General features: G+C 58.7%; 44 protein-coding genes and 1 pseudogene (2 of these 45 cut by a window edge). 30 read left to right on the forward strand and 15 right to left on the reverse strand.

The annotated features are described in order from the left end of the window. The 3 genes in view from AC0GUR_RS14325 to AC0GUR_RS14335 are tightly spaced (each overlapping or abutting the next) and all read right to left on the reverse strand, a layout consistent with a single transcriptional unit that may run on beyond the window. Positions 1–588, reverse strand: partial view of a rhomboid family intramembrane serine protease gene (locus AC0GUR_RS14325; protein WP_472878171.1) — the start only. Its footprint begins 1,182 nt before the window's first position; the window shows 588 of its 1,770 coding nt (coding positions 1–588); it begins with the start codon at positions 586–588; its stop codon lies beyond the left edge, outside the window. Continuing rightward, the gene (locus AC0GUR_RS14330) at positions 503–1,135 is read right to left on the reverse strand and encodes an HAD hydrolase-like protein (protein WP_472878172.1); all 633 of its coding nucleotides are present in this window, start codon (positions 1,133–1,135) and stop codon (positions 503–505) included. The genes AC0GUR_RS14325 and AC0GUR_RS14330 overlap by 86 nt, the downstream gene beginning before the upstream one ends. Next, on the reverse strand, positions 1,135–2,313 hold the full coding sequence (locus tag AC0GUR_RS14335; protein ID WP_472878173.1) for a phosphoglycerate kinase: 1,179 nt from the start codon (positions 2,311–2,313) through the stop codon (positions 1,135–1,137). The genes AC0GUR_RS14330 and AC0GUR_RS14335 overlap by 1 nt, the downstream gene beginning before the upstream one ends. 149 nt (positions 2,314–2,462) lie before the next feature. Between AC0GUR_RS14335 and maiA the strand changes: the two genes are divergently transcribed. Both maiA and AC0GUR_RS14345 read left to right on the forward strand, forming a co-directional pair. Next, positions 2,463–3,128 (forward strand): maleylacetoacetate isomerase, encoded by a 666-nt coding sequence (gene maiA / locus AC0GUR_RS14340; protein ID WP_472878174.1) that lies wholly within the window; start codon positions 2,463–2,465, stop codon positions 3,126–3,128. Positions 3,129–3,133: 5 nt separating this feature from the next. Further along, the gene (locus AC0GUR_RS14345) at positions 3,134–3,514 is read left to right on the forward strand and encodes a hypothetical protein (RefSeq protein ID WP_472878175.1); all 381 of its coding nucleotides are present in this window, start codon (positions 3,134–3,136) and stop codon (positions 3,512–3,514) included. Positions 3,515–3,518: 4 nt separating this feature from the next. Here AC0GUR_RS14345 and AC0GUR_RS14350 read toward each other — a convergent pair whose 3' ends face one another. Further along, the gene (locus AC0GUR_RS14350; RefSeq protein WP_472878176.1) at positions 3,519–4,634 is read right to left on the reverse strand and encodes a PilT/PilU family type 4a pilus ATPase; all 1,116 of its coding nucleotides are present in this window, start codon (positions 4,632–4,634) and stop codon (positions 3,519–3,521) included. Between the two features lie 83 nt (positions 4,635–4,717). Between AC0GUR_RS14350 and AC0GUR_RS14355 the strand changes: the two genes are divergently transcribed. The 7 genes from AC0GUR_RS14355 to AC0GUR_RS14385 all read left to right on the forward strand — a co-directional run bounded on the left by AC0GUR_RS14355 (position 4,718) and on the right by AC0GUR_RS14385 (position 16,915). Then, positions 4,718–5,314 carry a DUF4398 domain-containing protein gene (locus AC0GUR_RS14355; RefSeq protein WP_472878177.1) on the forward strand — a complete coding sequence of 199 codons (597 nt, stop codon included), beginning with the start codon at positions 4,718–4,720 and terminating at the stop codon, positions 5,312–5,314. Continuing rightward, positions 5,311–5,937: a DUF4398 domain-containing protein gene (locus AC0GUR_RS14360; protein ID WP_472878178.1), complete on the forward strand. Its 627-nt coding sequence runs from the start codon at positions 5,311–5,313 to the stop codon at positions 5,935–5,937. The genes AC0GUR_RS14355 and AC0GUR_RS14360 overlap by 4 nt, the downstream gene beginning before the upstream one ends. A gap of 405 nt (positions 5,938–6,342) precedes the next feature. Continuing rightward, complete coding sequence (locus AC0GUR_RS14365) at positions 6,343–6,570, forward strand: YdcH family protein (RefSeq protein WP_074548679.1); 228 nt, start codon at positions 6,343–6,345, stop codon at positions 6,568–6,570. A 193-nt stretch (positions 6,571–6,763) separates the two neighbouring features. Then, positions 6,764–8,134 carry a pyridoxal-phosphate dependent enzyme gene (locus AC0GUR_RS14370; RefSeq protein WP_472878179.1) on the forward strand — a complete coding sequence of 457 codons (1,371 nt, stop codon included), beginning with the start codon at positions 6,764–6,766 and terminating at the stop codon, positions 8,132–8,134. A gap of 119 nt (positions 8,135–8,253) precedes the next feature. Continuing rightward, positions 8,254–10,083: a glutamine--fructose-6-phosphate transaminase (isomerizing) gene (gene glmS / locus AC0GUR_RS14375; protein WP_472878180.1), complete on the forward strand. Its 1,830-nt coding sequence runs from the start codon at positions 8,254–8,256 to the stop codon at positions 10,081–10,083. A 3,164-nt stretch (positions 10,084–13,247) separates the two neighbouring features. Next, on the forward strand, positions 13,248–15,479 hold the full coding sequence (locus tag AC0GUR_RS14380) for a hypothetical protein (RefSeq protein WP_472878181.1): 2,232 nt from the start codon (positions 13,248–13,250) through the stop codon (positions 15,477–15,479). Beyond that, positions 15,476–16,915 carry a TniB family NTP-binding protein gene (locus tag AC0GUR_RS14385; protein WP_472878182.1) on the forward strand — a complete coding sequence of 480 codons (1,440 nt, stop codon included), beginning with the start codon at positions 15,476–15,478 and terminating at the stop codon, positions 16,913–16,915. The genes AC0GUR_RS14380 and AC0GUR_RS14385 overlap by 4 nt, the downstream gene beginning before the upstream one ends. Before the next feature lie 6 nt (positions 16,916–16,921). Here AC0GUR_RS14385 and AC0GUR_RS14390 read toward each other — a convergent pair whose 3' ends face one another. From AC0GUR_RS14390 to AC0GUR_RS14410, 5 genes are all read right to left on the reverse strand, one after another. Then, entirely contained in the window at positions 16,922–18,160 is a 1,239-nt protein-coding gene (locus AC0GUR_RS14390; RefSeq protein WP_472878310.1) for a TniQ family protein, read from the reverse strand. 18 nt (positions 18,161–18,178) lie between these two features. Continuing rightward, positions 18,179–19,657, reverse strand: coding sequence for a TnsD family Tn7-like transposition protein (locus tag AC0GUR_RS14395; protein ID WP_472878183.1), 1,479 nt, complete (start codon positions 19,655–19,657; stop codon positions 18,179–18,181). Positions 19,658–19,920: 263 nt separating this feature from the next. Then, on the reverse strand, positions 19,921–20,280 hold the full coding sequence (locus AC0GUR_RS14400; RefSeq protein WP_472878184.1) for an HAD domain-containing protein: 360 nt from the start codon (positions 20,278–20,280) through the stop codon (positions 19,921–19,923). 1,040 nt (positions 20,281–21,320) lie between these two features. Continuing rightward, a complete protein-coding gene (locus tag AC0GUR_RS14405; RefSeq protein ID WP_472878185.1) occupies positions 21,321–21,806 on the reverse strand; it encodes a hypothetical protein in 486 nt (161 codons plus the stop codon). Between the two features lie 41 nt (positions 21,807–21,847). Further along, the gene (locus AC0GUR_RS14410; protein ID WP_472878186.1) at positions 21,848–22,060 is read right to left on the reverse strand and encodes a hypothetical protein; all 213 of its coding nucleotides are present in this window, start codon (positions 22,058–22,060) and stop codon (positions 21,848–21,850) included. A gap of 186 nt (positions 22,061–22,246) precedes the next feature. On the opposite strand from AC0GUR_RS14410, the gene AC0GUR_RS14415 reads away from it, so the two are divergent. Beyond that, positions 22,247–22,720: a hypothetical protein gene (locus tag AC0GUR_RS14415; protein WP_472878187.1), complete on the forward strand. Its 474-nt coding sequence runs from the start codon at positions 22,247–22,249 to the stop codon at positions 22,718–22,720. Positions 22,721–24,063: 1,343 nt separating this feature from the next. On the opposite strand, the gene AC0GUR_RS14420 is transcribed toward AC0GUR_RS14415, so the two are convergent. Further along, positions 24,064–27,243 carry an autotransporter family protein gene (locus AC0GUR_RS14420; protein ID WP_472878188.1) on the reverse strand — a complete coding sequence of 1,060 codons (3,180 nt, stop codon included), beginning with the start codon at positions 27,241–27,243 and terminating at the stop codon, positions 24,064–24,066. A 723-nt stretch (positions 27,244–27,966) separates the two neighbouring features. Between AC0GUR_RS14420 and AC0GUR_RS14425 the strand changes: the two genes are divergently transcribed. From AC0GUR_RS14425 to AC0GUR_RS14435, 3 genes are all read left to right on the forward strand, one after another. Further along, positions 27,967–28,155 (forward strand): hypothetical protein, encoded by a 189-nt coding sequence (locus tag AC0GUR_RS14425; protein ID WP_472878189.1) that lies wholly within the window; start codon positions 27,967–27,969, stop codon positions 28,153–28,155. A gap of 93 nt (positions 28,156–28,248) precedes the next feature. After that, positions 28,249–28,884 (forward strand): hypothetical protein, encoded by a 636-nt coding sequence (locus AC0GUR_RS14430; RefSeq protein WP_472878190.1) that lies wholly within the window; start codon positions 28,249–28,251, stop codon positions 28,882–28,884. A gap of 113 nt (positions 28,885–28,997) precedes the next feature. Then, the gene (locus AC0GUR_RS14435; RefSeq protein ID WP_472878191.1) at positions 28,998–29,558 is read left to right on the forward strand and encodes a hypothetical protein; all 561 of its coding nucleotides are present in this window, start codon (positions 28,998–29,000) and stop codon (positions 29,556–29,558) included. A 761-nt stretch (positions 29,559–30,319) separates the two neighbouring features. Here the strand turns inward: AC0GUR_RS14435 and AC0GUR_RS14440 are convergent. Next, a complete protein-coding gene (locus tag AC0GUR_RS14440; protein WP_472878192.1) occupies positions 30,320–31,081 on the reverse strand; it encodes a glucose 1-dehydrogenase in 762 nt (253 codons plus the stop codon). Between the two features lie 236 nt (positions 31,082–31,317). Here AC0GUR_RS14440 and AC0GUR_RS14445 point away from each other — a divergent pair, with 236 nt between their 5' ends. The 10 genes and pseudogenes from AC0GUR_RS14445 to AC0GUR_RS14490 all read left to right on the forward strand — a co-directional run bounded on the left by AC0GUR_RS14445 (position 31,318) and on the right by AC0GUR_RS14490 (position 43,802). Continuing rightward, a complete protein-coding gene (locus tag AC0GUR_RS14445) occupies positions 31,318–32,115 on the forward strand; it encodes a helix-turn-helix domain-containing protein (RefSeq protein ID WP_472878193.1) in 798 nt (265 codons plus the stop codon). A 120-nt stretch (positions 32,116–32,235) separates the two neighbouring features. Beyond that, positions 32,236–32,817: a GNAT family N-acetyltransferase gene (locus tag AC0GUR_RS14450; protein WP_472878194.1), complete on the forward strand. Its 582-nt coding sequence runs from the start codon at positions 32,236–32,238 to the stop codon at positions 32,815–32,817. 14 nt (positions 32,818–32,831) lie between these two features. After that, positions 32,832–33,713 carry a universal stress protein gene (locus AC0GUR_RS14455; RefSeq protein WP_472878195.1) on the forward strand — a complete coding sequence of 294 codons (882 nt, stop codon included), beginning with the start codon at positions 32,832–32,834 and terminating at the stop codon, positions 33,711–33,713. Between the two features lie 116 nt (positions 33,714–33,829). Beyond that, complete coding sequence (locus tag AC0GUR_RS14460; RefSeq protein WP_472878196.1) at positions 33,830–35,182, forward strand: hypothetical protein; 1,353 nt, start codon at positions 33,830–33,832, stop codon at positions 35,180–35,182. 94 nt (positions 35,183–35,276) lie between these two features. Beyond that, positions 35,277–35,849 (forward strand): c-type cytochrome, encoded by a 573-nt coding sequence (locus AC0GUR_RS14465; protein WP_472878197.1) that lies wholly within the window; start codon positions 35,277–35,279, stop codon positions 35,847–35,849. Between the two features lie 134 nt (positions 35,850–35,983). Then, positions 35,984–36,694, forward strand: a complete 711-nt coding sequence (locus tag AC0GUR_RS14470) for a CBS domain-containing protein (protein ID WP_472878198.1) — start codon at positions 35,984–35,986, stop codon at positions 36,692–36,694. 149 nt (positions 36,695–36,843) lie between these two features. Beyond that, entirely contained in the window at positions 36,844–37,086 is a 243-nt protein-coding gene (locus AC0GUR_RS14475; RefSeq protein WP_472878199.1) for a hypothetical protein, read from the forward strand. 77 nt (positions 37,087–37,163) lie between these two features. Then, complete coding sequence (locus tag AC0GUR_RS14480) at positions 37,164–37,574, forward strand: hypothetical protein (protein WP_472878200.1); 411 nt, start codon at positions 37,164–37,166, stop codon at positions 37,572–37,574. 992 nt (positions 37,575–38,566) lie between these two features. Next, the gene (locus AC0GUR_RS14485) at positions 38,567–42,055 is read left to right on the forward strand and encodes an autotransporter family protein (protein WP_472878201.1); all 3,489 of its coding nucleotides are present in this window, start codon (positions 38,567–38,569) and stop codon (positions 42,053–42,055) included. A gap of 585 nt (positions 42,056–42,640) precedes the next feature. After that, positions 42,641–43,802, forward strand: a pseudogene (locus AC0GUR_RS14490) (IS30 family transposase). 49 nt (positions 43,803–43,851) lie between these two features. On the opposite strand, the gene AC0GUR_RS14495 reads toward AC0GUR_RS14490, so the two are convergent. Continuing rightward, complete coding sequence (locus AC0GUR_RS14495) at positions 43,852–44,307, reverse strand: Dps family protein (RefSeq protein WP_472878202.1); 456 nt, start codon at positions 44,305–44,307, stop codon at positions 43,852–43,854. Positions 44,308–44,555: 248 nt separating this feature from the next. Between AC0GUR_RS14495 and AC0GUR_RS14500 the strand changes: the two genes are divergently transcribed. Further along, the gene (locus tag AC0GUR_RS14500; protein ID WP_472878203.1) at positions 44,556–45,437 is read left to right on the forward strand and encodes an AraC family transcriptional regulator; all 882 of its coding nucleotides are present in this window, start codon (positions 44,556–44,558) and stop codon (positions 45,435–45,437) included. Between the two features lie 70 nt (positions 45,438–45,507). On the opposite strand, the gene AC0GUR_RS14505 is transcribed toward AC0GUR_RS14500, so the two are convergent. Then, entirely contained in the window at positions 45,508–46,296 is a 789-nt protein-coding gene (locus AC0GUR_RS14505; RefSeq protein WP_472878204.1) for an alpha/beta hydrolase, read from the reverse strand. A 683-nt stretch (positions 46,297–46,979) separates the two neighbouring features. Next, complete coding sequence (locus tag AC0GUR_RS14510; RefSeq protein ID WP_472878205.1) at positions 46,980–47,630, reverse strand: hypothetical protein; 651 nt, start codon at positions 47,628–47,630, stop codon at positions 46,980–46,982. 242 nt (positions 47,631–47,872) lie between these two features. On the opposite strand from AC0GUR_RS14510, the gene AC0GUR_RS14515 reads away from it, so the two are divergent. From AC0GUR_RS14515 to AC0GUR_RS14540, 6 genes are all read left to right on the forward strand, one after another. Continuing rightward, positions 47,873–49,924 (forward strand): SEL1-like repeat protein, encoded by a 2,052-nt coding sequence (locus tag AC0GUR_RS14515; protein WP_472878206.1) that lies wholly within the window; start codon positions 47,873–47,875, stop codon positions 49,922–49,924. A gap of 1,539 nt (positions 49,925–51,463) precedes the next feature. Beyond that, positions 51,464–52,528, forward strand: coding sequence for a peptidoglycan-binding domain-containing protein (locus tag AC0GUR_RS14520; protein WP_472878207.1), 1,065 nt, complete (start codon positions 51,464–51,466; stop codon positions 52,526–52,528). Positions 52,529–52,582: 54 nt separating this feature from the next. Continuing rightward, positions 52,583–52,726, forward strand: a complete 144-nt coding sequence (locus tag AC0GUR_RS14525) for a hypothetical protein (protein ID WP_472878208.1) — start codon at positions 52,583–52,585, stop codon at positions 52,724–52,726. A 137-nt stretch (positions 52,727–52,863) separates the two neighbouring features. After that, the gene (locus tag AC0GUR_RS14530) at positions 52,864–53,265 is read left to right on the forward strand and encodes a hypothetical protein (protein WP_472878209.1); all 402 of its coding nucleotides are present in this window, start codon (positions 52,864–52,866) and stop codon (positions 53,263–53,265) included. A 77-nt stretch (positions 53,266–53,342) separates the two neighbouring features. Beyond that, positions 53,343–54,056, forward strand: coding sequence for an HAD domain-containing protein (locus AC0GUR_RS14535; RefSeq protein WP_472878210.1), 714 nt, complete (start codon positions 53,343–53,345; stop codon positions 54,054–54,056). Between the two features lie 716 nt (positions 54,057–54,772). Further along, entirely contained in the window at positions 54,773–56,461 is a 1,689-nt protein-coding gene (locus tag AC0GUR_RS14540; protein ID WP_472878211.1) for a DUF6311 domain-containing protein, read from the forward strand. 58 nt (positions 56,462–56,519) lie between these two features. Here AC0GUR_RS14540 and AC0GUR_RS14545 read toward each other — a convergent pair whose 3' ends face one another. Continuing rightward, positions 56,520–57,671, reverse strand: partial view of a Wzt carbohydrate-binding domain-containing protein gene (locus tag AC0GUR_RS14545; RefSeq protein WP_472878212.1) — the 3' portion only. 540 nt of this gene lie beyond the right edge of the window; the window shows 1,152 of its 1,692 coding nt (coding positions 541–1,692); the start codon falls outside the window, past its right edge — the gene reads right to left on this strand; its stop codon occupies positions 56,520–56,522.

Here is a 57,671-nt window from a genome sequence, read left to right on the forward strand (position 1 = left end):
TGCGCTGTTGGCGGCGGTGAATTGAACCGTTTGCAGTGGTTCATTCGATACGCGACGCTGGAAGCGCACCTTGCTCTCCGAAATCGCGGCGTTGAGGATGTCCTGCCGCCGGATCGTTTGGGTTTCCTTGACGCTGCTAAGGAACGGACGTTTGCGTGCGCCGTTGAGGGTCACCGTTTCGCCATCGAAGGTGATCTGGCCTTTGCCGATCCACTTGGATGCGTCCGCCGGAACTTTGCTGAGTCCTACTTGGTGACCAAAGGTGACCTGGAACGCCGTAGCTGGTCGGTCGGCTGCTGCCGACGCCTGTTCAAGCGCAACCACGGTGTCACCCCCGCGCTCTGGCGCGGCGTGCTCTTGTGTCATATTTGTCTCCCCCAATGGATGCCGTTTCCGACGGCCCGCACAGGATGCCAGTGAGGCTTTGCGGGCGACAATGGGGGGCGCCCTCATGGCGCGTAGAGCGAATGAGGGTGTGATCGCTACCTTGAGGTGGATGCGGTCAGGCGGCCAGCAGTACGGCCAGGTCTTCCGGTGTTGCAGCCAGTGCGTGGGCACCAGCCTTTTCCAGCTCGTGCCGGCTGCCAAAGCCCCACAACACGCCTACGCCCCTCACACGATTCGCCACCGCACCATCGATATCGAAATGGCGGTCGCCAATCATCACTGTTTGCGCTGGCGTTGCCTTGAAATCAGCGAGGGCAGCAGCAATCATGGTTGCCTTCTCGCTGTGCGGGCTGGCCGGGTCCGGACCATATAGACGGCTGAACGCGCCGCCGAATGGCAGATGCTCGATGATCGGGCGCGCATGCCTTTCCGGCTTGCTGGTGACTACGGCCAGTTGATGACCGGCCGCTTGCAGCCGGCCAATCATGGTCTCGATGCCCGGGTATACCGAGTGCTCACGCCAACCGATGGTGTGGAAACGGTCGTGGTAATGCTCCACGGCCAGTTCAATGCGATCGTGGTCGTGATCCAGCAGCGGCGCGAAACTGTGCCGCAACGGCGGGCCGATCCAGTGCCGCAACTCGGCAGGGTGTGCCACACCGAGCTGCGTCAGCGCATGGCGGACGCAGCTGACGATGCCGATCTCCGAATCGATCAGCGTGCCATCGAGGTCGAAGAGGCAGAGCATTACTTACCCGCACGCGCCTTCAGTGCGGCCACGGCCGGCAGTTCCTTGCCTTCGAGGAACTCGAGGAAGGCGCCACCACCGGTGGAGATGTACGAGACATCCTTCTCGATGCCGTACTTGTCGACCGCCGCGAGCGTGTCGCCGCCACCAGCGATGGAGAACGCCGGCGAGGCAGCCACAGCGCGGGCGAGCGTTTCGGTGCCGTGACCGAACGCGTCGAACTCGAACACGCCCACCGGGCCGTTCCACACCAAGGTGCCGGCCTTGGCGATCATCTCGGCATAGCGGCGTGCGGTCTCGGGGCCGATGTCGAGGATCATCTCGCCATCCTTGACCTCATCCACGGCCTTCACCGTGGCAGGCGCATGCGCGGAGAACTCCGGCGCCACCACCACGTCCACCGGCACCGGCACGTCCGCATTGCGGCGCTTGGCTTCGGCGATGACTTTCTTGGCGGCCGGAATGAGATCCGGCTCATACAGCGAGTTGCCTACCGAGTGGCCCATGGCGGCAATGAAGGTGTTGGCGATGCCACCGCCGACGATCAGCTGATCCACCTTGCCGATCAAGTTTTCCAGCAGGGTCAGCTTGGTGGATACCTTGGAGCCGGCCACGATGGCCAGCAACGGGCGGGCAGGGTGCTCCAGTGCCTTGCCCAGCGCGTCCAGCTCGGCCGACAGCAGCGGGCCAGCGGCGGCGATGGGGGCGAACTTGATCACGCCGTGGGTGGAGGCCTGGGCACGATGCGCGGTGCCGAAGGCGTCCATGACGAAGATGTCGCACAGTGCGGCGTACTTCTTCGACAGGGCCTCGTCGTCCTTGCCTTCGCCCACGTTCATGCGGCAGTTCTCGAGCACCACCACTTCGCCATCGGCGACGTCGACGCCGTTGAGGTAGTCGGCCACCAGGCGCACCGGCGCGCCCAGCTTGTCGCCCAGCCACTTGGCAACCGGCGCCAGCGAAGAGTCGGCGTCGAACTGGCCTTCCTTCGGGCGACCCAGGTGCGACAGCACCATGACCTTGGCGCCGGCGTCGCGGGCAGCCTTGATGGTCGGCAGGGCGGCGTCCAGGCGCTGGGTGGAGGTGATGTGGCCGTTCTCGATCGGCACGTTCAGGTCTTCGCGGATCAGCACGCGCTTGCCGCGCAGATCAAGATCGCTCATGCGGGTAACGGACACGGCGGAACTCCTTGCTTGGATTCATGGAAGCGGGCGCCCACAACCTGAGCCGTGGGCGCGAATCGCGTATTGTCCCGCCCGGTCCGCAGCGATGCAAACCACGCGGCAGGTATCCTACTTGGCCAATATTTCCCAAAGAGGACGCGGGCATGAGTCAGGATCTGGTGTTGTACGGCTACTGGCGCTCCAGCGCGGCCTACCGGGTGCGCATTGCCCTGAACCTGAAGGGGCTGACCTATGAGTCGCGGCCGGTCCATCTGGTCAACAACGGTGGCGAACAGCATTCGCCGGATTACCGGGCGCTCAACCCCCAGGAGTTGGTGCCCTGTCTGGTAGACCACGGGCAGGTGTTCACCCAGTCCATGGCGATCATCGAGTATCTCGAGGAGACCCGACCCCAGCCGGCGTTGCTCCCGGCCGATGCGGTCGGGCGGGCCCGCGTCCGCGCCCTGGCCCAGGTGGTGGGCTGCGATGTGCACCCGCTGGGCAATCTCCGTGTGCTGCAGCATCTTGTCGCCCAGTTTGGGGCGGAGGACGGCGCCAAGGGCGTCTGGTCCAGGCACTGGATTGGCGAAGGGTTCCGGGCGCTGGAGACGATGCTGGCTGGCGATGTGGATACCGGACGTTTCTGTCACGGCGACTCGCCGACGCTCGCTGACGCCTGTCTGGTGCCGCAGGTGTACAACGCCCTGCGTTGGAAGCTGCCGATGGACGACTTCCCGACCATCCAGCGCATTTACGACGCCTGTCAGGCGCAGGAGGCCTTCGAGCATGCGGCCCCTGAGGCGCAGCCCGACGCGCCCGCTCAGGGCTGATCGCCATGGCAGGTGCATGGAAACACCTATGGCGATGGCAACGTGGGCGTCAGGGCACGGGCTACGACAAGTTGCTGCTGGGCGGCCTGCTGTGGCCGTTGCCCTGCGACTGCTATCTGTTGCGCTTTCCGGAGGGCACGTCGGTGCCCCCGCATACGGACCGCGTGGCGCAAGGGCGACATTACCGCCTGAACATCATCTTGCGGCCTGCCAAGCGTGGCGGCGAATTCGTGTGTGCCCGGCCCATGCATGCCAGCCGGCGCATCAAGCTGTTTCGACCCGATGTGGAAGAGCACAGCGTGACGCGGATCGAGCAGGGTACCCGCTGGGTGCTGAGCTTCGGTTGGGTGCGGGGCGCGCGGGGTGACACACGCCCCGCGGCCTGATGGATCAGAAACCGAGGCCGTAAGGGTCGTTGCCGACCAGCTCGGTGTTCTCTGCGTTGCCACTGTCGGACAGGCGAATCTTGAGCGCCAGGCCATCGCGCGAGTCGGCCTTGTTGAGGGCCTCGTCGAGTTCGATGCGGCCTTCCTTGTAGAGCCGGTACAGCGACTGGTCGAAGGTCTGCATGCCTTCCTGCAGGCTGCGGTCCATCGCTTCCTTGACGTCGTGCACCTGGCCGCGGCGGATCATGTCGCGGATCAGCGGCGTGTTGAGCAGTACTTCGGTAGCCGGCAGGCGGCGACCGTCCTTGCCCACCACGAGACGCTGGCTGATGACGGCACGCAGGTTGAGCGCCAGATTCATCAGCACATTCTTGTGCGCCGATTCCGGGAAGAAGTTGAGAATGCGCTCCAGCGTCTGGTCAGCGTTGTTCGAGTGCAGCGTTGCGAGACACAAGTGGCCGGTTTCCGAGAAGGCGATGGCCGCCTCCATGGTGTCCGTGTCACGGATCTCGCCGATCATGATCACGTCCGGCGCCTCGCGCATCGCGTTACGCAGCGCCTCGTGGTAGCTGTGCGTATCCAGACCCACTTCGCGCTGGTTGACGATGGATTTCTTGTGGCGGTGCAGGTACTCGATCGGGTCCTCGATGGTGAGGATATGTCCCGACGAATTCTGGTTGCGGTGGTCCAGCATGGCCGCCAGCGTGGTCGATTTGCCCGAGCCGGTGGCACCCACCACCAGGATCAAGCCGCGCGGCTCCATAATCAGCTCACGGAAGATGCTCGGCAGCTGCAGCTGGTCGATGCTGGGAATCTCGCTCTTGATGGCACGGATCACCATGCCCACTTCGCCGCGCTGCTTGAACACGTTGATACGGAAACGGCCGGCTTCCTTGACCGCCAGCGCCATGTTCAATTCCAGGTCGCGCTCGAACTGCGGCACCTGCCCCTCGTCCATGAGCGAATAGGCGATTTTCTTCACCATGCCGCTAGGCAGGCCGGTGTTGCCCAGTGGGTAAAGCTTGCCCTCGACCTTAATGTTCACAGGAGCGCCCGTCGTCAGGAACATATCCGACGCGCCCTTGTCAACCATAAGCTTGAGGAAATAACCAATGTCCACTCGAATCCCCTAATCCCGCGTGCATTGCTAAAGTCGATTATGCCCGCCCACAATACGCTGTGACACTCCGAGAGGACTGAGTGATGGTGCACATCTTTTCCCCGTCGTGGGGCCGCCCCAAGGGCGTCCGCACGGCGGTTTCGACGTTGACGCTGGCTATAACGCTGGCGCTGGCCGGCTGCGCGACCACCCCGCCGCCGGACGGGGCCATGAACCTGGCCCAGACGCAGCTACAGGCGGCCCGTGACGCCGACGCCGCTGTCTACGACCCGATTGACCTCGGGAACGCCCAGGACAAGTTCCAGCAAGCCCAGAACGCATTAGCCAAGCGCGACTACGACGTCGCTGCCCAGCTGGCGGACGAAGCCCGTGCGAGTGCCGAACTCGCACGCGCCAAGGCACGACTGGGGGCTGCCCGCAGCCAGATCCAGAACAAGACAACTGCAAACCAGCAGCTGCGCGACCAGATCGAGCAGACGCTGTCGGACCAGCAACAGCAAAACCAGAGCCAGGCAGCCGGCTTGCCGACCCAGCAGCAGACCATGGACATGCCCGCGCCGACCAGTTCGGCGTTGGGCGAGCCCATCCCCCAGGGGCAGGGTTTCCAGACCATTCCGCAGAACCCGAATCCCGCTCAGCCGGTGCCCCAGTCGAACACTGACCAGGGAGGTCACCTATGAAATCCTTGACCCTCCGACTCTCCGCACTGCTCGTTGCCTTCGCAGCGGCAGGTATGGCGCACGCATCCAAGGACGACATGGATGTGTCGCGGCTGACCAGCAGCCTGGATCAGCTCGCCAGTGATCCGGCGCTAGGTGGCTACGCCCAGGCCGAACAGGCCCGCGCACGCGACGCCATCAACCAGCTTGCCCAGGCGCGTTCCCGCGATCGCTCCCACGCGCTCTACATCGCCGAACGCCGCGTGGATCTGGCGCGCGCCACTGCACAATTGCAGGACGCCCAGCTGCAGATCGGCAAGCTTGACCGCGAACACGACCAGATCCAGCTTGACGGTAGTCGTCGCGAGACCGAGATGGCTCGTCGCGAGCTTGAACGTCAGCGTTTGCAGTACCAGGCGTCGCAGGAAGAGGCGGCGCGTCAGGCCGCTGCCGGCGCCGAGGCGACCGCCCAGGCACAGGCAGAAGCCTCGCAGGCCAAGAAGCTGGCGGCTGCGCAGGCCAAGGTGGCCAATGCCGCCAAGAAGCAGGCTGACCTGGCCGCGCAGGCTGCGCGTGCCATGCGCGCGCAGATGCAGGGCGACAACAGTTCCTCCGAAAGTTCGGCCAAGGATCAGGGCAAGTAAGCTCGCCCGGTTCTGGATCAGGACTCAAGAAGGCCGGCGAACAACACCGCCGGCCTTCCTGTTTTCTATCGGGGCGTGAGACAGGACAGCTTGTCGCGCCGCTTTCCTCGGCGTCTTTGCTGCTGTCGCATAAAAGACTGTTTTGGCAGCTTTTTTTAAGAGTGACACCTGCGGCGACTAGTCCCTTTGTGACGCTTGCATGACCCGGTGACGGGGAGTAGGGTCAAGTTCCCGGGAGGCATCTTCGCCACCTGGGTCACCGACCTGAATCATGCGCTCACCCTTTCCCTCCATCGCACTCCATGGACCGGTTGACCGGCATGGATCGCGGGTGTGTGCGTGTGATTCATCGTCTGCGGGTGCCACTCCCGGGCACCCGCTGTTATCTCCAGAGGAGGTTGAATCATGTTTGAAAACCAGCAGCGTGATGATGTCGAAGCTCTGATGAAGGCCGATGCGGAATTTCGCCGGCTTTACCAGCACCACCAGGAACTCGACAGCAAGGTGCACGATGCCGAAATCGGCGTGCTCCCCATCGATGACATGACGTTATCGGGCATGAAGAAGGAGAAACTCCACGCGAAGGAGCGGCTCCAGCGCATGTGGGACACCCGAGCGCACCGCATCAACTGAATCTGCGAGGTTTCGCATGACCACGGCCCCGGCGCCACCCGTAAGGGATCGGCTTCCGGGGCCGTGACGCGTCCAGGGTTAGCGGACAGCGTTAACCGGCTGGAGTGTAGGGGAGGGGACAGTAAGGCTCGGGTATCATCAACGCCCCATTCGGTCGCCTCTGCGCGGCTGAGGCTTACAGCTAGGAGTCCCCATGACGGTCAACCAAAGTGTCCTCGAACTGATCGGACGTACCCCGATGGTACGCGCGCAGCGCTTGGACGTCGGACCGTGTGAGCTGTTTCTCAAGTTGGAAAGCGCCAATCCCGGCGGTTCGGTCAAGGATCGTATCGGCCTGTCGATGATCGAGGGGGCCGAGAAGGCCGGAAAGATCCGCCCAGGCGACACGCTGGTCGAAGGCACCGCCGGCAACACCGGCCTGGGGCTGGCTCTGGTGGCGCAGCAGAAGGGCTACCGCCTGATTCTGGTGGTGCCCGACAAGATGAGCCGCGAGAAGATCTTCAACCTCAAGGCAATGGGCGCCGAGGTGGTGCTCACCCGCTCGGACGTGGCCAAGGGGCACCCTGAGTACTACCAGGACATGGCGGAGCGCATCGCTCGCGAAACGCCAGGCGCCTACTTCATCAACCAGTTTGGCAACCCGGACAACCCAGCAGCGCATATCGCCACCACGGGCCCGGAAATCCTTGAGCAGCTGAATGGCAAGGTCGACGCCGTGGTCGTCGGCTGCGGCTCGTCGGGCACGCTCAGCGGCCTTTCCAAATTCTTTGCCGAGCACTCGCCGAATACGGAATTCGTGTTGGCCGATCCTGTCGGTTCGATCCTTGCCCAGTACATCAACGAAGGCACGCTCTCGACCAAATCGGCGAGCTGGATGGTGGAGGGCATCGGCGAAGATTTCCTCCCGAGCATCAGCGACTTCACGCGCGTGAAAAAGGCTTACGCGATTCCCGACAAGGAAAGCTTCCTTGTCGCGCGCGAATTGCTGGCGAAGGAAGGCATCCTCGGCGGCTCGTCCACGGGTACGTTGCTGGCTGCCGCGCTGCGCTATTGCCGCGAGCAGACGGCGCCGAAGCGCGTGGTGACGCTGGTATGCGATACCGGCAACAAGTATCTGTCGAAGATGTACAACGACTACTGGATGCTCGACAACGGCTTCATCGAACGCGAGCAGCACGGCGACCTGCGTGATCTGCTGCTGCGCCCGTTCGCCCAGCGCGACACCGTGGTCATCGGACCCGGCGAACTGCTGATGACGGCATACACGCGCATGAAGCTTTACGACGTGTCGCAGCTTCCGGTGATGGATGGCAGCCGATTGGTGGGTATCCTCGATGAATCCGACGTACTCATGCACGTGCACGCGGACGAAGCCAAGTTCCGTGATCCGGTGTCTACAGCCATGATCACTAACCTGCAGATGCTGGACGTGCGATCGCCGATCGAATCACTGTTGCCCGTGTTCGATCGCGGTCACGTGGCCATTGTGGTGGATGGTGAGCAGTTCCTGGGCCTGATCACCCGGATCGATCTGCTGAACTATCTACGCCGCAAGGTGCATTGAGGCAGGGACGCTCACTGACTATGTTGGCGTCAGCAGCGAAAGCTTGCTGAAATCACTGGACGCCAGAGTTGCGGTCCATCGCGGATGGATCGCACTCGTTCGAACTTAGGAAGAAGACCATGTGTGGAATTGTTGCTGCCGCTGCACAGCGTGACGTGGCGCCGCTATTGATTGCTGGCCTGAAGGCGCTGGAATACCGCGGCTACGACTCGGCCGGCCTGGCCGTGATCAACGGCGGAGAGATTCGCCGTGTTCGCGCCAAGGGCAAGGTTCGCGAAATGGAAGCGGAGTATCTGACGAACCCCTTCCCTGGCGGTACCGGCATTGCACACACACGCTGGGCAACCCATGGCGTGCCTAACAAGGCCAATGCGCACCCGCACGTGGCTGGTCGCGTTGCATTGGTGCACAACGGCATCATCGAAAACTATGCTTCGCTGCGCAGTGAGCTGGAAGCACGCGGCCACGTCTTCACGTCTGAAACCGACACGGAAGTCATGGCAGCCTTGATCAACGAGCGCCTTGTCACCGGTAAAACGTTGCTGGATGCCGTGTCGTCAGTTGTGCACGAACTCGAAGGTGCCTACGCCATTGCCGTGGTTAGCGAAGGTGAGCCTGGTCGCGTCATCGGCGCGCGTCGCGGTGCACCGTTGCTCGTCGGCGTCGGTATCGGTGAGAACTTCCTTGGCTCCGACGCGCAAGCGCTGATCCAAGTCACCAACAAGATCATCTATCTGGAAGAGCACGACGTGGTCGAGATCACGCGCGATCATGTGCGGATTTATGATCGCGATGGCAAGGCGGTTGAGCGGGCAGTGCACGAAAGCGAACTCTCCAGTGATGCCGTCGAGCGTGGTGAGTACCGCCACTACATGCAGAAGGAAATCTTCGAGCAGCCGCGTGCGGTGGCCGATACGCTCGAAGCGCGTATTGGCCCCAATGGCGTGCTGCCGAACATTTTTGGCGTGGGTGGTGATGAACTGCTGGCCAAGGTAAAGGGCCTGCATATCATCGCCTGCGGTACTAGCTATCACGCCGGTCTCGTCGCCAAGTACTGGATAGAGGAATACGCACGTCTGCCAGTGAATGTGGAAGTGGCGAGCGAATATCGCTACCGCGAAGCCGTGGTGCCGGAGGGCACACTTTTTGTAGCCATTTCACAGTCGGGCGAAACAGCCGACACACTGGCAGCAATGCGAGAGTCGCGCCGTCGGGGTTATCTCGGCACGCTGGCTATTTGCAACGTGCCGGAGTCTTCGGTTGTTCGTGAGGCAGACCTCAAGCTGATGACGCGTGCGGGTCCTGAAATCGGCGTTGCCTCTACCAAGGCGTTCACCACGCAGTTGGCGGCGCTGGGGTTGCTGACCCTGCAACTGGCCCACCAGCGTGGCCTGGATGGTGCTCGCTACGCTGATCTCACCGCTCAACTGCAGCACCTGCCCCAGATGATTGAGAAGGCGCTTGAACTGGAGCCCCGAATCATCGAGCTGGCCGAGCACCTGATTCATCGCCAGCATGCGCTGTTCCTGGGCCGCGGCGTGCAATATCCGGTGGCACTAGAGGGTGCGCTCAAGCTCAAGGAAATCTCGTACATCCATGCCGAAGCCTATGCGGCCGGCGAGCTGAAGCACGGCCCGCTGGCGCTGGTGGACGAAGACATGCCCGTGATTGCCGTGGCCCCGAATGGCCCGTTGTTGGACAAGCTCAAGTCCAATTTGCAGGAAGTACGTGCACGCGGTGGTGAGTTGCTGGTTTTCGCCGACGGCGAGGCGAGCATGGATGGTAATGCGTCACGTGGCGCCATCGTGCGCATGGATGGCGGCGGCGAATTTATCGCCCCGGCGGTATTTACTGTGCCGATGCAATTGCTCGCTTATCACGTGGCTGTGCTGCGCGGCACCGATGTCGACCAGCCGCGCAATCTCGCAAAGTCAGTGACGGTTGAGTAATTGCCGCCATTGACTTGCAGCCGTGGTATTTGCGAATAGTTGGTCCAACTAGGTAATAGTTGGACCAACAGAAAAAGGTTGGCCAACAAAAGCTGGTCCAACTAGCTCGTCAGGCTGAGTTATCGTCTGGCCAAGCAGCGTCTGGCTTTCAGGGTGTGTGACAGCTGATTCCGTGGAAGTCAGCTACGGGTTCAAATCTCGCCGTCTCGACCAGTTCAGCAATTGGGTTCAAAGGGTAAGGTTCACCAACCCTGCATCCATCTGCAGAGTGCTATATCGAACCGCTGCAGCGGGGCAACGGCGTAGTCGAGGCACCCCAGGTAACCCCTATGGTCCCCCGTGAGGCTTTGCTCCGCATTGACTGGATACCATCCTGCTGGGGCAAAACCGAAAGAGCGGCCTAGGGACTTATTAGTAGAGCCGTCTATGTCCCAGCGTTCGATATTTCAATGAACTCCATAGCGGACTTCCGACTCCACAAGTGGTCAATGGGATTCATTCCGAGACTGCGGGCAATCTTCGCTACATAGCGTGCACGCGATTGCATCTGGTTCGCAGGGATCTTTGGAAGTCCCGGCCAATCGGACAGGCGGACCGAAGCGTCGAACCTTTCCCAAAACCGAAAGTCGGGTTGGGGCTCCATGTGAAAATTCGTGAAGTATCTGACCTCGGCATGTGGCGACCAGCGGAGGAATTGCCATACCGCCTCCAAGAGGGCTTCCTGGCCGAGATACAGATGAGGCGAGCGTGCGATGCAATCCGGAAGCATGAGCATCAGTGCCTCCTCGTACTGGCGGTCGATAGACCGGCCCGCTCCACGAAGCTGAGCTAGCCGCATGCGACCGATAATCGCGAGTAGCGAATATGGTGTCCGCAGGTTTGCAAGCTGCTGGACTACCTCGGGTGTATCGGGACGCTCGCTAACATAGGTACGCCATGACGTATGAGCCTCCCAGACCAAATTCCGGGTCCCCCCCTGGGGCAAGGTATTCAGAGCGTTCAAAATTCCATCTTGCTCAAGGCTCGCGTCGCAAAGGATCGCGGCAATAGGATGGCGTTGCCACCAGGATAGATTCGAATCTGGAAAGAGGGATGAGATCTTGTTTACCTGGGAATCATGGATCTTTCCCCCATTGCGCGGACCATAGAAGGTTCCTCGCAACTTATCGTTGCCTGCCATATTCCACTCGCGACCATAGATACGGCGCTCGACGTCGTTTGGCTCCCAACTGCCTGCAATAGTCGCCAGTTCTGCGTAAGTGCCTGCTGATTGCATCGCAGTTAGCAGGCCAGGAGTGGACGTCGGAGGCCTAAATCTTGGATACGGGTTACCTGGCCATGGTGAGGTAAGGATTCGAGTCATGAGTACCCTGACCGCTCTCAGCCCATTGGACGGCTGATCGTATAAGACGATGCGCGCCTTCGTCTCCTGGCTATTTGATAGCACCCAAGTGCATCCGCCGTGCGCTATGAACTTCCGGTGGTGCAGATTCATAGAGACAGTTTGATCGGCGGTCGATAGGGTCGTGCTGGGTCAGAAGATACAAATGCCATGTCTGGACCAGTCTGCTACCTCCGAAACGAGTTACTTGAGCTCTATGGCCCGTTGATCGGGGGGGAGGAGCTAATGCGCGCTGCTGGGTTCAGGACCGCGAACGCGTTCAAACTTGCAGTACGCAGGGGGCGCGTCGGATTTCACGTATTCCAGATAACGGGACGACGGGGTCAGTTCGCCCGGACGTCCGATGTCGCGGAATGGATCGATTCCATCGGCCATAAAACTTCCGTGAAGGAGCTCGATGAAGGGGGCGAGCAATCACCGCGCGCCGCACATACGCGATCGCGCGAGATTCAAGCCTAAAGGAGGGGGACGCGACGAGAGGACCCTGAAAAGACAGAAGCCCAGGTCGAAGGACCCGGGCCACTGGCGTTAGCAAACGTCTGCTTGGCGGCTAGACGGTGTCAACGCTAGATGGGATAGCTTTGCCTGTCAATAGGCGGTAGTCCTCGTCTGCACCCGTATATGGTGCGACACCCGGCATGCACTGAACCTTGCGGATCAATGGATCCGCATCTGTCCGCGACAGCGGCCATGCGCTTCCCATCGCGAACGGCTCTTCGCGAGCGAGATCGCCGGCGCTCCGCGCCGCAGCAGGCCTGTGGTATCAGCATCACCCAAGGTGGTGCCGACTGCGAAGATGATCATGCACCGCTGCTCGAGTGCTGCCGGCATGGCCTCGGAGTCGGAGGTGTCGGATGACAGAGAGCAAGGATCTAAGAGCCCTGGCGGACGCCATTAGTTCAGGACGTGGTATCGGCACGGGCGACAAATACAAGCCGTGGATACAGATCACCAGGCGAAGATCCTCGCCGTGCTCGAACCTCAATCTTGGCCCTGTTCCCTATTTAAAAAGGCTCACGCATTTCTTGTCGCGCGGGGAGCGCGAGTTTGCCCTATACCTGTGGTGGTTGGGTGCGGAGGACGTTCGCGAACAGTATCCGCTCTGGCCGTGGCCGCACGCGCACCCAAAAGTTCAAATTGGATTCCGGACATCTTCACAACCTCATCCTGGAATCCGGGCCGTCGCTGCAGAGGCCGGTATTCCATTGCGTGCATATCGGGGTACCACAACCTCAGACATCATGACTATCGACATGATGGTGACGGTGCCGGAAGCAGTGAACTCGGCACGCATTATAGGGATCAGCTGTAAACCGAAATCGGTTTTGAAGGGTGGATCACCCACCGACCGAGACATGGAGCGCATCGAGTTGGACAGGCGGTATTGCGTTGCTGGGGAGATTCCATTCCGCCTGGCACACCCGGAACAACTGTCGTCCAAGCTACTAGTCGCGCTCCACGCGATATCTCCCATCGAGTCACGCGCATCGTTGAAGCAACTCATAAATTCAGCGAACTATCTCCGGTACACAGACATTCTCCAGCGCACGGCTTATGGCCGTCCCGCCTGGGTGGCGTCAAAGGAGGCCGGCAAGAAGGTCGGATGGTCGCCTCCTGAGGAGCGGCGCGCGTTTCATATCGCGATTTGGTGCCAGCACGTCGATCACGACTTGTCATGCGGAATGACCCCGACGAGGCCCCTTGTCGCCGGGGGAGTCGCTTTACGTAGTGAGGGGCGCAGGCGATGGCTGGAGGTCGGCATATGACTTTACGCGAGAATATCGTTATCAAACCTGGCATCGGTCAGTCTCCAATAGGGTGCCCGCATCGCGTGTTGTTGATTGACAACGAAGCTGGAAGCGCGGTGATTATTGAAATTGCCGGACTCCAAAATGAGGCTGGCAAACGATCCAAATATGCGCGTGGGCCGAAACTGATTGAACTTGCCACACTCGAAACCGCGCTCAACGAGGGGACAGTCGCAGAAACGAAATACCAAACGCCAGGCCACTGGTCTGTCTTAGACCAAGAGTACGTGGATGCGGCTTCTAGTAGCTCTGAGAAAGAGAAGAGAATAAGGCGACTTGCGCAGAGGGATGCGAACTGGAATCTACTCGCGCCACTTCTGAGGGGCTTGCCCGTTCGTGATATTGCACGAAATACCACGGCCACTCGCTCATCGCTGGTAAGACGAGCCAAGGAATGCAAGCGCGATCCAACAACTTTGTATCGCCTTCTAAATATCTACCTGGCTAGCGGCGGAGTAAGGAATAGTCTGATTCCCGAGACGCATCGCCGCGGAGGACCGGGAGTCATGAAGGTCCATAGGACCAAGCTAGGAAGGAAATCTCGTCTTGAGAAGAGCGGCGGCACAGAGGAGATGGGCTATGTTCTTCAGGATGGCGACAAAGAACGGCTTGCCATTGGGTACTGCCTGATTGGAAGAAGAACAAATGAAGCAGATGCTTATCGTCTGACATGCGCTTCATACTGGTCAATGATCAGAGACGATGGCGCAATCGAGCTATTTCCACCCAACCGACGGCCGACGCGTTCTCAGTTCCGGTACTGGGGGCGCAAATTAAACGGATGGGAACATCGCCGGCAACGTGTTGGCTTAAAGCACCTGGGTGGCCGCGTGACACCGGGGTGCGCGCAGGACCAAGTATGCGCTGTCGGTCAAATGGGAATGCTTGACTCAACGAGCAACGATGTCTACTTGGTATCCATGTACTCGCGGTTAAAGAAGCTCCCGCCGATGCACTATACGCTTCTGATGGATGTTCGATCGACAGTCGTATTTGGGTTCTACGTGGGATGGGAGTCGCCAAGCACGTGGACGGCGCACCAGGCGATCTTGTGTGGTGCGGAAAGTAAGGTCGATATATGTGCCCGCTTTGGTATCACCATCGCTGACGGGGATTGGCCATCTCTCCTTTGCAAGCTGATCCTTGCCGACAACGGTGAAATGAAATCGGAGGCAACCGCTCGTGCGGAAGAGGAATTTCGGTTTGCGTTGGAATATACCAAGTCTTGGAGCGGACAGAGTAAATCGACGGTCGAATCCCAGCATCACACTATGCACAAGGAGGTTGATCACAAGTTGCCCGGTACGACGCACGGAAAGCAACGTTCGCGTGGCGAACAGCACCCCGCGTTAGAGGCACTGTGGAACTACGCGGAATACATGCGAGAGTTCCTTCTGGCACTCATCGAATACAACAACGAGGAGGTGGAACATTTGGCGCCAACGGAAATGTTGGTTGAGGGCGTCCGTCCAACACGCATCAGCATATTAAAGTGGATGATGGAAAGGAACATGCGTGCGGACCTTACGTACGATCTTGCCCACCTACGAGCCTTCATGATGCCGCCGACCAAGGCGGTCATGACCAAGCGTGGAATTCGTTTATTGATGGCTGACGGTCGAACCCTTGTGCCGGATGTGCGGTTCTATGCAGAGGAGTTAGAAGGCTCAGCACAGTTCAAAGAGGCCGTCGATACAAACCGTGGTGTAGATATCATCATTCGGCAAAGCGAGATCGACTTGAGTCGCATCTGGTTTGCCCTGCCGGACCGCGGCTTGACGAGTATACCTAACGTCAGTTCAGACGATGATTTCAAAGAACGATGTACCGTCGTCGACTTCTTGCAGAGGGTCGAGGAGCGCGCTCTGGCCAAGGATAAGCAGCGTGGCGACGAAGATCGACAGGGTCTGGAGAAACTTGAGCGCAGGGAGGCGATCACAAATCGAGGTAAAGCGGAGCTGGCAGAGGAACTAGCTGGGAAGCACAAGAAGCCATCAAAGAATCAAATGATCAGCAATTTACGGAAGAACCGCGCCGAGGAGATGCGGTCTCTTCAGAAGGCAGGCAGCCCGAAGACGGAAGATGCACAGGAAGCGTTACCTAGGGAGACTTTGGCGGGAGCTGAGAATCATAACGACGCTGCCTCTGACGCTATGGATGCGTTCATGCGGGAATACGCAGCATGAGAGTCAATCGGCGTGACCATCCTGAGTTGGTTGCTGGTCCTAATCCCCTACTCGAAGGTCTTGCTCCGTTTGTACCTTTGAAAGGCGTTCCAGCCGCACTTCGTAAAGAACCGCTCGCCGACATCGACTGGCGTAGTCTTCCACCCGAGCAGAGGGAGTCGCTGCTTGTGCTTTGCGATTCGCACTATTGGCCAATCGCACCTCATGTTGGCGTCGCTTCTGATATTCAGCTCATGTTGCGATCGGGATTGGTGCAACGAAATCCAATGTCGCTAGAAGAGCAGCGACGAATCAATATGCTATCGCTAGCGGAGAGCGCGGAGAAGGTATCTCTACAGACCTTGAGGAAGCGGGCCGGAGGCTCCATCTTGGCCGCGATAACCGCAATGGGAAAATCCACGCTGGTCGAAGTGGTGTTGTCGGTCTTAGCGCCACATCAAGTCATCGTTCACGGTTTAAACAGAGATTGTGGCTGGTCTTCACTGGTACAGGTGGCGTACCTCATCGTCAATGCGCCGAGCAATGCGACGAGAAAGGGGTTATTCGCAGCGATCATTGGGGCGCTGGATGCACTCATTGGTACAAATTACGCGGCCGATTTGAAGCGGCAGAAGAATCTCGATGAAGCCATGGTCTTCGTAGCGAAGGTACTGTCGTTTCATCGTGTTGGTCTGTTGGTGATCGACGAGAATCAAGCGAGCACCCTCGCCGAAAATGTGTGGGGTGATGAGTTCGTTCAGTACTTTCTTGGCCTTATGAACCTTGGCATACCAGTCTTGCTTGTGGGTAATCCGTTGGCGTTCAGCGAGCTGGGTGTCAGCGCACAGCTCCTTCGACGTTTCGTGACGCATGGCTGGCATGAGTTTAAGCCTGCAACGAAGGGCGATGAGAGGTCTTGGTGGAATGAACAGTTCCTTCCCGGGATAACCCGTTTTTCGCTTTGCGAGGAAATCCCTTCGTTGGGCGAAATACGAGACGCGACATCAAGTCTTGATGGGGGCATACCCGGCATTTTCTTAGCTATCTGGAAGGAAGCACAAAAAATTTCCCTTCGTCGAGGCGGTAGGGTGGCTTGTCTTACCGCCCTAGATCTCGCGGCCGCGGCTTCTAGTCCTGGCGTCGCGAGGCTACTTGACATTGTTCGAGCCAATGAGAACGGAAATAGGAGCGCTCAGTTCGTGGACTTGCCGCAGGATTGCACGTCACCGGAACAGGGCGGCGCCGTGGCCATGACGAGTGGGGACTCCGTGGGTGGCAAAGATGCGCTGCGTCACGTTAGGCACCGATTGAAGCAGCAGGAATCACGGCAAAGAAATAAGAAGGAGCGCGACCTGGCCGTGAGTAAGGGGCTTTCAGAGGAGGACCTTCGTCGTGGGGCGGATGCACTAGCAATACTAGCTGGAGAGCAATCTGATCAAGGCGAACTCGATGTTTAACGGCCTTTAGCTGATTCGAGATGGTCGTTTGTCGCGTCGCCGTTGAAGTTCATTGTGAATCCAAGATTGCCTGGACCAATCCAGTGCACGGAAGACTTCTTCGAGAAGATGGTCAGGGATTCGCTCGATGGCTCTCCAGATACCTCCTCGATGAACACGGGCGGCTCTTGCCACGTCGACAATCGTCTGGTCTGTCAAGAGAAGCGGCGCTAGTGCGCCGGGTAACCCCGCCTCCAGGAGGAACGTGCGTAATCGGGTTTGCAGGGGAGGCACAGGGCATTTCGCATTCTGCTGGTCAAACTCCAGTCTAAGCTGGTGGTTTCCGTCGTCGTTCGGCGGTGGAATTCCAAGTGCGGTTGCCGCCCCCAATACGATGAGCTTCTGCGCCAACCACGCGGGCGCCGAATTATGCGAAAGCTCGGCATAAATGAAGTCGTCCCTTATTTGTGACCCCAGTGCATGTTTGATATCAGAACTGCCTGCGGACCATGTACGGCGAATGATTCCCTCAATCGCGACACGCGCGGAAGCTATATCCCCAATTTGGGTCGTTACGTAATCCATGTAAGTGGCCCACGTGCGACTGTCTAGAACGGGCAGTTCGCCGTCGAATACCTGCTTCCATAGTTCAAGATACGTCGAATGGCCGTCCGACGTGGCCCAAGCTGCAAACCGAGGCCGGTTAGTTGTCTTGCCGCGCGGAAGGATGTACTGCCACATATTTCCAGCGTTGTCGCCTAATGCTTCCTCATTCAGTGGATGACCATGTAAGTGGCAAAAATGAAGGGATGGTATCTGGTGAAGAATACGCCATTGGCCAAAGCCGAAGAGTTCAACGTCTTCCGCTACGCACTGGTGGCATGAGCGAAGATGTCTAGTGATTAGTTGGAACGGACGGCGAGGGTTTGTGTATCGTAAGAGTGTCTGTGCGCTATGTGATCGGCTTCCGGCAATGAGGGATTTGCTCCAAGCTTCGGCCAGTACCGGAGAGAGTGCTCTCGAGTAGACACCAAAGAGTGTGTGCTTCAGCAGAACATCTCCAGGTGACACTGAGCCACCAAAGACCCGATTGGCAACTGTGGATACATTCTCACCAAATAGGTTTCTCTTCCTTCCACCGTTCGCACCGTACAGATCGATGAGAATATCGTTCTTGTTCCTTCCAGTTTGAAGGTAGCGAAAGGCAATCAGGGTGAACAGCAAGGATCCTGGGCGAAGATAGGGCATATAACCTAGTGTTCTCATCGACACGGGTGGCCCTCCTTACGAGCGCCGGCTTGGCAGCCGCCCGAAACGGCGTATAGCCTCGGAAAGCCATGGCCGATCATTCCGGTAAAGCCATGCGTAGCCGTTTCCATGTTGCTTCCGAAGTTCGGATAGTGGCGAGCTTCTGTTCATCTTGCAGGTGCGCGTGAAATTTGCGCGTGCGGTTTGCATTTTGTGGAAGAGCATGCACTTCTTCCGATCTGATTTCAGTCGATCGTCGGCCCCTAGAACTCGATTTACGACTGTGGTTGAGACACCGGTCGACGTAGCGATCGTCTTGATTTGCTCACCTCGGACTAGCTGCTTTCTGATTTTCGCAATGTGCGTTGGGGTTACCGACTTGGTCCGGCTGACGTAAGCTATGCCGAGGCGTTTGGCCCACTGGACACCCGTTGTTGTCGACACGCCGATAGCCTTTGATGCCGTGGTGATCGATCTCTTTTCCCGGGCTACGAGGTAGCCGAACCGTTTGATCTCTTGATCGTTCGTTCTGATTTCCTTCCCCTGAGAATGGGACAGCACAGGTTCGGAATTAGAATTGCAGGCCCGAATGAGCTCCTCCCAACTGTCAGTAATCGCGCCGACAAGGAGGAGATGCTTAAGAGGATGACCTGGTCGCGGCCTTTTTCTGGAGAGTGAGGCTGCCAACCCTGGCCAGTCGTTGCCGACGGAACTCAGCGGGGCCATCCCAGGTAGCAAGTCCAGACCCCGATAACGTTGGCGGATCAGCGAAACGATTTGCCCAATACGCAAGTTTCCGTGAGAGGTCGCCAAACCTCGCTCCCGAAGCAGTCGCTGATATGCACTTGCCGCACGTACAGGGCTGAGGTCGCCTGGCGGAAGCGCCGCAAATTGTTGAGAGTCGCGAGCTAGTCTGAGTAGAACCGCCATCGCCATGTCACTGTGAATTTTTACCTCGAATGTTACGCAGTCCTTGGTATCTGTCGGAGTTAGCCAGTACCGGCGGTGGACCGGTGTCACACTGTCCACGAGGAAAGTCAGGGGACGAGCGTGTCTTGAGCACACAAAGCTCGAGGGGTATTGATGTTCAAGGTGCCAGTACGCGTATCCGAGCCGCTCCTTCTCCTCATAACAGCAGTCCCGACATAGTTTCAGTGGATGGTGTCCGCCGACGCGACTTGCAGTTATCCCTAGTCTCATCTTCAGACTCGGGATGGATCCTGTCGTGACGAGATTTATGGTTTCCTCAGACTCGACGCCGTCGATGTTTGGCAAGAAGTAACCCAGGAGCGTATGGCGGAGGGCCAGTTCACGAGCGGTGCCAAGGTGCCCGCGAGTTCGCTGTGTCAAAGTCCAAATATGCCCAGGGAAGTCATGCGATAGAGCAGCGTATGGAGCGTCGAAGAGCTGAAGGCTAGTTTGGTGCGCAGAAGTGCCGCAGTTTAGCTTGTGTACAAGACCGCACCAGCTGTAAAGAGTTTGGTCCGCTAAAAGCAGTGGCAGGATGGTTGGCATAATGCATACCTCCTCCGGGCCTATCAGTTAAGCACGGCTTGAGGTGCGCGGTGCGTCCGCAATGAAAAATGTTGTTGAACTAATTATTCTCAGAGGCTTGCGCAATATCTCGCAACAAGCCGATCGTTTGGCCGGAGCGGGTACGCCGTCCAACCCGTTGCGCATAGAAATTAAGTTTGCGCGCTTTGGCTATCTAAGTTTGCTTGCGCCGCCGCGGGCAAAGCGTTCCTCGAGCTGCAGGCGCACTTGCGTCTCGCTGAGGCCTAACGAGGGATCGCAGCGCACCAGGTGCGCTTGGGCACTCTCGGGCCATCCTTCGCGTCGTCATCGAGCGCCGGCCATTGTGCGGGCTTGCGACGGTCCACATCCCCAAGGATCTGATGGTAGCGCGTCGCTTGGTTGAACCACCAAAACACAAGCTCCTGATCAAGCTTGAATCGGCTGTGCCAGGTGGCACCGATGACCCGGCCTTGCAGCGCGAGTGGCAGCCGCTTGACGGAGTAGCCAAACCCCTTTACTCGCACCCAGCTGTTGGAGAGCACAATCTCGACCTCCGGATACGGCGCGAGCACGCGGACAAGGTCTTTCGCGTACTCGAAGAGGTGGCCCGGCCCGCGCAACACGGGGCAGTTTTTTGAGATCCAGCCAGACGTTGTCGTGATGAAGCACGCCGTCAAAATCGAGATAGAGGATCACGTCACGCCTGCTGCAGGGTCTGCTTCGGGCCAAAAACGGGCGTGCACAGAACTAGACTCTTAACCTACAAAGCCGGACTCGATGGATGGCAAGTACCCCAGAACGTTTTCCAATCGACCTGCCGCTACCAGTTCCTAGGCGCACTTCCCCCCAAATGTGGGGATTGGTTCGTTCAGCCATTTATTGGAACGAGCGCGGGCTCCCATCGCGGCTTCAACGGCGGCCACCAGCCGCCGTATACTCAGTTCATCAATTCACGCCCGCTGAGACATGGTGATCCGTCCGGCCAAGAATTGACCCATACGTTCAAGGTACACCTTAGCCCTGGATACGGGTCGGAAGCCTATTTCGGGGTCGTGGTTGAAGCTTCGCGTGCAATATCCGCCTTGGGTCGTAAGCGGTCCTTCCGTCGACATCAGTGGTTAATTACCTTGCTGCAACTACCGGAATTTGTCGACGACAGAGTTGGTTGAGCAAGCGGACGTCGGGACGGCGCATCGCTGCTTTACCGTGTCGCATTCATAAGGAATCACAAAGGCCGCAAACGCTGCACCCTGACCCGATAGTGGTCGGTCCCTCAAGGCCGCATAGAATTCATCGTTCCGGAATCCGAGTGGTATCGCCGTACCGCCTATCATGGCGTGCAGGCGATCCTTGAGGTATTTACCCCAGGCCAGACCACACTCGCAGCGCCGCGGCCGAAGGGATAGCCGCACTATGTCACCGCACTGCGCACAGAAGATCAGTTTCATGTTCTTGCTCCGCCTTCGGGCTGTGAAAGCAACGTACCGCCCAGCCGTATCGGGAGTTGCGACAATCATGGAATTGACCTAGCTTTCCCAGACAGGAATTCAAACGATTTCCACAGATGGAACGTCTGTTTTGTCAGCGCGAAAAGAACCACCATCGCCTCTAAAAGTCTACAGCCAGAACGGTCCGCTTCGGGTCGGAAGCAGACGTAAGAATCTCATCGCCCCTTCGGCTTCCAACGCGCCTTTGGCACGTAGGGAACCCGTCCTGTCCCATCATTGACGGTGATAACCTTGTGCCCGAAACACTCCAAAAAGGCGACCATGCAACCCGGGCCGCCGAACGGGTAACTTTGCGGATTGAATAGCAAGTGGTGGCTGTGTCCGCGATCCTCGATGGTAATCAAGTCGTACTCGCCATCAGCAAGGGAATCCAGCATAGATCCGAGATCCCACTGCGGCCCTGGCAGCAAGTGGCGTTGACCCGGTGGTGTTCCAAACCACATCGCCGACCACTCCGCTCGCTCTTCTTCCGACGGACTCCAAAAGAACGACCTATCTGCATCAGTTAGCTGTGCGGAGAACACCGAGTCGTCCAAAGTCGCCCCTTCGTTCTTCGAGGCTCGAATTTGTTCGAACAACGCCGTTGTCCGGGCCAGCGTGGCAGTGTCGACTGGCACGAATTCGACCGAACAGCAGTCCATTCTCTCCCCCTGTTAGGTCCGCTACGGGTCGGGAGCGAACCTTACAGCCACATCAAATCAGTGATCTGGCCTTGCAGCAATTTAAGCTCACCGGTGCCTGGCCCGCCGTAGTTCTCCATCTGACAGACAAGATTTGGCCAGTACCAACCTTCGTCAGTCCACTCCAACGGTGCGCTCAATGGACCGGCAAGAATCTCGGCTGCACCATCGACTGTTCGCACCTGCATCAAGCAGCTGGGGCTCTTAAAGAGCATGAGATACAGATTTCCGCCCTTCGGATCTGGACCGTAATAGCGCACATCCGGCTGGCCGGGCTTAAGATCGGTTTTGCCCTAGACCGCGAAGGTCTGCTTCCGACCCATTGCGGACACTGCGGGTAGTTCGTCGGGTAACGAGTGTGCCTGACCAAAGGTGTACTCAGATATCTTCGGAGGAGTCGAATGAAGGCGTTTGCTATCGCAGCTTTACTACTTCTCGGCTCTACTTCGAGCGAGGCTCAAGACACTACTTATAAGAACCCCGTCGACGGCAAGACATATGTCGCGCCGCAAGGGTGGGTAACTTACAAGTCGGACGCCAAAGCTACGGAGAACAACGAAAGGGTCAAGATTTTGAATGTTCGACTTCTTCAGGACCAAGAAGAGATGGCCTCAAGGTCAACTCCCGAGGATCTTGCAGACTTCATAAAATCGACCAATGGGGTTGCAGCTGAAGTCTTTTCTTCATACAGCAAGCGAGCGGTATTGCTGACACAGTTCACCTGCACGCCCGGCAAATGTGAAGCAAAGATCGCCTCATCAGGCGGCCCGCCTGACGATCTGTTGCAGTCCTACTACGACAGGCTTGTCAAATTGCCACCGCCACGGATTTCGGGCGAAATCAAGTTTCAGGTCACGATTGGCGTCAATTCCTGATGCATTTAATGTCCGCTTCCGACCGAGGCTGTGTGAAAACGCGCGAGGCCATCTTTGCTTGATCATTTTGTGCGCAAAATTGTCCACGTACGCGAAGTTCTAAGTCACTCGTGTTTTGTGAGCGACGTAGATTTCGCGCAGGAGGCCCATGTGCCTGAGATGGTCTGCGTTTTCACACAGCCTGGACCCAGAGCGGACCTAATGAAGGGAGGCCATGGTGAGTTATCTGAGCGAACTAAGGCGGCGGATAAACCGGGACGATGGGAAACTTCTTCAAGTCGGAAATCGCCCAATAGGGTGGGTTGAGGGAATCGGGCTTGTTCTGTTTGTCGGCGGCATTTTTCTGTGGCAGCTCCACGAAGAGATCGGGCTCAACGGGATCAGGGCAGCTGTCGCGGGTTCGGTCGGGTTCCTGTTGTGCATTCTCGGGAATGCCGGGAAAGGCACAGATTCAGGCGTTTGACCTACAACTTCCGGGCGTCAGCTTCCAATCTGCAGCGGACATGCCGATGCATATGGCGCTATATATCCTGCCTCTAGTTCGTGTTTCTGGAAGAGCGTTAGCCTTTATTGCAGGCACCCTTCTAGGCCATATGACGGACTAAATGACGTATGGACTCGGCATCTGGCGGGGCGGACCATCAACCTAGCTGTTAGTCGATGCTTGCGCAGGCAATAACCCCCGTTGACGAACAACGACCGCTTAACGCGATCTGGGGAGGTGGCCAAATGACGACTCTGCGTGGCGCATTCGGTCCCTACACCTACGAAGGCTCATATACAACGAATCGAGGTTCGGCGACCTGGCGCGCGCTGCTTTGGCGAGAAGGGGAATTTCAGGGAGAAATTGGCGGCGAGCTGCTCGAGGCTTCGCACATTGCGGTCCTAGATAGCGCATTCATCCACGCGTTAGTGCAAAGTCGCATTGCGCCTTTACTCAGACCTGAAGAGTAATGGGGTGCCCCGAAGCCTCACTGCGCCGAGCCTAGCTAAGAAGCGTGCCTATAGTGTCCGCTCGCGATCTGAGCCGGACTTTTTCCAACTAGGCGCAGGGGAGGCTTGGAGGGAAGTGGGTGCGCGGAAGCAGCGAGCTTTCTCCGCGCTCGAGGGAATGCCTTCGCAGGATTTACTGCAAGGGCTGAGGTGAACCCAGGCATGAGCCTCCTACGGAGCACCTAGCGACATTTGCGACACGCGAGCACCTGCGAGGTGCGCCTGAACGCTTGGCGGCAACCAAGGCAGGCTCGATATGGCGCAGCGTTAACCCTTTGGTCGCCCGTAAAGCCGAAGGGTGCTGCAAGGATGAAGGCGCGACTAAAAGCGCCTGTAGGCAGCCCTACTACTCACCAGCGGAAACGCAACCCTGCATCACCGGCCACACCATTGCGTCGCTCATTACTGGAGAGCACGCCAAACTGATAACCAATTTGCGCATAGAAGCTCAGATTGGCCAACAGCTTGCCCGTGACGCCAACCGCTGCATCGGCCCGAGTGGTTTGCATCACCAACGGCACCTCATCGAGGCCCGCATAGGTGACCGTTGAACCGCCGCCCGTGTCGCGCCAAACGTTTAGGCGTGCGTAGGGCTGCCACACCTGACCGTTGTCACGCATGATGGTCCATTGGCCGCGCAAACCGAGGCGCGCCGTGATGCCCGACGTCGAGCCGGGCGACACCGTGCTGTATGCGTCCTGCATCGCGCGGAACCACGTACGTTGCCAGATCACCTGCGCCTGCGGCTCCAGAATGAAGTTCGGCCCCCAGTTCAGCGCAAACGGATAACCGCCTTCCAGCGACGTGATGATGCCGTTGCCGCGCGCGACCAGCGACGTGTTCGCGGTGCGCGCCGTACCGTTATAGCGTGTGCCCTGCACCACACCATCCAGGTACCAACCGTCGGGGCCGTAGTGGGTCCAATAACCACCACCCGATGTCCCATCCATATTGACGCGGCCGGTAGTCACCAGGTCATAGCCGGTGGCTGCCGCGTTGGTGACCAGTCCTGTGACATCCGCATGGGTGTTGGCATAGGCAAGGTAAACGCCAAAGTCATCGCGATGGCCATCGATCAAACTGCCCTGCCACAGATCGAAGCCCGCCTGCGCACCAAGGATGCGACCACTGGTTCGCGGATCGGCGAACGCACGGTAGTGATCGTCAATTTCCTGCCCGAACACGCGCACCCATGCCGATGTGGCCCAACCTTCGGGTCCACCCTGCGCATTGGCGTTGGTAAGCGTGTCGCCGATGCGCTCGTGCATGGTGCCCAGCGTTGCCAAACCCATCTGGCGCGCCGAGGGCTGTATCGCGCCGTAGGTTGCGATTTCCGGCCCGATGATCGGATAGATACCCGGCGGCAACACCTCCGGCGGTGGGTCCGGCGGAAGAATCGGCGGCACCACCGGCGGCGGCTGTGGCGGCTCCGGCTCCACCACGAATGCCGAGCGCAGGAACCAGTCATTGGGGTTGCTACCACCCACACCACCACGCAGCAGGTCATAGCTGTACGCGCCTGCGCGCACCTCGCCGGCAAGCCCAAACGCCCCAGGGCTAGTGGTGCCGTTATTGATAGCCTCCACCACGGGAATGCCGTTGGCGACGGTTTCTGCGCCACCGCCACCAGCATTCGTGACATGCACCACGGTATTGCCAGTCGCCGTGCCGCCATTGATGACCAGCTTGTCCGACGGCGACGTATCGCTACCAAGGACGGTGTTGATCGCCATCGTGCCGTTCTGCCCTACGTAGCTACCGGTGGTCAGTGTCTTGAACACGCCCGCGGTCGGTGCCGTGAAGGCGATAAGACCTGCATTGGTCACGGTGCCGGAAACGGTCGAATCGCCCGTGACGTTCCACGTGCTGGGGTCGATGGAGACATTGGTGACGTTCTGCGCTGCGCCCGTCCAGGTGGAACCGTTCGTCAAGTTCAGATTGAGCGTGCTGGCAGCATCCGCAATGGCATCACCGGTTGCCGTAGCACCTGAAGCGGTCAGCGTGACAGCGCTTGCAGTCGGCAGAGGCTGGGTCCTGACGAAACTCCCATCAACCTCCGAAACAAAGCTCGACGAGCTATTGCTGGCGACGTCGACGAAGACATGGTTACTTGGTGTAACGGTGGTATTGGTCAGCTGAATATTTTCAATCGTCGACTCGGAATGAAACGCATCCTGGGCCGACGACAGTGATCCACCGCTAAACGACACGGTGTTTGGCGCTGCGCTGGTGCCACCCAAGGAACCGATGCCATAACGCCCACCACTCCAGGTGCTTCCGGTGACGCTCAGCGTACCGGAATCAGCCACTTGTCCGGCGTCAGCCTGGGTGGTCGTTACCGGCGTGCTCTGCAATGTCGCGACCGATCCGGTGTTGCCGACAAAGACACCCACCGCTCGCTGGCCAGCGGTAGAGACAGAGCTAGTCTGGATATTTGCTGAGGCCGTCTCGTTGACGTTCAGTCCAATCGCATCGTCCCCAGTGGTTTGCACCGTAACGTTCGAACCGGTCAGTACGGTCGGAATGACGGTGCCGACTGGCGGAGGACTGAGAAGCGACCCTTCCGAAAACATACCGAAGCCAAACGCACCGCCAGTGTCGATGGTGACACCAGCGAGATTCATCGTGGCGCCGTTGTAGGTATAGGCGCCATGCCCCGCGAGACCAGTAGTCGTGATCGTAAGATTGCTTGCATCGAGCTCGGCGCCCGTTGTCACCGCCCCCGTCGCATGGAGTCCGAAGCCGCCGACACCTGCCGTGGTGACACTGCCACCCGCCACTACATTTTTACTGCTTGCCGTCGCCAGTACGGCCGAGTCAGAGTCCCCCAGCAATTGGATGGTCACATTGTTCGCGGTAAGTACCGTGCCAGCGCCGGAGGTGACAATGCCTCCTTGCCCGGCACCGGTTCCGGAAATGGAAACCGAATTGAGCGACAGGGTCCCGTCCGCTGTCGCCGAAGCAGCTTTGCTGCCGGCATTGGCGCCCATGTTGATTTGAAGGTTCTGGTCAGCCGTGATGTTTGTGCCAGCACCTGATGACGACAAGCCATCCGTCCCCGGCCCAACGAGGTCGATGATGCCCCCGTGCACGGTGACTTGACCGCCACTCTGTGCAAATACGGCTGTGCCACTGGTGATGAAATGCACACCGGTGATATTGCCTGTGCCACCGGTAAGAGCCTGAAACCCAGGCGAGCCCGCAGCAGTAGTGGTAATGGTGCCACCACCATTGAGCGATACTGTGCCGTTTGACTGCACCAGAACTCCGGGCGACGCCGTGCCGCTCGTGCTCGCCGTCAGCTGTGATAGCACCGTGATCGATCCACCATTGAGCGCCGTGACGGCTGGTGTAGAAGCAGTCGTGGTCCCGAGCGAAGCAATCCCAAGCGTAATTGTGCAACCGTCCGCCGCAAGCTGCCCTGGTGCCGCCGGCGAGCAGGATTGGGCGAAGATAGGCTGTGCCCACCAGAGCACCGGCATGCCCAGGAGCACCGTGGTGACGCGTAGCTTCATGCGCAAGGTAGTCATAGGGCATCAGGGCCTCATAAATGAAGAAGACCCGACACGCGGAAATATAAGCACGCAAGCGCAGCGGCACCTAGCCCAAGATATCCCCAAGTGCGCCGTGAAAGACCGCGTTTCCATGACGTACATTTCCGTGCGAGGAGCTTAAAAATCGAGCTGCCACGGTGTGTCAGGCACGGCAAAGAATGTGCCGCAAGGTAAGAAAATCCTCCTCCGCAACCAGTGAAGGGGTCGTCACGGTACCGTCAAGACGAAATCCCGAAAGAGCGCGAGTAAAAGCTGAGGAATGCGCACTGCTGGTGAATGACCGATTTGAGTCACGGCATGAGAATTGCCCACGGATTCGACGCGTTTCAGCTACGCCTTGGCCAAGGTTGGGAAGGTGACGGGAAAGCGGCTGCAATTGAGCCGAAGGGCGGAGACGCGACCTGGTTCGAGCTATCGCCCATCTTGGTTGGTGATGGCGATAGCCGGGCGCAGATACCTTAAAGGTGAGAGTATTGAGGCATGACATTAAGGTCCGCTTTCGACCGATGCTGTGTAAAAACGCAGGAGGCAGTTTTGGACTGATCAACGTCTGCACAAAATTGGCCGCGTACGTGAAGTTCTAAGTCACTGATGTCTTGCGAGTGACTCAGATGTCGCACAGGAGGGCCATGAGCTTGAGTCGGCCAACGTTTTTACACAGTCTGGACCCAGAGCGGACCTTTTGCTAGGGAGCCAAGGATGAGCGGCGAGAAGCTCGACTACATCGAAGTTTCGAGGGCGGCGCACGAGCTTGGCGAGCGCCACGGCAGGGAGGCGCATCTCTACGCCGAGAGATACGCGCAGCTGGCTTCCAGTCAGGGCAACGCCGAGGAGCACGCTTTTTGGCACGCAGTAGCGCAATCGCTCACGCCGCGAAGTACCAGCTAGGATTTGCGGACCGTCCGCTTCCGACCCATGGCGGACACTGGAAGATGCGACTTAGGCGACAGGGTTCTATAACAGGCTCAGAGGGGAGTGCTGATGAATCTGATGATCGGGCCGTATTCAAAGAGACGAAAGCTTGCACTTGAGGGCAAGGTTTACCTGGCTCCCATAGCCGTAACCGCGGCGGCAACGGTCGCGATTAGTTACTTATCATCGATCGTGTTTTCTGCCGTCTCCGGCTCGGCATGGGCCCGTCAAATCAGTGCGTACGGAATAGATCACGTGCCTGCCATTTCAAAGGCTGTGGTCTTTTGCCCAGACCCGGAGAAGTGCGGCTTTGTGATGACTATTCAGTGGTCTCTGTTTCTGTTTTATGCGGTGATGCTATTCGTTGGTTACTATCCGCTTGCACCAACGATCCGCGTGGCCATTCGCAATTATGTTGAACTAAGGCCTGTGTCGCAATCTTTTCTACGAGCGGTGGCATTCCTGGCATTTGCCATAGCATTTGTGCTGGGAGACTTTTCGGTCATTAAGTTTCCCACCTTCTTCAATGGCAACATGATCACGGCGGACGGCTCACACGCCGTGTGGTCGATGTCACATTGGGTTGCAGATGGCGCGACGATGCCACTGATTTCGTGGTTCTCCGTGTTCGCCAGCGCCTCCATTTACTGGGGGCTGTTTTACATGCTTGCAAACTTCAAGCAGCTTGCTAACCAGGATGGTTAGCCAGGCACTTGTTGCTCTCGGTGTTGGTCAACTGTGATTCTGCTTGCCGGACTGGCAAGCCAATTAGGTCCGCTTCCGACCCAAAGCGGACGAAACAGGGGAGAGTGAACAATATGGATGTGTGGTACCTGGTCACCCAGTATGGATGGCTGCTCTTCATTGCTGCGAGCGTTGGCAATGCGTTTGCCATTCGGCACAAGACCGAAGCGAATATTGCAATGGAGCCGGCGCTAGCCAGTGGTTATGAGCGCCTTCTCCGCCGATACCTAGTAATAAATAACATCCCATGGGTTGCCATGGGTCTGATCTGCTTGACGGGGCGAGTCCCGTCGATGCTGTCGTTTTTCCAGCCTAACGATGGCAACCCATTTGTTTTGGCCTGGTTCGCGCTGATCTCGGTTCTTTGGGCCAACGAGCTCTATTGGATATTTTTTGACGAGGGCGCGGAAGCACTAGTAAATCATCCAGGTGCTTATCGACTGTCGCTTTCCAGGCCGTGGCAGGTCAAATTGCTTTGGGTGGCGTGCATATCCGGTGGCATAGCTGGGGTGGCTTTCATGTGGAACTCAGGGGGGGCTTCAGGTGAGCACGGCAATGTCCGCTTCCGACCCATAGCGGACAACTTCGATTGCCAACGACGTCTCCGATGCTATTGTGATTTGGTTGGCGCATAGATCAGCCATTGAAACATGCAAGCCCGCGCGCCCACCTTCCTGGCCGTAGGGCGGGTAGCTCACGAGTGCAATAGCCCTTGCGCGCTTGGCCCCGAACGGGGGCCTTTTCTTTGGGCTGGCTCCTTGTCATAAGGAACGCGAAAGGATTCAGGGCGAACTATGTGCGCGAACGACTCGGCAGCAGGTGTCATATGAGCCTTACACGGGAAGAGCTGATGGAGACCTTCAATCGGCTGGAGACGGAGCTAGTCAGGTTAGAGGCGGAAGGTCAGTCAGAAGAGACCCTTTGGGAAGCCTTTGAGCGACTGGCCCATTTGCCGGCCATATCGGTTGATCAGCGGGATCGCATCTGGTGGTGGGGGCAGCTCTACTCGACAATGGAGCGACATGGCTTGACGGAGTTGAGCCGGGGGAAGGTCGCGCGGGATTTCCCTTGACTAGTTTTGGCATCTCCAAGGTCCGCTTCCGACCCAAAGCAGACCTAGTACGTTGACCCAAACGCATGGTTAAGAGTCGGAAAGTGGCATGCAGCAAGTTGGCCCGGAAGAGGTCATATTTGCTCGCTAACAAGCACGCATGTACGCAGTCCGCATCGATTCAACCGGCGTCAGTGGATGAATGGGTGATCTATCATCGACCGAGTTCTTCTCGAGACACGTCCGAAAGATACGGTGACGCGAATGCTCCGGATTCGCAGTCGCCAGCTCTTGATGATGCGAGGGCAATCGCTCGCGCCCTAGATGCGTCGATGCAGGCAAGCCTTATCGGCAGCAGTAGCCGCCATCGATCACCAACTCGCTACCCGTCATGAACTTGGACTCATCGGAAGCCAGGTAAACGACCGCCCACGCTATGTCGTCGGGTTCACCGATATGACCCAGGGGGTGCAGCGCATCCAACACCTGGCGCCCAACGCCTGGCTCGCCGCAACTGGCAGCGAGATAGTGTTCGACCAATGGTGTCCAGATAAAGCCCGGATGGATCGAATTTACCCTGATGCCGTACTTGGCGTAGAGCAAGGCGTCCACCTTCGTCATCATCCTGACGGCACCCGTAGAGGCACCGTTTGAGTAAAGGTCGTCGGCGCCGACCGACCCATGGACGGACGACAGATTGATGATGCTGCCACCGCCACCTGCACGCATCGGCTGATGGACATGTTTCGTCAGGAAGAAAGCAGCTCTTACGTTATCGTCCTGAACCCGACCCCACTCCTCCTCGGAGCTTTCGTTGGTTGGTCTGTCGGGACCAAAGACACCAGCATTGTTCACCAACACGTCAATTTGCCCGAAGCGGCGAAGCACGTTGGCTACCGCGTGCTTCACCTGGGTCTCAGAGGATGTGTCGGCATGGTAGAAGTGGCAGCCAAGTCCGAGGTCCGCGGCTAGTGCCTGTCCCTCGGTATCGTGGATGTCCACGATAGCGACTTGTGCCCCCTCCTCATGCAGGCGTGTGACACATGCCATACCGATGCCGAGTGCTCCTCCTGTCACGAGTGCGACCTTTCCATCAACGCGACCCATGGCTGCTCTCCCGCTGCTGGGGATTAGAGCTTGCGAGCGGAGGATTGGCTGAGTTTTGACGGTGGTCAAGTTCGCGCACGGAAATCGGGCGACCGGTAGTCAATGGCCTTGGACATGGGGCGGAGCTGGTTGCCGGTTCGGTGCAGATCTCTTGCCCGTCAACGACAAGACAGACTGCTGCAAAAGACGCGTGGTAGCATCGTTAGGGCCTCTTCCCGACGTCCGAAAGGTGAGTCGTGCAGCCAAGTGCGGATAGGCTCGACATCGGCCAGCTACGCAGGAGCTGCGCGTCCTGCGGTCTGCAGGAGTTGTGCCTGCCGGCTGGCATTAGCGGTGACGATCTTGTTCGCCTGGACGCCGCCGTCAAGGACAAGCGTGTACTCGAGCGCGGTCGCGCGCTCTACCTGGCCGGTGATGCTTTTCATTCCTTGTACGTGGTCCGATCTGGCGCCCTCAAGACCTTCGTGGTCGACGACGACGCAGTACCACAAGTGCTGGGGTTCCACCTGCCCGGTGAAATTGTCGGCGTTGACGCGTTGGCGTCTGGTCGCCATGCGTGTCAGGCCGAGGCATTGGAGCGAACAAGCATCTGTGAGCTGCCTTTTGCTCAACTACAGCGATTTGTCAGCGACATTCCGGCGCTTCACCGACAGCTGTTGCGGGTTATCAGCCGCGAAGTGGTGCAGGAACATCAGCATCTGATAACCATGGGTCAGCAACAGGCTCATGCGCGACTGGCCATCTTTTTGAGAAGCCTTTCAGACCGGTATGTGACTTTGCACCGGAATGGCACTCTTTTGGCCTTGCCCATGTCGCGTGGCGACATCGCGAACTATCTCGGCCTTGCCATTGAAACGGTCAGTCGGCTGTTCGCGCGTTTCACCGATATGGGTGTGCTTAGCGTCCATGGCCGGATGGTAACCGTGCTCCGGCCCGACCTTCTCGCCGACCTCTGCCGCGCCAGGCCGCGAGCTTCCGATAGGGACTCGACGCCGGCTCGTCCCCTCCGGAATGGCCGTAAACCTGCCATTTGACCGTAGTCAAATCGGGCCCCCATTCCACGGCGTAAAACAATCATGTGCCGGAGGCCGAATGAATTCGGGGTCATTGGACTGTCGGGATGCAGCCGATGACCCGCGCCGCGGGGGTGCATCATGTCAACGCCAACTCATCGCGCTTCTGAGCTGCAGAAGCCGTTTCTGCCTTTTCTTGACGCGCTGGAAGGCGATCACTGGATTGAGCCTTTACGCGACGGAACGCCTGTACTGATTCGGCCGCTGCAACCCGAGGATCGGCAGCGAGAGGAATACTTCCTCCACCGGTTGTCTTCGAATGCCAAGCGCATGCGATTTCTAGGCGATTTCAATGAAGCCAGCCCAGCGCTGCTCGATCGCTTGATGGATGTCGAATATCGGGATCGTATGGCTTTTGTTGCACTGGCCCATGACGACGGAGAGCTCAGGGAGGTGGGTGTCAGTCGATACAGCGCTACCAAAGACGGAAAGCATTGCGAGTGCGCGGTTACTGTGTCGGACGACTGGCAGGGTCGCGGTCTGGCCGTGTTGTTGATGCGTCACCTGATGGATACCGCTCGGCGCAAGGGCTTCACACATATGTTTTCCATCGACACGGCGAACAATCACGCGATGCGTGATTTAGCGAGCTATTTGGGGTTCCAACGGCGGCTGGACCCGGAAGACGCTTCCCAGGTCATCCATTCCATCAACCTGCGCTGAGCATCGGGGGACGTATGGTCGCTACCGAAGCTCAAATCGTTGCTGGCGTACCGACGCCCGAGCATCTCGCGCGCAAAGGCTACCGCGACGTACTTGCTCTGGTGACGTCGACCGGGCCGTGGAGTCCTGCAGTCTGGGCGGGTGTCGATGTCGCCGCGGTGTCGGGAGCAAACCTTACGGGTTGCTACATCGACCCGTCGTTGAGGTCCTTGCGAGGCGTGGATGACGACCCCACGGTGACGGCGCTGCTTATGGACGCGCCACGAAAGCACGCAGAAGACCAGACCGCATTCAAGACGTTCGCGCTAGCTAGAGGAGTGCGTGAAGCCGTCTGGATGGCGACGCGGGAGGCTCCGGCCAAAACCCTCCGCAAACTGGGTGCCTGGCACGACCTGGTGGTCATCGAGCGGGATATTGCCATCGAATCGGCGCGGCTCGATGTGCTTGGCGAGGTCCTGCTTACCTGCCGCGCGGCATGTCTCGTACTGCCGCCGCGCTGGAGCCGGCCGGCGCGATTCAAACATGTCGTCGTCGGGTGGAACGGGAGCATCGAATCGTCCAGGGCCATCCATGCGTCGCTCCCCATCGCTATGGCAGCGGAATGCGTCACCGTACTGACGGACCGGTCGGCATTGGAGCGCGCTGGAACAGAAGACGATCCGGACTTCTATCCACTTGACTACCTGCGAGCGCACGGGGTTCCCGCCAAGGAGGACATGGTAAGCGCAGCGCCATGGGAGTCCGGACGGATGCTGCTGAACAAGGTGAAGCATCTGTCCGCTGATTGTCTGGTGATGGGGGCCTACGGTCACACGCGCGTCAGGGAACGCGTCTTGGGAGGCGCCACCCGGTACGTGCTGGAGAACGCGCCACTGCCGCTACTCATGCAGCACTGAATTACACAACGGTAAATCGATTGGTTGGAGGGCGCATGTTTCAGCTTTGGGATTTACGCACTTCGCTTATAGCCCGGTCGCTCCATTCGACTGGCAGCGCTACATGGCACATGCTCTTGATGGTGTTCGCTTGGGTGGCGCTGACGCCCAACGCGCAGGCACTTCCGGCCTACGCACGCCAGACAGGCCAAGCCTGCGTTGCCTGCCATGTGAGCTTCCCAGAACTGACACCGTATGGTCGGGCGTTCAAGCTAAGTGGCTACACCATCGGCACTCGCCAGGACTTGCCACTCGCTGCGATGGCACAGTTCGGACTTGAGCACGTCGACAACAATCGCGACGACCAGGGTCAGAAGATCGTGCCAAAGACCGATCGCCCAGCCTTGTCGGCGGCAAGCGTATTCCTGGCAGGCAAGGTCAATGACTACATTGGCGGTTGGATCCAGTGGACCTACAACAACCTGGCTGTCGACAGCGGTGGGCACACCGTAGGTCACAGTGGCATCGACAATACGGATCTGCGTGTCGTCGGCAAGGTGGCGAATGAAGACAACACCGATCTCCGGTGGATCTATGGATTGACGGTGCATAACAACCCAACGGTGCAGGACGTTTGGAACAGTACGCCCGCATTCGGTTTTCCATTCACCGTGCCACCCAACGCCATTACCGCGGCCGCCGCCACCATGCTTGACGGCAAGCTCGCTCAGCAAGTGGCGGGGGTCGGTGGTTATGTTTACTGGAATCGCCATCTCTACGTGGAAATCACCGGGTATCAAACGGCAGATGGATTCTTTTCACCGCTACGCGCTGGCCAAAAGGTGCACGAGGCTGGCGGCGTCAACAGGCTGGATGGAATCAATCCGTACTGGCGCATCGCCTATAGCCGCGACTGGGAGACGAACTCCCTGATGGTCGGCACATACGGCGCGAAGTTCAGGCTATATCCCGACAACACCATGCCTTACACCCCCACTGATCGCTACACGGATTTAGCGTTCGATGCCCAGTTTCAGCACATCGGTGATCCGCACACCTACACGTTTCAATACACCCATATCCACGAGAACCAAGACTATCGTGCAAGCTATCCAGCGACGCTGGCGGGAGCACCCATCGGCGTGGGGCCATCTCCTGCGAACGCGCACGACACTCTCGTCACAGACAAGCTCAAGGCAACATATTACTTCGAGCGCAAATACGGCGCGACCTTGAGTCTCTTCCGCACCCACGGAACCGCCGACGCCGGACTTTATGTGCCTGGATCAGTGACCGGCAGCAACAACAGTCGACCGAACACGCAGGGCTACATCATCGAGCTTGACTATCTGCCCATGCAGAACCTGCGCCTGATGCTGCAGTACTACGGGTACGGAAAGTTCAACGGCTCAAGCAACAACTATGACGGATCGGGACGGCATGCAAGTGACAACAACACACTCTTCGCCAACGTATGGCTGGTGTACTGATATGTTGACCAAAGCGACCAGATTCAGCATCGCCTTGCAACAATGGCCAGCGATGGCTCTTGTCACCGCGAATGTGGCCATGCTCGCAATGGCCATGCTCCCACTTGTTGCCAGTGCGCAGACAGGGTCCCCAAGCGATGCTGCGGCCGCCAAGCTGGCGACGCAGGTTTGCTCCAGTTGCCATGGGCCAGGCGGCAACAGCGTCTCGCCAACCTTCCCGAAGCTGGCGGCGCAACAGGAGGCTTATCTGGTTGCCCAGATAAGCAACTTCAAGAATGGCGCGCGCGGCGAGCAAGAGGCTCACGACTATATGCTCGGCATGACTACGCTGATCGACGACCAGACGGCGGCAGCGCTTGCCAGGTACTACGCCCGTCAGCCACCGGCAGCGGGCGTGGCTGGCGATCCTGATCGGATAGCCAGGGGCAGACAGCTCTTTGAGCGAGGCATCGAGGGCAAGGTGGTCGCCTGCGCCAGTTGTCACGGTGCGCATGCCGAAGGCTCCGGCATCTTTCCAAGATTGGCTAGCCAACATGCCGCCTATGTAAAGCATCAGCTGCAGGTGATTCAGGGCAACCTGCGCAAGTCCCCTGTAATGCATGGAATCATCACTCAACTCACCGTTGATGACATGCAGGACGTAGCGACTTACCTGGAGTCCATCTAGCTGCCATCCATGCATAGTTTGCTCGCATCCTTTCTCCGGCGAGCGCATGCAGTAGGTGGTCAAGGTACCGAATGAGCGCCCACGCTGAATGACGATCGTTCGAGGCGCTGAGAGTGCAAGAGGAGGGTATCATCATGAAGGTAGGCGATGCGATGAAAGGCGAAGTTCGAACGGCTCTGGTCGACGACACGTTGTCGCTGGCGATGCGAATCATGCTCGGTGCTCGGGTAAGCGGGCTCCCTGTCATCGATGAAACCGGTGCCCTGGTCGGCATACTGACCGAGGGCGACCTGATGCGGCGAGCCGAGATTGGAACGGATCGGCACCGGCCAAGGTGGCTTGAGATCATTCTCGGTCCTCGTCGGATGGCGCAGGAGTATGTGGAATCACACAGTCGTCGGGTAGGTGACCTGATGACGACCGATGTGCTGACCATCGAAGAATCTGCGCCCTTGGAGGACGCCGTGGCGCTCCTCGAGAAGCGTCACATCAAACGTCTGCCGGTAACACGTCAAGGAAGCCTGGTCGGAATGTTGAGCCGGGCCGATCTGATAAGGGCATTTCTGAGCGTGCTTCCGAACGAAGACCAGACGAGTGGAACGTCTGATAGAGATATTGAACAGCGCATCGAGCTTGAAATGCGGCGGCAACCGTGGATCACCCGCGCAGCAATCCATGTGATTGTCAGGCAGGGCGCGGTAGACATCGATGGTGCGGTAACCAGCGATGTCATGCGGAATGCCTTGCGAGTGCTCGTTGAAAACACGCCTGGCGTCATTAGTGTGAAAGACAAGCTAACTGTCTGTGAGCCGGGTACCGGCTATGGGGTGTCGGCACCGATGTGATTCGGAGTTTGTCCCACTGCGGGCAAGCGTGAATACGGGAGCGGGATGGCGTCCTCGGCAACTGAGATATCCGCCTTCGAAGTAATGGGGATCCTGGAGTTGAGCTCGGCCAAGCATTTTGGCGGGGAGGGGCGATGACAGAGGCCGGCATGCTAGAGCAAGAAGACATCACGTACCTGTTTTGGCTTGATTACGGGCGCGTGAAGGAACTCCCAGCCCCTATCGCTGAAAGGCTGATTGCGCATGGCCTCGTGCGCGAGACGACCGCCATGAAGGGGGCCCGGATCATTGGCCAGCAGACCGTATACCTGACAATATCCCGCGACGGTGTCCGTCTAATAGAAATGATCCGGGATGGGCAAAGCGAACGCTTTCACTTGCCGGGCGCATAAGACTGATTGCAGACAACTAGTTGTCTGCTCTCGACCCATAGCGGACCTAATTGACCCGGTACAAAGGAATGAAATGGATGTCAGTCGAGACGTTTAGATTCCCGAGGCGGCGCCCGATACTGATCTTCTGCTTGGCCGGAATGTTTTTGCTTGGCTTAGCTCTTGGACCAGTCTCGCTTTCGGGCTTCCTGTTCGTAGCGTTTCTTGTGCTCGTCATCGCTGCAATCGGAGCATTCGAATGGCGATATGCGGTGCTGGTGGGGGAAGCGAGCATTGAGGCTGGCTCTTTTTCCCGGTTGCAATACGAGCTATCAAATGCCAAGGCGATCAGTGTTCGGCGGGTTAAAGGCGGGAGGGCCGGCACGGTGGAGTTTCAGAGTGGGGCGAAGCTGGCGTTGGATGGTGGTATCGAACGCTTCGACGAACTCCTGGCACTTATAAGCTCGCGGACGTCGCTACCCGTCACGAAGCCAGGCTGGGATCCGTAGAGTAACGTCTGCTTCCGACTGAAGCAGACATGCAGATATCCGTGGGATATGTGAACAGGAAGGCTCTTTACATCGTTCTGGCGTGCTTCGCGGGCACGGCTATGGCCGACTCGCCCTTGCCGCCGCCAACAAGATCCGTTGTGTGCTCACACTCGGGCGAATTCTGCGCGGCGTTAGACCCAGGTACGCAGGTAACGAGCATCACGCGCCATGGTGAGGCCAATCCGCAGTGGGTAATCCCCGGTTGGCAGCGGTGGCTCATCGTTACGGACGATGGACAGCGCGTCATTGTTGGCTATGGTGGCCTAAATTTAGTTTCGAAAGAGGCGGGGCTTAGCACTCCCGTCCTGCTCTTCTATGGCCCATCAGGTTTGATTAAGTCCGTCACGCTAGGTGACCTTTATCGAAGTACAGCAGAGATGACCGAGACGGTCTCCCACTATGAGTGGGAACAAGCGGTCTATTTGGATTCTTCGGGCCATTTAGTGGTGGAGCGTGTTGACGCCAGCAGGGTGATTTTTGACCCCAATAGTGGGGCGCGCCTTTAGCTGCCGCGAGAAGGACAGGTCATTAGCCAGCCTGATAAATTAGGTCCGCTTCCGACCCGAAGCGGACATTAAGTCTAAGGTACGGCGGTTACTAGCTTCTGCATCAGTGTAGTAATTAAGGCCCGGGTTTCCCCTGACCTCGCACATGACGTGCCCGCGCTTCTTTTGTTCTGGGCCAGGAGCGGCGTTGGCGTCGCATCGCCGGTGCCGATCGGTTCTTCGACGGTCCGATAAGCCGAGAATAATTCAGGAACACGGGGCTTTAGGTAGTTCTACGCAGTCAATTTTAAGTAGGCAACGGAAGCGCTGCGGTCTCTGTCGTGTTTGCATAGGAAGTGCAAGGCTCCGGGTGGAACTGCCACCGCCGCTGTCATCTGGCGCGGATCGCGATGTCCCTCTCGAGCCGGCCCGTTGCAAATTGCGCCCACAGTCCATGGAGGTCCCGTGGCCCAGCGTCCGAGCTCCACGATGTTCCGCCGCCGTCTGGCTGTGGCGATTTCCACCGCCCTCCTGGCCGCCCAGTCTGCAACCGCGCAGATCTATCCGACCTCCGTAATCACGTCGGGTACCAATCTCAACTACGAGCAGTACTACAAGGGAAGCGTAATACCGACAGGAACGATTCAAGGGTCGGTCTCCATCCATCCGGCGCCGCCTTATCCCTCTCAACTCGGTGGCGCTGGTGTCTCGGTGTTTGGAGGAGCAAACGTCACCATCAACCCGAATCTCGGCACGCCGGGCGTGGTCGCCATCACGTCCGATGCCTACGGCGGTTCACCCAACGATGCGCTCTACATCGCCAATGGTAGCGTTACCATTGTCGCCAGCGCGGCGGGCGTGACGCTGACGGGAAATGGCACCTCGACGCAAGGTGTCTATATGCCTGAGTCATCGGGTGGCAATTCCTTGCTGACGGGTTCGAACGTCACCATCACAACGAATGGCACGGGCGCCGATGGCCTACGTCCCTATGGCGCTACCTCCACGATCAACCTGACCGATACGGCCATTACGGTGAATGGCCAGAACAGTTGGGGCCTGCGTTCGTGGGGAGGAAGCAATATCACACTCACCGACTCATCGATACTATCGGTTGGGGCAGCCGGCACGGGAACTGGCGCGGGTGCAGGCGGCGTGCAGGTCTTCAACGGATCTGTTGCCACTCTCAACGGCAATACGACAGTGAGTACCGCCACCGCTGGCAACCTGGGCCTGAATGCGGAATCCGGCGGCACGCTCAACACCAACGCCGATCCGGGCACGCCAGGCACGGTGACCGTGAACACCACGGGGGCCGGCAGTCATGCGGTGCGCATAGGCACAGCCTACGGCAACCTCAATCGCCTCGCGCTCAGTACCACGCAGAACGCCACCTACGGTCTGCTGGTGAATGGCACTTCGACTGTCACCGGCTCTCAGGTGGCGGTCAATACGCAGGGCACGTCCGCTTATGGCATGTGGCTCTCCGGGAGCTCCACGGTGTCCCTCACGGGTGGCTCCGTCACCACGCAGGGTCAGACCGCCTACGGAGTGCTCGCCGGCTCGGGCGCCACACAAGTCAACCTCACCGACTTCAACATCACCACGCACGGCACCCAGGCCTATGGCATCTATGGCTGGACGAACAGCACCACGAACTTCGCAGGCGGCAGCATCACCACGGATCAGGCAAGCACGTACGGTATTTATGCCAACGCAGGTACGGTGAACCTGCTTTCCAGCTCGATCGGTGGCACGACCATCACGACCAGCGGGACGAATGCGTACGCGGTTCGCATCCAGAACGGCGGAAGGTTCAACGCGGACGGCGCCACGATCCACGCGACCGGGGCCAACACTGCCGCTATCGTGTTTGATGCGCCGGCGACGCTTACGGCTTCATCGCTGGTAGGGGCGACGCCGCCCGTGCCATCGATACCAGCCACCACGGCGCTTCTCGACTCCACCGTGGCGCCGCCGCCGCTGGCCATTACCACGCCCATTCCCGCACCGCCGCCGCCTACCGCGCTTGAGGCCGCAAGCTTGACGAGTCTTGCCGCCGGGTCCGCTTCCGACCCGCCGCCCACCGGGGGTTACAACATGGTGCTGGCCAACAGCACGATTACCTCCAGTACCGGAGTGGGGCTCTGGGCGTACGGCGGCATCGCGAACGTTTCGCTTGCCAACTCCACGCTGTCGGGCGGCGGAGGCGCCATCAACGCAACAACCCGCAGCGGGCTGGGTTCGACCCTTTGGCTCGATGCGGATCACTCGGTGATCGACGGGAGGATCTACACCGATAGCAACAGCACCTCGGCAGTGAACCTGTCCAACAGCACCACATGGAACGTGCCCGCGGTGTCCTATGTGACGAACCTTTCCAATACCGACAGCCTTATCGACTTCCCCGTGACGCCGGCGATCACAGCCAACCCCAACACGGAAAACGCGTACGCGTCCATCTGGGTCGCCGGGTCGTATGTCGGCAACAACGGCAGCATTTCGCTCAACACCTATCTGGGCGGCGACAACTCCGCATCCAACCGCCTGGTAATCAACGGCGGCTCGGCCACCGGCCACACGTATCTGCTGATCAACAACAGCGGTGGCCCCGGTGAGATCACGCGCGCCAACGGCATCATGGTCGTGGACGCCAGCTACAACGGCACCACCACCACGGACGCGTTTTCCCTGGGTAACGAAGTGCGCGCGGGCGCCTACAACTACGCGCTATTCCGCGGGGCAACGGACGGCACCGACGACAACAGCTGGTACCTGAGATCCGACTTCGTGGTGCCGCCGGCGCCAGCGCCTTCGCCCGCACCGTCGCCCGAACCGAGCCCGCCTTCACCACCGGCGCCACTACCGCCGGCACCTCCCGCGCCCCCGCCGGAGGAGGGAGAGGAATCGCTACCGCTTGATCCGCCGGAGGAGCCACTGGCGCCCGGCGCGTACCCCATCATCGGTCCGGAGCTGGCCACCTATGGCGTCGTGCAGCCCACGGCGCGGGAGATGGGGCTCACCACCTTGGGCACCATGCACGAGCGCATCGGCGACACGCTCACCCAGGCCAATGCGCAGGGCGATCCGGAAGGCTGGGCCACCTCCGCCTGGGCCCGCGTGCTGGGTCAGGCAGTCAACAGCCACTACCGGTCCTACACTGACCCTCGGACCGACGGGCGGCTCATTGGCGCGCAGGCCGGCTTCGATGTGTGGCAGGGCAGCCTGGCCACCGATCATCGCGACGCCGTGGGCGTGTACCTGGCCTATGCGAATACGCATGCGGACGTCACCGGTCTGGTCACCAACGCTGCGCTTACCGATTACGTGCTCAATCACACCGGCAACCTCAACATGGATGCCGTCTCCGGTGGTGGCTACTGGACCCATGTCGGGCCCGGCGGCTGGTACCTCGATGGCGTGGTGCAGGGCACCCGCTACAACGGCACCGCGCGGACCGAAAACGCATCACTCACCACCCGGGGCGACGGGCTGATCACCTCACTGGAAGGCGGCTATCCGTTCGCGGTCGCGACGCGCGGCAACTTCGTACTGGAGCCGCAGCTGCAAGTGATCTGGCAACACGTGTGGTTCCGTCCGACGGCGGATGCGTTCAGCACCGTGTCGCTGGGCTCCTCGTCCGGAGTCACCGGCCGTTTGGGCCTTCGTGCGCAGTGGACGATGGTGTCGGACAAGGGGCTCGTCTGGCAGCCCTATGCGCGCGTCAATGTCTGGCGGGAGATGGGGGGCGGATCGACCGCGACGTATTCGGGACTGGACCGAGTGCCGCTGGCGATGCAGATGACGTGGATGGATGTGGCGGGTGGCTTGACCGCGAAGCTGGCTGGCGGTTTCAGCGCCTACGTCCAGCTCGGTTACCACTTCGGTGTGAGCGGTGGCAGGACAGACCAGCACGGTATCGCTGGTGATGCGGGTGTTCGGTACCGATGGTGACCTAACGCCGAACGACTATGTATATGGCAGTCCCGTGTCCACAGTGAACCACCCGAGCCATTGGGGATGACACACATTCGTTCTGACTCAAGGTGGACGGTTCATGGTGAAGGGAAAAATGGAGCTGAAGTCTGAAGTCTGAAGTCTGAAGTTTGGGATCGAGTTATGGAGTTCGCGTCAATGCTCGCGAACGAGGACAAGACCGAATAATTATGGGTCAGCTACAACGCACTCAAGGCCTACTGCGAAGAACAGTGTCTGGGTGGCTACAACCCCTCATTTCTATGGGAGAGCCTCGCGGACTTTGCTCCCGATGATCGAGTTGCCGTTCCGCTATGTCTGAAAGCGCTGGATGCCGCTAAGGGAAGATGGTGGGCGAGAGTATCGTGTCCATCTGCTTAGCTTTGGCCGAGCTTTACAAGGACCAAGGACAGCGTCGAAAGCATGGAGCGCGACGCAAAGGACTAGTGGGCGTCGCCGCACGGCGCATTTCTGCATTAGGCTGCGGAACGTCCGCTTCCGACGGTGGCCTCAACCGGTCGATGCAACACACTAACGACTGCGCAAGCAGCAGGAGTGTTGCAGATGAGGCACCGGACCCGAATCTATTACACCGAAGAGCAGAAGTCCCAGATGTGGGATCGTTGGCAACGAGGTGAGTCGCTGCATGAGATCGCACGACTGTTTGATCGACATCACTCGTCGGTTCGCGAGATTCTCGCGGCTTCTGGCGGTATTCGTCCACCGTTGCGTCGACGCTCGCCCCGTGCGCTTACGCTGGCCGAGCGTGAGGCTATTTCACGCGGACTGGTCGCCGGGCATGGCTCGCGTGCTATCGCCATGTCGCTGCGGCGTGCGCCATCGACCATTAGTCGAGAGATTGCCCGCAACGGCGGCCCGCTGGCGTATCGTGCCAGTGAGGCGGACGCGGCGACCTGGGCAAGGGCACGACGCCCCAAGCCCTGTAAGCTGGCCACGCATCGGGTTTTGGCGCGATGGGTCGCGGCCAAACTCCAGCACCATTGGGCGCCGCAGCAGATTGCTGGATGGTTGAAGCACTGTTACCCCGACGATACGAGTTGTCAGGTGTCACACGAGACGATCTATCGCACGCTCTACATTCAGTCCCGGGGAGCCCTTAAAAAAAGAGCTCCTCGCGCATCTACGACGCTCACGCGCGATGCGTCGGTCACGCCATCACACACAAAAGACTGACGACCACGGAAGGATCACCGACACCGTGTCTATCAGCGAGCGACCGGCGAGTGTCGAGGATCGTGCGGTGCCCGGTCATTGGGAAGGCGACTTGCTCTTTGGCAACAAGAACAGTCAGATAGCCACCCTGGTCGAACGCAAGACGCGCTACGTGATGCTGGTCAAAGTCGACCGACGTGACACCGAGACAGTGATCAATGCGCTGATCAAGCACGCGCATAAGCTGCCTCGGGAGCTTTATAGATCGCTAACGTGGGATCGGGGATCAGAGATGGCGGACCACCATCGGTTTACCTTGGCTACCGACATCCAGGTCTACTTTTGTGACCCGTACCATCCCTGGCAGCGCGGCTCTAACGAGAACACCAACGGCCTGCTGCGGCAGTACTTTCCCAAGGGCATGGATGTGTCGGGCGTCACTCAAGCTAAGCTCAATGCGGTCGCCAGAGAATTGAACGAACGACCGCGAGAAACGTTAGGCTTCGAAACGCCAGCCGAACGTTTTCAACAAGCTGTTGCATCGACCGGTTGAGGCCGCCACCCGAAGCGGACACTCCCAATAAGTTGGCGTCGCGGCAACTTCATGAAGCCACAGGGCGGGAGGATTCGCGCAGATGCCACACGCGCGACTCGGCCTCGTCGATCGATGCGCAGAGCAGAGCCGCCGTCGCTACGTCGCCATACTCTTCGCACAAGCCGTGCGCTTCACGCATATAGCAAAGCACTTGCAGGTTGTCGTTACAGAGGATGTCGAACATCTGTGGCGCCGTCAGTTTGCCCTCTCGTAGTTTCGTGATGCGATGACTACGGGCGACATCTTCCAGAGAAAGGATGGTGCAGGCCCCGAGTTTGCGTATCCGATCGCCAAGCAAACCAACGATCTTGAAGATGTCCGTGGCATGCGCGTCGAGCATCACGTGGTGCTCATGGAAGTTCGGTCCGGGCACTTCCCAGCCGAAGCCCTTGGTCTTCATGAATAGAGCAACGTAGTCCGCCAGGAGCGCGTTCAAGGCTTCCGCCAGCTCTCGCGTGGCCACGGGCCCGAACTCCGGGTGGACGTGGCCGGATGCGCCCGGTGGCTCCACAGATCGACCTGAGGTCACGAGTTGCCCCGCCTGCCTGGTGTGAGCCCAGCTTCCATCAGCGGCCCTGCTCCGTATGGCAGGTTTCGGACGGCCTTGGACGGTTTGTGCCATGCCTCGGTGGGATTGACCGTTGTATGGAGCGATCTATCATTGTTCGGGTAGTCGAGACAGCCGGTCCCACCCCACCTGACGGAGGGCCTATGCAGGAGTTTCGCTTGCCCGACGCGCCTGGGCTGGTACTTCGATCGTTTCAACGGTCGGCAATGACGTTTACCGAGGTCATGGATTCAACGGGCCGCGAGCTAACGGCCCCCGTTCCCTGCGCGGATGCCTTTCTCATCCAGCTCAGGATGATCGACTGCCCTCGCGTGGAGTACTTCGCCGATGGCCGACATGTCGATGGTGTCGACACCAGCGCTGGACTGATCCAAATCCACGATCTTCGACGAAGTGCGGTTGCCGTGATACGCGACCCGTTCCATATCCTGCATATCCGCCTTCCACTCGATGCCATCAGCGCTGCCGCAGAGGAAATGCGAGCGCCTCGCATCGATGCGCTGCAGCTCAAGCCAAGCCAAAGCCTTCGCGATACCGTGCTGCGCAACTTGATGCTCGCACTTCAGCCGATGGTGTTGCGACCCGCAGAGGCCAACTCGCTCATGGTCAGCTACATGGCACTGGCCATCACTGCTCACATCGCACAGCGTTATGGCGGCGCGTTTGATCGGTCTGCGCTCAGGCCTGGCGGCTTGGCGGGGTGGCAGGTGCGCAGGGCGCTAGAGCTCCTTGATGCATCCCTTGCCGGCGACATTTCCATGAGTAACCTGGCCATGGAATGTGGTTTGTCGGTACGGCATTTTGCCCGTGCGTTTCATCAGTCGGTCGGCATGCCTCCACACCGATATCTCCTGAAACGAAGGATCGAATCGGCCTGTCATCTGCTGGCACGGCGTGGCATGTCACTGCCTGACATTGCGCTGGCGTGTGGCTTCGCTGACCAGAGCCACTTTACGCGGGTCTTTCGCGCGCATGTCGGGGTTCCTCCTGGCACGTGGCGACGAGTTCACGTCGGCGACAAGTAGGGTCTTCCTGTGATGCTCTCTCGTAAAAAGGCCCCGCGCGGCGGGGCCTTTCGTTGCAGGATGGTGGCCCTTACTGCTTGGCTACGCTGGATTGCATGGCCACCTTTTTCGCGGCTTCCTCGATGATCGCGGCGACCGCCTTCGGGTTCGACACATAGATAGCGTGGCTACCCGGTACCTCCGTCACCGTCGCATTCGCACGCTTGGCCATGTTGCGTTGTGCGCCGACCGGGATCATATGGTCGTCCTTCACCACGAGATACCAACTGGGCTTGCTCTTCCACGCGGCTTGCGTGATGGTGCCCGACAGCGCGTTCACGCCCCATGGCACCTGCGAATTAGCCATGAAATTCGCCTTCCTCGGCGGCAGGTCGCCGGCGAAAGAGGCGGCGAACTTGCCGCTGTCCAGCATCAGGAAGCCGTCCTTGGGAGGGAGAATCGGTGGTTGAGGTGCATCCGGGGGAGCGCTCTTGATGATGGTCTCCACGGATTCGCCCGTATCCGGCGCGAAGGCGGTGATATAGACCAGTGCCTTCACGTTCGGCGCATTGCCCGATTCGGTTATCACCGCGCCGCCGTAGGAGTGACCGACGAGCACCACGGGGCCATCCTTCTGCTCAAGTATGCGCTTGGTGAAGGCGACATCATCAGCCAGTGACGTGGTCGGGTTCTGCACGATGGATACGTCGTAACCGTCCTGCTTCAGGAGGTTGTAAACACCCTCCCAACCCGATCCATCCACGAAGCCGCCGTGCACCAGCACGATTGAAGGTTTGGTGTCGGCTGCGAATGCCGACGTGCCGCCGGTGAGCATCGCGCCGCCGACAACGGCGGCCATCACGTACTTGCTGAAATTCATGGGTGAGGCTCCTGCAGCGCGACAGAGTGCGTACGGCCAACGGCGCCACAGCGCTGTTCGTACGTGGCCCTTGAGAGGAGACCCTGGTTCTCCCTTGGCATGGCGCGCGGTGATCGTCGTCAGGGCGTTGGCTGCCTTTGGCGGACACCGCAGCGCCATGGTTATCCTGGCTGCCGAACGGGTCTTGCCTGATAGCGCCGGCTTTTTTGTTCAATCCGGACATGAGTGACCGCGGCTTTGGCCGCTCGCGCTACCTTGGGGTAGACGGTCCATTTCCCGAGTGATGCTCCAGAAGCGAGGAGCGATTCGATCATTACTCGTTTGACGCGTTAGCCGAATGGTTAAGATAAGGTCCGCTTCCGACCCAAAGCTGACATAAGCGAAGCCCGCATAGGACAGCCCGTGACGGCCACGAGGCAGGGTGATTAGGCACAGTTATCAAGGCTAAGTCAGGCGGGCGACACCAAGGACGTGTCACGAGCATCGGCTTGAGCAGTGCCAGGTAAATCAACACCAAAGTGAGTTCGCCCCGGGTCCATCATCTTGCTGAGCCCGGGGCGAGAGCAAATCTTCGAGTGGAAGCTACCGAGGAGCCTAGGGTTTCAAAACAATCACTAAGGAAGCTTTGTACGGCGAGTGTCCGTCAGATCGGTACAATCATTCATCGGCGCTATCACTGGCGATTAATGGTGCAACACCGAACAGTGAATTAGGAAATCCGGAGACTCGCGATACCCGAGGGCTTTGAGAAGAACGTAATAGGCGTCTTCATGGTCTGCGTAATGCGCCTCAATGATATGGGCTGCGGCAGCAATGCGTGCAGACATCAGGTTGTTGTAACGCTGTTGGCGGATGTAATCATCGGTCAGGCTTACTGTTTCATTTTCATCGACAGTTTTGGCTGCACTGTAGAGTCCGTCGACCACTACCGGGGGTTGCCGCATAACGATCGATACCAACTCGCGTTCGTCAATCGCACCAATGCGTTGAGCAAAGGGTTGCGCGGCATGGCTACGCTGTACGCTCTCGCGAGCTTGTAGCGAATCTATTGCGGCACGCTGCAGGTTTTGTTGATCCTCGGGCGAGAACTGCTTCTGCAGAAACTTTGAGGGATTCTCCGCCAGCCGACACATCTCATCGTTGGTCATGCTGTGGATCACGTCGCCTGTCGTCTGAGAGTGCGCCTGAGGTGCATGGAGCGAGATCCATGCACAGAGCATCGTTGCCGCAATTGCAGCAGTCTTCTTCATCACCATGATTCCCCTGTTTCTCCGTAATTTGTACTTGCTGGCCGTGACCAGCTGCTCATCATAGCCGGAGGACAGGCGGTTCAAAATTACCTTGCGCTCATTGCGTAGCGACTCAAGATTGGGCGAGGTTTGCCGATACAGAGTCGTTGGTGGCGCGCCCCTTATGTCACAAAGTGGACCCATACAACTCCGCACTATCGCCCTGTCCATTGCCGCCATTGCTGCCACGAGCGGGTGCCCATTTTGGCGATTTGATGCGGGACGATCTATCTGAGCCTATTGAGGTCCTGTTCCGCAAAGATCGTGCGCGATGGGCCGGAACGTGCATGGTCGTCATGGACGCACAATTTGCCGGAGAGAGGTGCCTGCGTCGTTGCAGGGCAACTCAAGTTTCTTCGAAAGCTGCCGACCTCAGAGGCGAACGGGCTAACCAGGCCCTGATTCGTGACCTGACGAAAAGGAAGCAGACAGTGCTGTCAAAATGGACAACACCGATCGTCGCCGGAGTGATAGCCCTCGGAATGGCTAACGCCCGTGCAAATGACGCCGCCGATAGCGCCCCGCAGCATTTGAGCGGAGAGGCATGGATAACGGCGGCAAAGTGCCGTAAGGATCGCGATACGGTCTGCGCAAAAGCGTCTTGCGATGCGCTCGCTTCCCAGAAGAAGTGGATTCAAGAGTACTGCCTCGCGGTGATGGTGGACGACGGCAAGAATCTGGATAAGAAACTGAACTCTTCGCTCGATTTGTTTAAAGCGGATGAGGGAGACAAGATTCAGTGGTCTCCCAAAGTGTTGGCAGCGGAGAAGATGAAGGGAAAGGAGCGGAACGACGCACTCATTACCGCACTCAATGAACAGGTCGCTGCCTACTTTGGTGCCCTGGATTTCCAGGAAAAATACAACGATGCCGTCGCGAGGATCGAGGAGCTAAAAGGGCGGGCGGAGCGCGGCGACGTTTCGGCTCAAAGCGAGCTTGGCATGGCTTATGCCAAGGGTGAGCTTGGAGCAAAGAAAGATTCTGCGATGGCGTTTCTGTGGATGAGTCGCGCAGCGACTCAGGGAAGCGTGCCCGCGCAGCTGTTCGTAGCTACCGCCTATCAGGATGGACAAGGTACACCCAAAGAACCTGCCCAAGCCAAGCTTTGGTATTCCAAAGCTGCCGATCAGGGGAATGCCACCGCTCAATACGCGCTGGCGAAAATATTAATCAATGAGAGCGGCGATCAATCAGTGCCGGCTAAGGCTATCTTTTTGACCAAGTCGGCGGCCGAGAGTGGGCAGAATCAGGCCCAGACGCTTTACGGATTGCTGTACGAGGCCGGGCAAGGTGTTCCGAAGGACTATCAAAAGGCCAGATATTGGTATGAGCAAGGTGCAGCCGGCGGAATTGCGCTGGCTATGTACCAGATGGGGCAGCTGGCCTATAACGGGTATGGCATGCCAAAAGATCTTCGCGTTGCAGTTGAGTGGTATCAGCGAGCAAGCAATCTGAACCAGGTGGACGCTCAGTACGCGTTGGGCTGGTTGCTGGTCGAAGGCGACGGCGACGGCGACGGCGTGCCAAAGGATGCCAAACGCGGGTTGGTGTTGCTTCTCGCGGCGGCAGACCAAGGTTCTGTCAAAGCTATGGAGGAGCTCGGCTACGTGTATGGCGAGGGCGTCGGCGTAAGCAAAGACCGTGACAAAGCCGTCTTCTATAGTTCCAAAGCGGCTGATGCCGGTTCGGCCCTAGGTATGTTTTCCATGGGCATGCTGATGCAAAGCGCAGAGCCGAAGAAATCCAAGGAGGCGGTGGCTTGGTTTAGAAAGTCCGCGGAACTTGGCTATGCCGAGGCACAGAACAGCCTGTCGGTGGCGTATTGGAAAGGTGAGGGCGTTGAGGCCAATGGTGGCGACGCGGTCTATTGGGCTGCAAAGGCAGCTCAAAATGGTAATGCCTACGCTATCGGCAATCTGCCAAAAATGCTTCCCGAACGGCGCGCCAGTGTCGTTTCCGGGGCGAAGGCAAATCTCATGTCAAGCGCGTCAAGCAGCTCCAAAATATTGGCGGCGCTATCACAAGGATCTCGCGTTTATCCGTTGAGCAATGATGAATCCGGTTGGACCATGGTCTACGCGGACCCTGGTCACAAGCTTGGTTACGTGGCATCGAAGCAGTTGGCAAATGCGTCACCGGCCGCGGCCAGCGAGGCGCGGTCGCAGAGCCCTTGGCCAGCTCGGCCTGCGTCGAGGCCGGGATACGTTACGTGCAATACGCTCTGCAACAACGGCAGCTGCTATCGCACCTACTCGGACGGCAAGCAGATTCACTTCCAGGCAAAGCGAAAGATCGATCCATTTTCAGGCGAATTCGTCTGGGATTCGGGTGGGTGCTGAATGTTGCGAATGCCCGCGGATGATTGATGCCAACCGATAAGCCCGGTCAGAATCTCCCGGGCGCGGGCCCAGTCCGAATTCTTAGTACGCCATGGATGGGGGGCGTTTCAGTGCACTTGATCAACGGTGCGCGAGGTGTCCGCCTTCTTCCCATGTGGATGTTGCAGGCGCATGCCCGAGTGGGCACGTCATCTGGTAGTCGAGGTGACCTCGGGGAACGCAGCTCGGAACAGTGGATGCCGAGCAGTTGGCAATCATCACATTCGCTTGCGACCCAAGGAGCGTGCTCATCCGTGAACCTTCGCTATGACATCGAACCAGTGAAGTGCGACCCGCCCGAAACTACCAAGCGCGGCGCCGACACAGACAATGGCGCTAACCATTGAACGCCGTTACGCGCGGCGATCGGTTGCGGAAAATGACACGAATGAACTCCGACGCCATGGATCTATTTGGCCTTGTACTCTCGAGTTGAGGACCGCTTCCGACCTCGAGCGGTAGCTGGCCAAGATGCGTCGGGGTAGCGATCGGGGACCGAATGTCGTTCGTACTTCGTGCAGCCCTGGCCCTGAGCTGGATCTTCGCTTTGATCATGTTGCGGTTTACAGAGATCAGGTATGAGTCCGAAATTGAGCAGTCCGAGTACGTATGTGCGAACAGGCTCTTTCGTTCGACTGGAAACCAGATCTTTTTCGGCTCCGATGCAGGTCGGGTGTGGACGCTCGGAGCAATCAACTAGAGGATAGTGGCGTGCCACATAGCGTAGGAAACGCGCAGTCACAGCGATTGATGGAAAGCCTCTGCAGGCTGGTAGACGGAAACCATGCGCGCGCGAGCGAGATTCAAGCAACTGGCTGTCGCCAGGAGAGCCTTTCGCTTGACGCGTGGGTAACCTGGCAATTTGGGCATGACACGAACTCCCGCAGTGAGTACGGCAAATGTGCCGCGGCCAGTCACTTCGGTTTTGATGGGGTTGGGTTTGAGGCGCACCTAAAGGCGCTAACGTCCGACGCAGCCAATAATCGAAATATTCGCGCCGCATTTACGCAATCGATTCAGGCTGGTGGCGCCAGCTCGCTTCAACATTCAAGCCACGAGCACGTGGTCTGGAATTACAACGCCGCATCTGTACATCGCGACTGCACAAGCTGCAGCGGCCACGGAACGGTGGTCTGCGGCGGCTGCCGTGGTGCCAGAAAGCTCATGTGCTATCACTGCCATTCGACAGGCCATCAGATGGTGAGCCGCCAAAGGACGCGGTGGAACGGTAGCTATCATGATTTTGAAACTTTCCAGGTGCGCCAGCCGTGCCATAACTGCTCTGCTACCGGGTACACGACGTGCCATTCCTGCAACGGCTCCGGGCGCCAGCGCTGCGGAAACTGCTCGGGCCATGGGTGTTTCACCGACATTGTAGAAACGCGGGCACTTGCTCGGCCTCGTTGGTGGGTGCGTGCGGATGGCGGGCTATCGCATGCGCTTGTTCAGGAGTTCGTGGCGAAACGGGGAGCCAGCCGAGCGTTGGACTTTGTGCCGTCGATGACGTTGCTGGAAACGGCCTACGATAATGACGACCGTTGGGTGGCCCGCTATCGCGGGCACGCAGATGTCATTGAGCAGGACGTTAATCTGCGCGGTCAGTCGTGGATGGTGCCGGCGGTGGGGCCGAAGCCGACGCCCATGTGTTGCCCCCCCATCTTCGATTACCTGCTTTCTGCCGAAATCGCTCACGCGCACGGTCGTCCATGGAAGGGGAACAAATTAGTTGTCGGAGCACGTGAGGCCCGCCAGCTCTTTCACGCCTACCGAAGCCTCCCGGCGCTTGATCTGGCAACGCAGAAGGTAGCAGCCTCCACCAGAACTGCGAGAGACGTCGCCGCCAACGCCGTCAGCGAAGCCATGCAGGGTTTTATTTCCAATGGCGCGGCCACTCAACTGGGGGCGGTAATCAGGGCTAGCCTCGACCAAGTGTCTCCGCCGTATTCGATGATGGCATGGACGCTCGTTACGGCCTCTCCAGTCTTCTGGGTAATGCTCATGACCGCCACGGGCGTGCCACATGCACGAGATTGGTGGGATGGCCTATTAGGGTTTGCGGGAACTTTGGCAGCCGGCTGTATCGGGTTGCTGCTGGTCTCCCCTGGTGCTTGGTTGCTGAGTACCGTGATCAGCGCATTGCGGCGCCTACGCGTACCCAAGGCGTACCGCCAGAAAGGCCGCAACTGGGAGCCACTGGGCCCAGCGATGGGCTTCGTCCTCTTAGCCGCCGTGCCCGGCCTGCTGTACGGACTCTCAGCCAAATACCTGGGCATGCCGCCGGCAGACTCCATCGCGAATATCGTGGCTTCGCGGGTGCCTGGTCACATCGTATCTTCGCCGGCAGCCGCCTCTACGGCGACGCTTCAGCCTGAAGAGCCAGCGAAGATTTATCGCAGCATCCAGCATTACCTCAATGGACATGGTTACCCGGTTGGACCCGAAGATGGCCAGTTTGGGGTTCGTACCGATGCCCAAATCAAGCGCTACTTGCGCGACCACCACAAGAGCGACGCGGCGCCAGTGGACCTAAGTGCGGTCTTGGAGGACATGCGCCACCGGCCGTGAGCCTTCCCGGTTACAGTTCTGCCTGGTGAAAGCGCCATGCCTACAGGCTGGGGCATGGCGTTGGATGTTTCAACGAAGGCTACTGCGGCTTTTGTCTTTGAAGGCTTCCTCGATGCGGGCGGCGATCGCGTTGTCGCCACAACCAAGGCCGATGGCGCGAAGGCCACGCTTCAGGTCGAACACGCGGTGACCGAGTGAATTGCTCAGGAACGGGTCGTCTAACCTGTCCGCTTCCGACCCGAAGCGAACGTCGTCGTCTCAAGCGGTGCGCGCGTCTTTCGGCAAACTAGCGGTATGAATTAGTTTGCCTGACCGTCACGCTAGAGTTTCGGACCATGGACGAGAAAGAGCTGGTTTTGCTTCCATCGGCCTATAGAGCGGCCCTCCAAAGCACTCAATGGTTCCAACGCGCAGACTGGGCCCACGTGGAGGTAAGGGGGGCTATGCCCGTTCCAGAGTTGTGGGAGGCCGACGGGAAAATTTTTAGCGTTAGCGTAGGTCGTACGGACCTGTATCCGTCCTATTTGTTCGACGTGGAAACTGGCCTCCCCCTTGAGGGTCTAGACAAGGTGATTGGGGCATTCGGGGCCGCAGCCGCCGGCTGGCGCCTGGCCATCTGGTTTGCTTCAGCTAATAGCTATCTGGGAGGAAAGCGCCCGCAAGATGAACTGGCCGGTGACCTTTCAGAAGTCATTGCCGCGGCGTTGATTGAGAACCGACCTATAGAGCATGGTTAGGCGTTTTCGAGACCTATGATTCTCCAAATAAGCGGCGACGCACGAGTGCTCCGGTGAAACCGAGGTGATATATGCCGATGGCAACCAGTGAGAACAAGTCATGGCTAGATGTCGATCCTGATCTTTTGACACGGATCATTCCGATAGTTGACGGAATGGTGTCGCTTAAGGATTTGAAGTCGGCTGCTGAAAAAGAGGTTCCTCAGCTGAGGGAGGCGGTCCGCACTTTGATGCGGGGGGGTACCGTCACGGAAGCGGGGCTTCCCGTCAGGGATTGGAACAGGTTCCTCGAGACACTGCGCGAAGAGCGCAGGCACTGTTATCTCATGCTCGATTTCGATGGCGTGCTTCATCCTCTTGAAAGTGAAGCAGGTTCCTACTTCATCCATTTACAGGCACTTGAAGAGGTCCTGCGGGACTATCCTCGCGTGGACGTCGTCGTTGTTTCATCGTGGCGACACACGAGGTCACTCAGCGAATTGCGGGCTTTATTCAGTTCGGACTTGCGTACGCGAATCGTAGGCGTGACCCCGGATATCGCCCAGGCTGCTGGCGAGACGGATCATGGGACGAGACAGAGAGAAATTGTGGAATGGCTTGAGGTCCATGGGACAACTGGCGTGCCTTGGATCGCCCTAGATGACGCAGCACATCTATATCAGGATGGGGCGCCAGTGTTGGTGACACCTAACGGCTTCGGTCCGGCTGAGGTCGCCGCATTACGGGCTGTTTTGGATGATCCGAGGGCATTCGCCTTGCGTTGCGCGGGAGCGGCACCGATAGCATTCTGAGTCGTCGCGAAGCGTAACATTGGCAAGTGGTCAACTGCCTTCAAGACTTGGAGGAGTTCGGTTCACTGCCAGGTGCATAGCCAGCTCGCTTTGGCACGCATAGCTGATCACAGGTCCCTATCGAGGGTTGAGACGCAACGTCCTGCTCGTCGCTGTACGATCGACAGGTGAGTTCGACCCCGGATACTCAATGGAACGGCGTTGTGCCAACTATTCTCAACGCGCGAGACGTGAGGAGATCTTTGGAGGAACTTTTGAACTAATTTCGCAGCAATGCGGCTGGCTGGATGATGCGTAACCCTTTGAAATCTCTATAATGGATTTGGGCTATCTTTTGTCATTGACCAAGCCGTTGGCGATTGGGAATAGTTAGTCCAAGGACCTCGCTGGGTTGAGGTTCTACCGTGTTGGGGCATTGGCTCGCCATCTCGCTACCTGGCGAGCACCCGCTCGGCTGCGCGCATCTGGAAGGTCTCAGTCGATCGCACGGTGGTCCCAGGTCGGGCGCGCAACGAGTGCCTAGGCAACGTGAGGCGAGCATCGGCTGGAATGTCGAAGGCGACTTGAAGAGCTAGCACTTGAAGGGGGCCGGCTTATCCCAATCCTCGCCTCAATGACAGAAGGCGTTGGGGGATTTAGCGCGGGCGACGTCCTCTCCCCCAAGCTTGAGTCTCGAGTTTAGGCCGCTACACTGATCTCACAAGATTCAGGAGAGGATGCCATTGGGTCCGTCTAACATCTCTCGGGGGCGCCAAGGGCAATCCCACCTCATAGCATGGGTGCTCGTCGCCATTCTGTCTGCGGTATGGGGTCGCTATGTCCTTGGTCCGGCCCCACTCGATATCCATAACACTCATTGGCTCTGGGGTGACTTGGCTGATTTCTATATCGCCTGGGCTCAATTTTTAGCCGATCCTCACACGCATTGGCTTTCGACAGACCGGATGAGCTATCCGCTGCCGATGAGCATTTCCCTGTTCGATCCCTTGCCGATCTTGCTGCTGCTGTCGAAGCCCATTGCCGGCCTGTTGCCGGGCAGTACGCAGTTCATGGGTTATTACTTCCTCGCCTGTTTGATGCTCCAAGGCCTATTCGGCTATTTGGCCACTGACCAAGCTTTGCGCTTGGCCGGTGCAGAGGAATCCAGATGGCGCACGTATAGCAGCGCGATGGGTGGCCTGCTCATTGCCACGATGCCCTTCACCTTCTTCAGGTTCCCTTACCACGTTTCAATGTCGTCCCAATGGGTATTGGTCCTTTCGATCTGGATCGCCCTGCGGACCTTGGAAGCGGCGCCCAGACGTTGGATTGCCACAAATTGCGCCGTGATGTTCTTGGCAACAGGCATCACGGTGTACTTGGCCTTCATGGTGGCACTCAGTAACGCGCTGATCGTGGCGGTCCAGTGGCGTCGGATCGGATGGCTCGATGCTGCCGTACGCATCTGCAGCCTGGGTATGACTGCTGCCCTTGGCCTGTATATATTTGGATTTTTTGGGGGCGCGGGGGTGGCAGGCGACGGCTATGGCCTGTTCTCGATGAACGCATTGGGTCCGATCAGTTCCGGCGGCCAAGGGCGACTCAACCCGTTGAAGATCGCCGACCCGACCGCGTACCAATACCTGGAGGGGTTTGATTATCTCGGCCTGGGAGTGATCCTTCTTGCGTCGATCGGTATAGCGGCGTGCCTGGGCAAGAAGGGCTCAGGGTCAAAGTTTCCCTACCTGGGGGCAGTACTCGTCATTGCCGTTTCATACTTGCTCGCGCTGTCGACCACGCCAACGCTTGGCCACCTGCGCTTCCACCTTCCCGTTCCTGACGCTGTCGACGGCATCTTGAGCCGGTTCAGAGCTAGTGGTCGGCTGTTCTGGATCGGCGGGTTCTGGATGGTCGTACTGGGAATGGCGGCGATAGCGAACCGTTTTGGTATCCGCCGTAGCGCCGTACTTCTTTCGGCGCTACTGGCCGTTCAAATCGTTGATATCCAGCCCATCGCGTTCAACACGAAGATGTCCATTGCCAGTGGACAAACCCAGGTTCTGAGCGGTGTGCCCGCTGGGGATTACACAGCGATTCTGGCGTTTCCCGGATGGCAGTGTGATCACGACAGCACGCCACTGGGGATTCGCAACTACGAGTCCATCGGCTTCTTTGCGGTACAGCACAACCTGCCCACGAATAACTTTTACGCCGCACGAAACCCGCCGGAACAAATTGCCTACCACTGCGACTACAGCCGAATTGCTGAGCGGCTCCTGCCGGGCGGAATCTATCTGTTCTCAGATAGGGTCTATAAAGATGTGGAGCAGTCCATGGCCAACGGCTACGCATGCAGTCGTAATACCGGAGGCGATGGATCGTGGCTTTGCATACCCCGCAAGAATTCGAACCTGGCTGGCTCTTGAGCACCAGGTTCCCTGCGAATGGCTTAAGTGACAGGCCCCGCTTTGCCCCATTGCTCCGTTACACAACAGTGATGGGCAGAATCCGGCCGTTGACATCGTCCCGGTCGATAAACCAAGCAACGTGCTCTTGCACGAGTGAGGCTGCAAGGTAGTACTTTCCAGGTTCGCTGGGTAACTGGACGTGCAGGCACGTGAGCGCACTGGCGCCCGCGGCGAGGTCGCCTGGCAAATCTGTGCGTATGCCATCTGCGACTTCCACATTCCCGTCGTGGCCGAGCCAGCGATAGGAGAGCTTGACGGGATAGCGGCCACCCGACGGCCAAGTCTCCGTGCCACGGTTGGTCACTTTGACTTGTAGCAGCATGTTTGACTTATGCGGTACCAAGTCAACGGAAGACATCACGTCAAGGGAGGAATGAAACGTGGTCAGGGCCTTGCTGTTAGCCGCATTAAATGTGCGGGCGGAAAGGTTTTCCAGCACAGGTAGCTTGCGACACCACGCGGCATCTTCCGAGGCGTTGTCAATGGCAAGGTCAATATCGAGGAGGACCTTACCTTCGAAATGCTGGGTTGCATAAGCCAACGCATCAAAACGCGCAGCGGCATGACGCCAATGGTAGCAGCCATCGTAATGTGAGCTCGTGGGCATGAGCGCGGCATCGATGGTGTAGGCGCCGGGACCGAGGCGGTTGAGCGAGCTGAATCGAATGGTGTACTTGCCTGGCGCCAACGAATAGAGGTCACCGAGCAACAATGAATTGGTGCCGAAGGCTAGTGACCCCAGCTCATCCCTGATGGCAATACCGGCGCTGACTTGATCGAGTGCCTCGTGTGCCGTTACGTGGAGTAGTACGTCCATCATTTCGCCAGTCATGACCTGACCAGGGCCGGAAACCCGGCCCTGGACCTCGACGGCATGGATCACGCAACGCTGGTCCCCGAAATCCTGTTTGGGAGGTGAGGAGCAAGGCGTGGATTCCTGGTTGTCCTCGTTCGCGGCATCCGCGAGGTTGGGTTTAGTTTCCGCCGCGCTATTTGCAGACGATATGAAGCCCCGCCGGTCGCGCTTGAAACGGGCTTGTGCATACGAATAAAGGGTGATTTCGGGCTCGAGCAAGCTCTCGATGGCGCGACGCTGACTGTTCGTCAGGTCGTGCGCCTTCAATCGGCGCGAAGTGACATTGAGCTGATCCGCCCACGCCAACGGCCA

It is taken from the genome of Dyella sp. PARNA 12/25 (assembly GCF_055702865.1).

What these genes read in the sequence shown, in the direction of transcription:
- AC0GUR_RS14530 (WP_472878209.1), top strand. Translation starts at nt 52,864, where the DNA reads ATGGACGAGAAAGAGCTGGTTTTGCTTCCATCGGCCTATAGAGCGGCC.
- AC0GUR_RS14470 (WP_472878198.1), top strand. Translation starts at nt 35,984, where the DNA reads ATGAAGGTAGGCGATGCGATGAAAGGCGAAGTTCGAACGGCTCTGGTC.
- AC0GUR_RS14355 (WP_472878177.1), top strand. Translation starts at nt 4,718, where the DNA reads ATGGTGCACATCTTTTCCCCGTCGTGGGGCCGCCCCAAGGGCGTCCGC.
- AC0GUR_RS14360 (WP_472878178.1), top strand. Translation starts at nt 5,311, where the DNA reads ATGAAATCCTTGACCCTCCGACTCTCCGCACTGCTCGTTGCCTTCGCA.
- AC0GUR_RS14520 (WP_472878207.1), top strand. Translation starts at nt 51,464, where the DNA reads ATGACGTTGCTGGAAACGGCCTACGATAATGACGACCGTTGGGTGGCC.
- AC0GUR_RS14395 (WP_472878183.1), bottom strand. Translation starts at nt 19,657, where the DNA reads ATGCCAACCATCCTGCCACTGCTTTTAGCGGACCAAACTCTTTACAGC.
- AC0GUR_RS14455 (WP_472878195.1), top strand. Translation starts at nt 32,832, where the DNA reads ATGGTCGCTACCGAAGCTCAAATCGTTGCTGGCGTACCGACGCCCGAG.
- AC0GUR_RS14370 (WP_472878179.1), top strand. Translation starts at nt 6,764, where the DNA reads ATGACGGTCAACCAAAGTGTCCTCGAACTGATCGGACGTACCCCGATG.
- AC0GUR_RS14500 (WP_472878203.1), top strand. Translation starts at nt 44,556, where the DNA reads ATGCAGGAGTTTCGCTTGCCCGACGCGCCTGGGCTGGTACTTCGATCG.
- AC0GUR_RS14345 (WP_472878175.1), top strand. Translation starts at nt 3,134, where the DNA reads ATGGCAGGTGCATGGAAACACCTATGGCGATGGCAACGTGGGCGTCAG.
- AC0GUR_RS14535 (WP_472878210.1), top strand. Translation starts at nt 53,343, where the DNA reads ATGGCAACCAGTGAGAACAAGTCATGGCTAGATGTCGATCCTGATCTT.
- AC0GUR_RS14525 (WP_472878208.1), top strand. Translation starts at nt 52,583, where the DNA reads ATGGCGTTGGATGTTTCAACGAAGGCTACTGCGGCTTTTGTCTTTGAA.
- glmS (WP_472878180.1), top strand. Translation starts at nt 8,254, where the DNA reads ATGTGTGGAATTGTTGCTGCCGCTGCACAGCGTGACGTGGCGCCGCTA.
- AC0GUR_RS14410 (WP_472878186.1), bottom strand. Translation starts at nt 22,060, where the DNA reads ATGCTCTTTAAGAGCCCCAGCTGCTTGATGCAGGTGCGAACAGTCGAT.
- AC0GUR_RS14505 (WP_472878204.1), bottom strand. Translation starts at nt 46,296, where the DNA reads ATGAATTTCAGCAAGTACGTGATGGCCGCCGTTGTCGGCGGCGCGATG.
- AC0GUR_RS14420 (WP_472878188.1), bottom strand. Translation starts at nt 27,243, where the DNA reads ATGACTACCTTGCGCATGAAGCTACGCGTCACCACGGTGCTCCTGGGC.
- AC0GUR_RS14540 (WP_472878211.1), top strand. Translation starts at nt 54,773, where the DNA reads ATGCCATTGGGTCCGTCTAACATCTCTCGGGGGCGCCAAGGGCAATCC.
- AC0GUR_RS14515 (WP_472878206.1), top strand. Translation starts at nt 47,873, where the DNA reads ATGGTCGTCATGGACGCACAATTTGCCGGAGAGAGGTGCCTGCGTCGT.
- AC0GUR_RS14405 (WP_472878185.1), bottom strand. Translation starts at nt 21,806, where the DNA reads ATGGACTGCTGTTCGGTCGAATTCGTGCCAGTCGACACTGCCACGCTG.
- AC0GUR_RS14415 (WP_472878187.1), top strand. Translation starts at nt 22,247, where the DNA reads ATGAAGGCGTTTGCTATCGCAGCTTTACTACTTCTCGGCTCTACTTCG.
- AC0GUR_RS14435 (WP_472878191.1), top strand. Translation starts at nt 28,998, where the DNA reads ATGGATGTGTGGTACCTGGTCACCCAGTATGGATGGCTGCTCTTCATT.
- AC0GUR_RS14365 (WP_074548679.1), top strand. Translation starts at nt 6,343, where the DNA reads ATGTTTGAAAACCAGCAGCGTGATGATGTCGAAGCTCTGATGAAGGCC.
- AC0GUR_RS14380 (WP_472878181.1), top strand. Translation starts at nt 13,248, where the DNA reads ATGACTTTACGCGAGAATATCGTTATCAAACCTGGCATCGGTCAGTCT.
- AC0GUR_RS14480 (WP_472878200.1), top strand. Translation starts at nt 37,164, where the DNA reads ATGTCAGTCGAGACGTTTAGATTCCCGAGGCGGCGCCCGATACTGATC.
- maiA (WP_472878174.1), top strand. Translation starts at nt 2,463, where the DNA reads ATGAGTCAGGATCTGGTGTTGTACGGCTACTGGCGCTCCAGCGCGGCC.
- AC0GUR_RS14475 (WP_472878199.1), top strand. Translation starts at nt 36,844, where the DNA reads ATGCTAGAGCAAGAAGACATCACGTACCTGTTTTGGCTTGATTACGGG.
- AC0GUR_RS14330 (WP_472878172.1), bottom strand. Translation starts at nt 1,135, where the DNA reads ATGCTCTGCCTCTTCGACCTCGATGGCACGCTGATCGATTCGGAGATC.
- AC0GUR_RS14465 (WP_472878197.1), top strand. Translation starts at nt 35,277, where the DNA reads ATGCTCCCACTTGTTGCCAGTGCGCAGACAGGGTCCCCAAGCGATGCT.
- AC0GUR_RS14385 (WP_472878182.1), top strand. Translation starts at nt 15,476, where the DNA reads ATGAGAGTCAATCGGCGTGACCATCCTGAGTTGGTTGCTGGTCCTAAT.
- AC0GUR_RS14390 (WP_472878310.1), bottom strand. Translation starts at nt 18,160, where the DNA reads ATGAGAACACTAGGTTATATGCCCTATCTTCGCCCAGGATCCTTGCTG.
- AC0GUR_RS14440 (WP_472878192.1), bottom strand. Translation starts at nt 31,081, where the DNA reads ATGGGTCGCGTTGATGGAAAGGTCGCACTCGTGACAGGAGGAGCACTC.
- AC0GUR_RS14450 (WP_472878194.1), top strand. Translation starts at nt 32,236, where the DNA reads ATGTCAACGCCAACTCATCGCGCTTCTGAGCTGCAGAAGCCGTTTCTG.
- AC0GUR_RS14430 (WP_472878190.1), top strand. Translation starts at nt 28,249, where the DNA reads ATGAATCTGATGATCGGGCCGTATTCAAAGAGACGAAAGCTTGCACTT.
- AC0GUR_RS14425 (WP_472878189.1), top strand. Translation starts at nt 27,967, where the DNA reads ATGAGCGGCGAGAAGCTCGACTACATCGAAGTTTCGAGGGCGGCGCAC.